Here is a 57,671-nt window from a genome sequence, read left to right on the forward strand (position 1 = left end):
GTCAGATTGGTTTTCTAGAAATGCGGTCGTGCCATCGTCGCTGCCGTTATCAACGATCAGGAAATGGCGCACACCCAGCTTGCGATGATGATCCAGAAAAAACGGAAGCCGCAAAAGCTCATTCCGCAAAGTCACAAAACATAAAATATCGGACGGCCGTATGTCGCCCGTCCGATCTATCGTTGATTTGAGTTGTGACCGCTTGCGCCAAGCGCGCAACAAAAACCGTTTGCGCCTAATCCGCAGCCGATAAGTGTGCCAAGCGGAAGACGCGGTCACAAGTTACTCAGCGGCGATCTGCGGTGCAACGATGTCGCGCAAGTAGGCGGAAAGATCATCGCGCAGTTCAGGCCGGGACAACGCGAAGGCGACAGTCGCCTGCAAGAAACCTGCTTTCGATCCGCAATCGTAACGCTGCCCTTCGAAACGGTAACCAAAGATGTCGCGTCCTTCTTCAAGCTCCATCGCGATCGCGTCGGTCAGTTGCAGCTCACCGCCCGCACCTGCAGAAATCTTGCTGAGGTTGTTCATTACTTTCGGCGTCAGGATGTACCGTCCGATGACAGCCAAATTCGATGGCGCAGTACCAGCCGCTGGCTTTTCGACCATGCCTTTGGCTTTCACCAGATTGTTGCCATCGTTTACCGCGTCCAAAATCCCGTAGGATGATGTCGCCTCTGGGGCCACTTCCATTGTTGCGACCATTGCGCCGCCGGTTTCTTCGTAAGCGTCGACCATCTGCTTCAAACAGCCGGTTTCGCCTGCGATCACATCGTCAGGCAGCATAACTGCAAATGGTTCATTCCCGATCAAACGACGGGCACACCACACGGCGTGACCAAGGCCCAGCGCCTTATGCTGGCGAATGTAGGCAATCGCACCGCTGTCCATGTTTGTGGACTTCAGCGTGTCGAGCAGTTCGGTTTTACCGGACTTACGCAGCGATTGTTCCAGCTGAGGCGAGTGATCAAAATAGTCTTCCAACGCACCTTTGCCACGCGACGTGACAAAGATGAATTCCTTGATGCCAGCTTCACGAGCCTCATCAATCGCGTACTGAACTAGCGGTTTGTCCACCAGCGTCATGATCTCTTTGGGAACAGACTTCGTAGCAGGCAAGAACCGTGTGCCCATACCAGCAACAGGGAAGATCGCCTTGGTAACTTTCTTCTTCATAAGTCTACTCCATACATTAGTAATTCAAAATTTTTGATACAATTGATGCTAACTTTATCCAATCCCTATCAATTTTGAGAGGGGAAAAAGGATACTTTGCCGCCAATAAGTATCGAATTGCATCATATGGATAGCCAATGCGGCAAATTAGGGCTGCTTTAGGTCGACGCCCGGCGCGTAAGCGATGAAGAACGGGTTCGCAAAAATCTCTTTCCCGTAGCGCAATGGCGTGTGGTCATCAAAACGCACAACGTTACCACCGGCACCCGTAAGAACAGCATGACCCGCCGCTGTGTCCCATTCCATCGTCCGGCCAACGCGCGGATAAATATCAGCTTCACCCGTCGCGACGAGACAGAATTTCAGAGAAGATCCTGCGCTTTTCATGTCTTTGACGTTGTATTTATTGATGTAATCATCCGTCGCCTGATCGCGGTGGGATTTAGATGCGACGACCATCAGCGCATCGTTATCTGGATTTGTCACCTTGATCGGCTTAACGGCACCAACGGTATCCTTTGCAAAATCACCACTTTCCTCGACCGAAACACCATCCGCATCGGTAAAGAACATACGACCCTTCGCAGGCGCATAAACAACGCCGCGCACAGGTACGCCATCAACGACATACGCGATATTCACTGTGAAATCGCCGCGGCGGTTGATAAATTCCTTCGTGCCATCCAGCGGGTCAACAATGAGGAACGTGTTAGCCGTGACCGAATGGGACGCCGCCTGCTCTTCTGTTACAAGGGCGACGTCAGGAAACGCGGCACGCAATCCATCGCTGATAATCGCATCAGCGGCCTCATCAGCAATCGTCACAGGACTGTCGTCACTTTTCGACTTCACTTCAAAATCTGGACCGTTGTAAATTTCCATAATTTTGTCGCCCGCCTCTAGGGAAAGACGGCGCATTACTGTGGTGAGAAGATCATAGTCCATCATACTACCTGCCATTTCGGCCCAGCTATTGCTGGAAATATTGAAAATTAAAGTTCTTCGCCTTATGCTTCACAGGTAATAAGACTTCAAGAATTACGTGCTATATCGCTATATCAGCGACCATTCACGCGGCACATTAGGCAGGATCGCAAGGTATGTTCCATGTAGAGACCCGACAAACGCGGTCACGCACGATTTTCGGCATGCTAGAACTGATCTATCATGCCACCGTCCGTGAGGTCCGCAAGGATCACCGCAATGCTTTCATGGGCTTGATCATGAACATGCTGCAAACGGTCATCTTTGTGATGACGTTTTTCCTGCTGTTCATGTTCCTCGGGATGCGCGGCAGCGCCATTCGGGGTGATTTCCTGCTGTATATTATGTCGGGCATTTTCCTGTTCCTGACCCATACCAAAGCAATGGGGGCCGTTGTCGGTTCAGAAGGCCCCGCATCGCCGATGATGCAACATGCACCGATGAATACGGCCATCAGCATTACAGCAGCGGCCCTGTCATCGCTATATCTGCAAACGCTGTCCTTGGTCACAGTCCTTTTCATCTACCATGTCGCCGTAACCCCCGTCGTCATCGACAATATGATCGGCGCCTACGGAATGGTGCTTGTGGCTTGGATTTCCGGCGTCGGTGTCGGGATGATGTTTCTGGCAATCAAACCTTGGCTGCCCGGCTTCGCAACGATTGGGTCCAGCGTTTATTCCCGCGCCAATATGATCGCGTCGGGCAAGATGTTTGTGGCCAATTCCTTGCCGTCGTCCATGCTGGTCCTCTTTGATTGGAACCCACTTTTCCACGCGATTGATCAGGCACGCGGTTTTATCTTCCTGCATTACAATCCGCATTTCAGTTCTTGGACTTATCCGCTGTATGTCAGCGCCGGCCTTGTGATGATCGGGCTCATGGCAGAATTCTACACACGTAAGAACGCATCACTCAGCTGGAACGCCGGACGATGATCAAGCAGATCGCGTTTGCCATTATTTTATGTGCCAGCCCCGCCATCGCGCAGGACTTTCCGGCACATTTTGTAACCGATGGGGTCGCGACTGATGATACGCTGAATATACGCGCGATGCCTGACGCCACGTCGGATATTATCGGGGAATACGGCCCTTACACCCTGAACATCGAAGTGATCCGCACCTCAGGCGACGGCAAATGGGGCTTTGTTGGGCTAGGCGAACAGAACGGCTGGGTCGCGATGCGATTCCTCACACGGTCGGATCATCAACAACCTTACGAATTTCCACGTCCTATGTCGTGCTTTGGGACTGAACCGTTCTGGTCGCTGAATGTGACAGTGCGCGGCGACGAATATCACGCGATGGGCGAAAACCGGCGCGACCTCAATATGATCCGCGAAAACGCGGGGCCAAACGGCGCAATTGCAGTTTTTGAAGAAGGACCGACCTTAAACCGGACTCTCATCGTCCAAAAAGGATATTGCAGCGACGGCATGTCTGACCGCGAATTCGGGTGGAAAGCAACGCTATTTAACGAAGCGCCAGACGGCAATGGGGCGCAATCAGGCTGCTGCACCTTGGACGCGCACCGTTAATCGTTATCGAATATCCCACGATTGACGGGTGTCTTCCTGCCAGCCTGTTTCGTGCAGCAAAGGCGTATTTGAATCAGATGCCGTGTGCCCTAGACACAGATATCCCGTAAATGACCAATCCTTCGGCACATCCAAGGTCGCCGATACTGCAACCGGATCGAGGATCGACACCCAACCAAGCCCGATATTATGTGCGCGCGCCGTCAGCCACAGCGTATAGATCGCCATGACCGTGGAGTACGACAACGTCTCTGGCATCGATTGACGGCCAAGCCCGCGGCCTTCCTGAACAGACATGTCTGTGAAAACGGCTAGGTGAACGGGCGCTTCACGCAGGCCCGCCAATTTCAACGCAAAGTAATCCGCCTGTTCGTCCGGCGTATAATCCATGGCAGCCGCAGTGTTGCTCGCTTCAAAGTTCGCGATAATTTCTGCCCGCAGGTCAGGGCTTTCCACCTGTATCACCCGCCATGGCCGCGCGTTCCCGACAGACGGGGCGTGGGCCATACTGTCCTGCAAAACCGCGAGCAAATCTGGATCAATTGGATCACGCCGAAAATGGCGGACATCGCGTCGCCATTTTAGAATGTCATCCAACATCGCCACATGGCTTTTGGTCAGTTTCACATCGGCCCCCTCGGTCACACGCACCCTGAATACAATTACATGCGCCGCGACAACAGCCCAGCCAGCCTCAACCATTCGATTACAATTTCGACTAAACCGCCACATCACCCGTAAAACTTGCAAATTGGTACGTTTTATCCCCCTTCCACTGCTTGCAGCCCCCAAAACGCGTCCCTATATACCGTTCGATCACAGAGCAGGGCATGTCCTTGAACTGAATCAGTTTTAATCAGGCGCGGGTGCCGTAAGCGGGTTCGCGCTGCTCAAACCGCCTAAACGTAAGGGATTTGATAAAATGGCCAAAGTCATCGGAATTGACCTCGGAACCACCAACTCTTGTATTGCGATCATGGACGGGTCAAAGCCCCGCGTGATCGAAAACGCAGAAGGCGCGCGTACAACGCCGTCTATCGTTGCGTTCACAGACGACGAGCGCCTTGTAGGCCAGCCGGCAAAACGCCAGGCCGTCACAAACCCAGAAAACACGATCTTCGCGGTAAAGCGTCTGATCGGCCGCAACATCGACGATAAGGTGCTGCAAAAAGACAAAAAGAACATGCCGTTCGCTGTTGTTGACGGTGGGAACGGTGCTGCTTGGGTCGAATCCAAGGGCGAGAAATACTCTCCTTCTCAAATCTCTGCCTTCATTCTTGGCAAGATGAAAGAAACAGCTGAATCATACCTTGGCGAAGATGTGACACAGGCGGTTATCACCGTTCCTGCGTACTTCAACGATGCTCAGCGTCAGGCGACGAAAGACGCCGGTAAGATTGCTGGCCTCGAAGTGCTGCGCATCATCAACGAGCCGACAGCGGCTGCGTTGGCTTACGGCCTCGACAAAGAAAACACGCAGACAATCGCGGTCTATGACCTTGGCGGTGGTACATTCGATGTGACCATCCTTGAGATCGACGACGGCTTGTTCGAAGTGAAATCCACCAACGGTGACACGTTCCTCGGCGGTGAAGACTTTGACATGCGCATCGTTGATTACCTCGCCGGTGAGTTCAAGAAAGAGCACTCTGTCGACCTGACCCAAGACAAGATGGCGCTGCAGCGTCTGAAAGAAGCTGCTGAAAAAGCGAAGATCGAACTGTCATCTTCCAGCCAGACAGAAATCAACCAGCCGTTTATTTCTATGGGGTCAAACGGTCAGCCGTTGCACATGGTGATGAAACTGACACGTGCGAAACTGGAAAGCCTTGTTGCTGACCTGATCAAAGCGTCCATCAAACCATGTCAGGCTGCGTTGAAAGACGCCGGTCTGTCCACTTCTGACATCGACGAAGTCGTGTTGGTTGGTGGTATGACACGGATGCCACGCGTCAAAGAAGAAGTGACAAAGTTCTTCGGCAAAGAACCACACCAGGGCGTGAACCCTGATGAGGTTGTTGCGATGGGTGCGGCCATTCAGGCTGGTGTTCTGCAAGGTGACGTGAAGGACGTTGTTCTTCTCGACGTGACACCGCTGTCCTTGGGTATCGAAACCCTTGGTGGTGTGTTCACACGCTTGATCGACCGGAACACAACGATCCCGACGAAGAAATCTCAGGTTTTCTCGACTGCTGAAGACAACCAGAACGCTGTGACATTGCGTGTGTTCCAAGGTGAACGCGAAATGGCTGCGGACAACAAAATCCTCGGTCAGTTCAACCTCGAAGACATCCCGCCAGCACCACGCGGCATGCCACAGATCGAAGTGACGTTCGACATCGACGCCAACGGCATCGTGTCTGTCGGGGCCAAAGACAAAGGCACCGGCAAAGAACAAAACATCACGATCCAAGCGTCCGGTGGTCTGTCTGACGACGATATCGAACAAATGGTACGCGATGCCGAAGAGAACGCAGATGCCGATAAAGCACGCCGCGAACTCGTCGACGCCAAGAACCAAGCGGAAAGCCTGATCCATTCGACTGAAAAGTCCATGGAAGAGCACAAAGAGAAAGTCGATCCGACAACGATCGAAGCCATCGATCTGGCGATTGCTGCGCTGAAAGACGATCTCGAAGGCGACAACGCCGACAAGATCAAGTCTGGCATCCAGAACGTTACAGAATCTGCGATGAAACTGGGTGAAGCGATCTACAAAGCGTCACAAGACGAAGAAAACGGCGAAGATGAAGTCAAAGGCGCAGACGAAGGCGGCGATGACGACATTCTTGACGCAGACTTCGAAGATCTGGACGGCGACAAGCGTGACTAAGCCCACGGGCTAAACGATTGGGCCGGTCCGTTTGCTAAGCGGGCCGGTCTTTTCCGTTCCCAAGGGGGATTATGACTATGGCAAAACGTGATTATTACGAGACGCTCGGCGTGTCCAAAGGCGCGTCTGAAGCTGAGATCAAAAAAGCCTATCGCACCAAGGCGAAGGAACTGCATCCCGACCGCAATTCCGACAATCCAAACGCCGAGGCGCAGTTCAAAGAAGCGAACGAAGCCTACGACGTTCTGAAAAACGCCGAGAAAAAAGCAGCGTACGACCGTTATGGTCATGCAGCTTTCGAAGGCGGCATGGGCGGCGGCGGCGGTGGTCCACGCGGTGGCGGTCAAGGTGATTTTGCGTCGGCCTTCTCTGACGTGTTCGACGACCTGTTCGGTGACATGATGGGCGGTCGCGGTGGCGGCGGCGGACGGGCACGCGCCCAACGCGGCAACGACCTGCGGTACAACCTGCGCATCAACCTCGAAGATGCGTTCAAAGGCATGCAGAAAACCGTGAACGTTCCGACAGCTGTTGGCTGTGATGAATGTAACGGCACCGGTGCCGAAGGCGGGTCCGAACCTGTCATATGCCCAACCTGTTCAGGCATGGGTAAAGTCCGTGCGCAGCAGGGTTTCTTTACCGTTGAACGCACCTGCCCGACATGTTCCGGCATGGGCCAAACGATCAAGAACCCGTGCAACAAATGTCACGGTCAGGGCCGCGTCGAGAAAGAGAAATCTTTGTCGGTGAACATCCCTGCTGGCGTTGAAACCGGCACCCGTATCCGGCTCGCTGGCGAAGGCGAAGCAGGTATGCGCGGCGGTCCAACTGGCGATCTGTATATCTTCATCGAAGTGAACGACCACGAATTGTTCGAACGCGAGAACACCAACCTGTTCTGCCGCGTCCCTGTTTCGATCACTAACGCCGCTTTGGGTGGCGAGATCGAAGTACCAACAATCGACGGTGGCCGGTCACGCGTGAAGATCCCAGCCGGTTCACAATCTGGTCGCCAGATGCGTCTGCGCGGCAAAGGTATGCCTGCCCTACGTGGCGGCGGCCAAGGCGACATGTTCATCGAACTGGCGGTCGAAACACCCGTGAACCTGACAACCCGTCAGAAAGAAATCCTGCGGGAATTCGACGAAATCGCAGCAGAGAACAACCCCGAAGGGTCTTCGTTCTTTAAATCTGTGAAATCGTTCTGGGATGGCATGAAGGGCTAAGGCGCGTAGCCTTAACCGTTAACTTCGCCTTCACCAGAATCATTACAAGCTTCGGCAATGTCACACTTTGCCGAAGCCCGTACCCTTTTTGATGATGACGTTCAGGCCGTCCTGCCTGCATCTGAACGTGTCTCACCTTACATTGGCGATCACCGCAAACACCTACGCGACCGTTTCGCCGTGGGTGGTGCGTCAGCGATGCTGGATTTCGAAATGCTCGAACTGATCCTGTACCGTGCCATCCCGCGTCGGGATGTACGCCCCATTTGTTTTGAACTCCTCGACACCTTCGGCGACTTTAACAGGGTGGTTTCAGCGCCCATTCATCGGTTGTTGAAGGTACATGATGTGACCCGCAAGGCCGCGTTAGAGATCAAAATGATCGAAGCTGCCGCACACCGCTTATCTCGGGCAAAGATCATGCAGCGGCCCGTCCTGTCGCATTGGGACGCCCTGATTGATTACTGCCATACCGTGATGGCACATCGTGATACGGAACAGTTTCGGGTACTTTATCTGGATACACAAAACACTGTCATCGCGGATGAAGCACAGGCGCAGGGCACGATTGATCATGTCCCGGTTTACCCCCGCGAGGTCGTCAAACGTGCACTTGATCTTAATGCAGCTGCCCTGATCCTTGTGCACAATCACCCGTCCGGTGATCCAACGCCCAGCCAAGCGGATATCGACATGACCCAACAGGTTGTGAACGCAGCAGAGGTGCTTGGCATCACCCTACACGATCACGTCATTATTGGCCGATCACGCGAGGTGTCGTTCAGGGTTCAGGGATTGCTTTGATCCACCCATAATTCGACACGGCGGTTCATCTGTCGTCCCCACTCTGTGTCGTCGCAACCCATGGGCAAGGCTTCACCAAAAGCTTCGGTTTCCAACGTAACGGCCTCTGGCCAGGTCCCCAACGCGGCAACCAAAGCACGCTTCACAGCCTCGGCACGCGCGCTCGATAATTCCCTGTTTGGGGCCGGTGCACCGCGTCCATCACTGAACCCCACCAACATCAAGCTTTGCCCGTCAAAGCGACCGTCGCGGATCGCCTGTCCTAGCGCCATCATATTGGATCGCGATTGCGCGTCTAACCGCGTTGATCCCACCTCAAACCGGAAACTCGTCGACAACCGCGTGCGCGGCATCAGCACGCGGACCATACGTTGCAGTTCACCCAATGGGATGTCGGTGCCTGCCTTTAAGATCGCGTTCGCAAAACGTTGTCCTTGGGCATCAAGCGGAATGGGCACTGCGCCCTGATCCACAAAACCCGCACGGCGCACAACCAACTGCGCCTCAGGCCCGCGCAACCACGCCAGAAAATCACGAACAATCTGCGGCTGTCGTCGATCGGGTAAATACAAGAACAACGGTTCGGTCAGTGGGTAATCTTCGGTCTTAAGCGTCGTGGACACGGGGTTTGCAGTAAAATCACAGGCATCGCGCAGCGCCAATGGCTGCGTGTTACCCGTCTGGCCAAACGGCAACATCGCAATGCTTCCGGGGACATCTGCAACAGCATCCCGCACTGCTGCAAGATCAGCGTGCCGCGTAATGTCTTTCGCAACAGTTCCGCCATCGGGCCTAACGATCCGGTCAACGAAGAACTGCATCTGCCCGTTTTCAACAGGCCCAAGGTGGCGTTGCACAGGCAAATCCGGCCCGCCAATGTCCGCCCAATTATCGACAAGGCCACGGAACACTTGCGACACATCTTTTAATGCGATCGCATCAAGTCCCAACGCAGGATGCACGACTGGCACAAGCGCATCCAAACCGATAATGCGACTTTGTCGCGGTGATGTCAGATCACCCAAACCAGCGTCCAACGCCAGTTCCGCCTCTTCGGGCCGTATTTCGCGGACCGCCAACGCCATGTCCGCCTCGAACGCAATCAAATCGGCGAAACCTTCGTCGGTATTCGTCACACGGAACGCAAAATTTGCCTGCACGCCATCCGTCGCGTCCACCAAATCGACCGTGAAATGAGACGCATCAATTTCGGTCAGTACAGATTGCCAACCGCGGGATCGTCCAAATGCCTCGACCAAGGCAGGCACAGCGACCTCAGACATCCGTGCGGACCCCGAAATGCGCACAAGCGGCACATAAGCATCGGGATCAGGACAGGCGGCGCCATCACAGGTGACCGACGCATAGCGCAGCGTCAAAGGGCCGTATTCTGTTCGCAGCTGCAGGAATTCACCGTCATAGCCGATGACATCACCCGTCAGAACCAGACCACCACCGTCAGATGTTACCGTGACAGGTTCTGCCAAAGCAGATGTCGCACAAAGAAAAACTGCGGCAAAACATGCCGCAGATTTCAACTTGTCTGTAAATTGGTTCAAACAGCGTCGCATCATCTTAGCGCGAGTGTCTGTTCCCCCAGTACCTTTTTCAACTCAAGAGTTGCACCAATCTCTTCACAGCTTGGAAGTGTGATACGGATGTCCTTAAAAGCCAGATCAACGATGCCCGGGAAGACTGAAAAGCTTTCAGCGATCAGGTCTTGGCCGCAGTTCTTGTCTGTCACATGCGCCACGATGTTAATGTCGCGCATTCCGGCCGCGATATCTGTGTCCGCAGGAAAGGAATACACTTCGGCAAACCGCGGGATTTCTCCGATGTCGTCCCCAAAATGGTCCAGCATTACCTGGGTCCCTTCAGGGCCGTTTGATTTCAAATAACCGCCGTCATGACCTTCCCACTGAAACACGACGCGATTGTATTGCTGAGCTTGCGGCGCATAGGTCGACGCGGCAAGGCTTTTGCCATCTTCGAACGTGATAAAGAAAGTCGCGTCTTCGGACAAAGCCGGAACCGTCATTATCGCCGTACCGGCTGCATCTGCTTGGGCCGAAAAGGACAAACCACTGTGGTTCACCGTAAACGGCATGTCTGATCGACATTCTGACACAACAGTGACGATTACAGACCCTGTCGCATTCGGTGCTGTCACAGCAAGAATTTCACAATCTTTTGAAACGCTTGCACTGATTTGTGTTTGCGCAAATAGGCTTTGACCATCAACGTCATCAACATCTTCGACCAAAGCAATCAGTTTAACGCTATCCGGATCAATCGGCAGGTTCGCCGTCGTTGCAAGGCGCTGAGCGGCTGGTGCTTCAGGCTTCAACGTAAAGCTATCAGCTGTCGCCAATGGCGAATAATCGACGAGCAAGACGGGGTCGCGAATTTCGACGGGCAGATTGGCGTTGTAGCGCGCGGCATCTGCATCGCCGTATTGCATGATAAAGCCGATGCCCAACGCAATCGCAAAAGTCGATGCGATGGTCGTTGCCTTTTTAACTCTCGTTAGACGCGACATGAGGTTGCTCCCGATTCCCACTTGGAAACAATAAGCACCTTAGTCGTGGCCCCAGCGCGACTGCGCGGGGGTTTTATCGTGACGGGATTATGGCTGAATTTAGCCTAATTTTCCGTGACAATGTTTAAATTTGTCACCAGAGCCACACGGGCAAGCGTCATTACGGCTTGGGTTGCCCCACGTATTTGGGTCATCTTCTACAAATCCGGGACGCGCGGCGTCTGGGTTTGTTGCAGCGCCCGCAACAGTCGCTCCCCCTGCAGTTGCGCCACCTGCGGCAGCAGCCGCTGCTGCGGCCTGTTGTTCGCGCATTTGGGCAACCATACGTTCCTGTTCTTCGGCGGTCATAGGTCGAATCGCACCCAGTTTTTGGGTCACATCGGTCCGCAAACCATCCAAGAGACGTTCAAACAGCTGGAAACCTTCTGTTTTGTATTCGTTCAACGGATCACGCTGGGCATACCCACGGAAACCAACAACGGATCGCAGGTGTTCCAATGTCAGCAGATGTTCACGCCATTTCGCATCAATCGTCTGCAACAACAGCTGCTTTTCGATGTTGCGCAACGTTTCCGGACCAAAGGCTTCTTCCTTCTCGGTCATGTGCTTGTCGCTCTCGGCTTCAAGCCGCTCGCGCATGACTTCGTCGTCGACGCCTTCTTCCGCTGCCCATTTCATCACAGGCACATCCATGCCCAGATCACGGATGACAGCGGCGTACAGGCCTTCGGTGTCCCACTGATCCGCGTAAGATTTCGCCGGCATAAAGTCGTCGACCAGATCTTCGATGACCTGGTAACGCATATCGCGCACGACTTCGGACAGATCGCTGTCTTCCATGATTTCGCGGCGCTGACCAAAGATCACCTTACGCTGCTCGTTCATCACGTCATCGTACTTGAGCAACTGCTTACGCATGTCAAAGTTACGACCTTCGACTTTCGCCTGTGCACGTTCCAGCGACTTGTTCACCCATGGGTGCTCAATCGCTTCGCCTTCTTTCATGCCAAGCGTCGACAAAACCTTGTCCAAGCGTTCAGATCCGAAAATCCGCATCAGATCGTCTTCAAGCGACAGCAGGAATAATGACCGGCCCGGGTCACCCTGACGACCGGAGCGGCCGCGCAGCTGGTTATCAATCCGGCGGCTTTCGTGACGTTCTGTTGCCAGAACAAACAGACCACCGGCGGCTTTCACCTTTTCCTCGGCGTCTTTATGTTCCGCTTCAATCCGCGCGCGCACCTCATCAGGGTTTGCTTCAGGATCTTCAGCAAGCGCCTGAACGACCTGCATCTCGACGTTACCGCCCAATTTAATATCGGTCCCGCGACCCGCCATGTTTGTGGCGATAGTCACAGCACCCAGTTTACCAGCGTCACCGATGATCTGCGCTTCTTGCTCATGCAGACGGGCGTTCAACACGTTGTGTGCGATGCCTTCCGCAGTCAGCATCTGGCTAATCAATTCGGATTTCTCGATCGACGTGGTCCCGACCAGAACAGGCTGCCCTTTGGCATTCGCTTCTTTGGTCAGATCAATCACGCCCTGATATTTCTCGCGGGCGGTCCGGTACACTTGGTCGTTTTCGTCCAAGCGGGCGATCGGACGGTTCGTTGGAACCTCGACCACGCCAAGACCGTAAATCTCTTTGAATTCGTCCGCTTCGGTCAGCGCCGTACCAGTCATACCAGCCAGCTTGTCGTACAGACGGAAATAGTTCTGGAATGTCACAGAGGCCAGCGTCACGTTTTCCGGCTTCGGGTTCACGCCTTCTTTGGCTTCAATCGCTTGGTGCAGACCATTGGACAGACGACGACCGTCCATCATCCGACCTGTGAATTCGTCGATCAGAACAACTTCGTCACCACGGACGATGTAGTCTTTGTCGCGCTGGAACATCTTGTGGGCTAGCAGACCTTGGCTGACATGGTGCACCAACGTGGCGCTTTCCGGATCATACAGCGTCTGACCTTCAGGCAATTGACCCATCTCAGACAGGCGCTTTTCGATAAAGTCGTTACCTTCATCGTTGAACGTTGCCTGACGGGTCTTTTCATCCAGCGTATAGTGATCGTCCTGCACTTCAGGGATCAGCTTGTTGATGTCGATATACATCTGGCTACGGTCCTGCGCGGGACCAGAGATAATCAGCGGCGTCCGTGCTTCATCGATCAAGATCGAATCGACCTCATCCACAATTGCAAAGTTGTGGGCGCGTTGCGACATCTGGGACAATTCAGACTTCATGTTGTCGCGCAGGTAGTCAAAGCCAAGCTCGTTGTTCGTCGCAAACGTGATGTCAGCGGCGTAGGCTTCGATCTTTTCGGCTTCTGGCTGCTGCGGGTAAATCACGCCAACAGTCAGACCAAGGAAATTATAAACGTTCGCCATCCATTCAGCGTCACGCTTGGCAAGGTAATCGTTCACGGTGACGATATGCACACCTTTGCCAGTCAACGCATTCAGGTAGGCCGCAAAGGTCGCGGTCAGGGTTTTACCTTCACCGGTCTTCTGTTCGGAAATGTTGCCCTGATGCAGGAAAATCCCACCCATCAACTGTGTGTCAAACGCACGCAGACCAAGCGCACGACGCGCGCCTTCACGACAGTTGGCAAACGCTTCCGGCAGCAGATCATCCAGACTTTCGCCGCCCATGGCACGTTGCGCCAGGCTTTCTGTCTTTTCCTTGATCTGCTCGTCAGTCAGTTTTTCGAACTCAGGCTCAAGCGCATTGATCTTCGCGACCAGCGGGCGAACCGATTTCACTTTACGATCATTGGCGGTGCCAAAGACTTTTTTGGCGACGGTTCCTAAACCAAGCATGTATTCTCCGGTGGCGCAGTGACGCCGTCTAACATCGAATTGAGAGGAGGTCGCTTGTAGCCCCTGAACAGGCCACCTACAAAGGGCCAAGACCAGCCCCCTCAGGGTCTTTCATTGATCTAAGGTCGGGGTTGAACAGTGTCAACGTCGCGCACCCGCGCGGCGCATCAAGGGATCGTTTTAGAATGAAACATGTAACATTTTTGGGGTCTGCGGCGCTGATCGCGGCATTGGCAGCACCGGTTGCAGCACAAGAAACCACTGCGGATACCGTTATTGCCACCGTTGGCGAGACAGAGATCACATTGGGCGAGATGATTATCGCACGCGCACAGCTGCCTCAGCAGTACCAATCCTTGCCAGCTGACGTGCTGTTCGAAGGTGTTCTGGAACAACTGATCCAACAACAGCTTTTGGCAGATGCCGTCGAAACGCCCCCTGCCCGCGTTGATTACGCATTGCGCAACGAACGCCGTTCCCTGCTGGCTGGCGAAGAAATCGACGCGCTGTCTGTGGCATCCATGACGGATGAAGCTGTCCAAGCCGCCTACGACGCGAAATACGAAAACGCGGAATCCGAAACAGAATTCAACGCTGCCCACCTGCTTGTTGAGACGCTGGAAGAAGCCGAAGCCGCCAAAGCCCGCATTGATGCAGGCGAAGAATTTGGCGAAGTCGCGAAAGAAGTCTCAACAGGCCCAAGTGGTCCGAACGGCGGCAACCTTGGTTGGTTCGGTGCAGGCCAAATGGTCACCCCGTTTGAAGATGCGGTCATGGCGATGGAAGTCGGCGGCGTGTCCGATCCAGTTGAAACACAATTCGGATTCCACGTGATCAACCTGATCGAAAAGCGCGTCAAAGAAGCACCTGAATTGGACGCTGTCCGGTCCGAACTGATGGCAGAAGTCCAAGAGGCCGCAATTCAAGCACGGCTCGCTGCGTTGACGGAAGCCGCAGACATCGTGACGCCGGAAGAAGGCACAATCGATCCTGAACTGCTGGGTGACCTGTCCCTGCTGGAGCCAAAATAAATGCCATTGTCCCCGCTGGCCCCCGCGGCCTTTCCTGACCTGCCCGTCATCGACGGCGTCACATTCGCAACTGCGGAAGCGGGGGTGAAATACAAAAACAGGGCCGACGTGATGTTGGCCCTGCTGACCCCCGGCAGTACCATCGCCGGGGTATTTACACGGTCAGCCACGCGATCTGCGAATGTGCTGGACTGCCAAGAAAAACTGGGCGGTGACCAAACGGGGCCTGCCGCGATCTTCGTGAACTCCGGCAATTCCAACGCATTCACGGGCAAGGCTGGCACGGGGTCGGTGAACGCCATCTCTGACGCGATCCAGAGCGCCACAGGTGTGGCGTCGAACCGCGTCTTCACGTCCTCTACTGGCGTGATCGGCGAACCGCTGCCGCACGACAAGATCATCGCGAAGATCGACGAACTGCACACAGCGCAACACGCATCCGGCCTGCACGACGCGGCCCGTGCAATCATGACGACCGATACCTTCGCCAAAGGATCGACGCGTCAGATCACTATCGACGGCAAAACCGTAAATATCGCGGGCATCGCCAAGGGATCCGGCATGATCGCGCCTGATATGGCAACGATGCTGGTCTACATCTTCACCGATGCAGCGATTGGGTTCGAGGCGCTGCAATGGCTGCTGACCGAACAAACCAACAAGACCTTCAACAACATCACCGTTGATAGCGACACTTCGACCTCTGACACGCTTCTGGTCGGCGCAACGGGCGCGTCCGGCGTGGATGTTACGGGCAACGACGATTTCGCCGAAGCATTACACGCGGTTATGCTGGACCTGTCGCACCAAGTGGTGCGCGACGGCGAAGGCGCGACAAAGTTCATCACCATCAACGTCACTGGCGCTGACAACGACGCCGACGCGCGCAAGGTGGCGATGGCGACAGCGAACTCCCCACTCGTCAAAACCGCGATTGCTGGCGAAGACCCCAACTGGGGCCGCGTTGTAATGGCAGTAGGCAAATCTGGTGCAAAGGCGGATCGCGACCTACTGGCGATCAGTTTCGGTGATATCAAAGTGGCGGAAAACGGGTGGGTGTCCCCGACCTATTCGGAAGACGCAGGTGCCGCGTACATGAAAGGCGAAGACATCACGATCAACGTCGATCTTGGCATTGGGTCCGGTACCAGCACCGCGTGGACATGCGATCTGACCCACGAATACATCCGGATCAACGCGGATTATCGGTCATGAAAACAGTCCTCGTTTCCGCAGTCGCGCTCATCGACGTCGACGGGCGTATCCTTTTGGCGCAACGTCCCGAAGGCAAATCCATGGCGGGCCTATGGGAATTTCCGGGTGGCAAAGTCGAACAAGGCGAAACACCAGAAGTCGCCCTGATCCGCGAACTGCAAGAAGAGTTGGGCATCGACACATGGGAAAGCTGCCTCGCGCCGTTGACCTTTGCATCGCATACCTACGTTGACTTCCATCTGCTGATGCCCCTGTTCGCTTGCCGCAAATGGAACGGCACACCGCAGGGCCGCGAAGGACAAACGTTGAAATGGGTCTCAGCGAAAGACCTGCGCGACTACCCAATGCCGCCTGCAGATGTTCCGCTGATCCCAATTTTGCGCGACTGGCTCTAACGAACATGACACCTTACGGGCGCCGTGGCATCGCGGCCTGCAGGTCATCCAATGAAACGCCCAATGTCGTCGCGACCTGTGAAAGGTCCGCATCACGCCCACCGGCTGATTCCATCGCGGCAAAGAATGCTTCGCTCGTGACGCCAAGTTGCGCGGCGGCATCTTCAAACCCCGGTGGCATCCCACCGTTGTCACCAGGACGCGGCGGTTCACCCCGTCCACCGTCACCTGCGTTCTGGGCGCCAACGCCCGCCTCGGCGGTGGTGGTAAAGTTTCCTTCGGCTTGCACACCGATCAGACAGGGCGGCAAATTCGGGAATTCTGTGCCAGCGTGGTAGTGATAGACACCATCGGGATATTCCTCTGTCACCCCGACATGGCCCTGACATTCATCTAGATCAGTCGGCACTTCACCACCCGCATCTTGGCTGCCGTAAAGCGGGAAACCGTCGAAAGCGTAACCAAACATCGCGGCGCTGTCCTGCTCAAGATAGCAAGACGCTGCAACATCGACGGCATCATAAACAGCGTTCAAATCTGTTGATGTGGCGTGCCAGTGATACCAACCTCCCGGATCAACATGACCGCCGCACGTATCCAGCGCGGGCATATGCCCCGTCTGTTGAATACTAGGTGCATCTGAAAAGATCGGCACGCCGTTCAGCGCCAAACCGATCTTGGACACTGTGCCAAGCGCAGTGCTTTTATCCGCAACAACAGGGCTGGTCGGGATCAGCATCGTCATCGTGACCGATGCGTCTTCAGATACATTAATGCAGGCATGGTCGTCTTCGGGTTGGGCCGTCGCGATGTCCGCGATATGCACCGTGCCGTCTTCGTCATAAAACGTGTAGCCAAGGTTGCTTAGAAATTCGAAGTACGCGCGATCAATGCGGTACAATCCTGCCTCGTCACCCGTCCAATCCCAAATACCGCCTTCATCGTCCAGTGTTGCAGGGCAAAACGGGCCAATATCCAGATCATCCGGTAGGTATTTGACGGTGAACTGCGCGCATTCGGACTGCGTTCCGTCTTCTAGTGTACACGCGACGATGTCTGGCTCTTGCACCAAGGCTTGATCGCTAATGCTGTCGGTATCGACGTGGGCCATTGCGATCACTGGCAGACAGGTCAGCGCTGCGATCAGCGAAATATACGAGATATGGGAATAACGGATCATTGGGACACCTTTTGGTCAATCATACGTATTGAACGTAGCGCCAATGAATTTCCGCCGCCTCAAAATGCAAAAAGGCGACCCAAAGGGCCGCCTTTTCGAATGAATTCGGTCACCTGATTAGAGGTTCCGTTCGACCTCTTCACGCTCAAAGATCTCGATGACATCGTTCGCACGGATGTCTTCGTAGTTCTCGAACGCCATGCCGCATTCTTGACCAGACTGCACTTCGGCAACTTCGTCCTTGAAGCGTTTCAGGGTCTTCAGCGTACCTTCGTGGATCACGACGTTATCACGCAGCAGACGCACACCGGCAGACCGACGCGCCACACCTTCAGTGACCAAACAACCAGCAACCTTACCAACGTTAGACACCTTAAAGACGTCCTTGATGGTGGCATACCCGATGAAGTTCTCGCGGATTTCCGCAGACAACAGACCGGACGCAGCCGCTTTCACATCGTCAACAAGGTCATAGATGACCGAGTAGTACCGAATTTCCACGCCTTTTTGGTTGGCTGTGTTCCGCGCCGTCGCATTGGCACGCACGTTAAAGCCAAACACAGGGGCGCCGGATGCTTCGGCGAGACCGATGTCTGTTTCCGTGATCGCACCAACACCGGAATGCAGGACACGAACGCGGACTTCATCGTTACCGATTTTTTCCATCGCCTGAACGATCGCTTCGGCAGAACCCTGCACGTCAGCTTTCACCAAGATTGGCAGCTCGCTGATATCTTCGTTCGCTTTCGCGTTCGCCATCAACTGCTCAAGCGTCGTCGCCGCACCAGCAGCTGCACGTTTATCTTTCGCAGCTTTCTCGCGATATTCAGCGATTTCACGCGCTTGGGCTTCGGTTTCTGTCACGTTCAGAACGTCACCAGCTTCTGGTGTACCGTTCAGGCCCAGAACCTCTACAGGAACAGATGGACCTGCTTCTTCAACGCGTTTGCCTTGGTCGTTGATCAGCGCGCGGACTTTACCCCACTGTTCACCCACAACAAAGATATCACCGCGTTTCAGCGTACCGGACTGAACCAGAACCGTGGCGACAGGACCGCGACCCACGTCAAGCTGGGCTTCAATCACCGCACCAGTCGCTGCGCGATCAGGGTTAGCTGTCAGTTCAAGAATTTCCGCCTGCAGGCCAATCGCCTCAAGCAGCTTATCAAGACCTTGGCCCGTAATCGCAGACACTTCGACGTCCTGCACATCACCGGACATTTTCTCGACGATCACTTCGTGCTGCAACAGATCGGTCCGCACTTTGTCAGGGTTGGCACCCTCGCGGTCGATTTTGTTGATCGCAACGATCATCGGCACTTTGGCCGCTTTCGCGTGTGCAATCGCTTCGATTGTCTGCGGCATCACAGCATCGTCTGCCGCAACAACCAGAACAACAATGTCAGTCACTTGTGCACCACGTGACCGCATCGACGTAAACGCCGCGTGGCCCGGTGTATCAAGGAATGAAAGCAGCTGACCACTTTCGGTAGTTACCTGATACGCACCGATGTGCTGCGTGATGCCGCCAGCTTCGCCAGCCACAACACGTGTCTTACGGATCGCATCCAGAAGGGATGTCTTACCGTGGTCAACGTGGCCCATGATCGTGATGATCGGCGCACGTGGTTTCAGATCTTCTGCTTTATCTTCTTCAGCCGTGATCACCTGTTCAACGTCAGCGTCAGAAACGCGGACAACGGTGTGGCCAAATTCTTCGATGATCAATTCGGCAGTATCCGCATCAATCGTCTGTGTTTGCGTGGCCATGATGCCGTTTGTCATCAACGCCTTCACAACGTCAGCAACACGTTCGGTCATACGGGCAGCCAATTCGGAAACGGTAATCGCTTCCGGCAGGGACACTTCGCGGTAAACCTTTTCACGCTCGGCAGACACACCCATCGCCTTGGCACGGGCGCGGTCTTGTTTCCGCTTCATCGCAGCCATGGACCGTTGACGACCGCCTTCACCACCGCGCATCGCGGCGTTGACTGTCAGCTTGCCAGAACGACGTCCGTCATTCGCGCCACCACGACCAGGCTTGCCGCCTTTATTGTCACGGTTGTCGCGCTCGGGCGCTTTGTTGCGCGGGCCAGCGTTACGGGCCGCACCAGATGGCGCATCATCCGCAGGTGTTGCAGCCGCAGCAGGTGCCGCTGCCGCACGACGTGCATCAGCTTCGGCTTTTGCCTTTTTGGCAGCCTCTTCTTCGGCTTTTTGCTTGGCGCGCTCTTCGCGTTCGCGGTCTTCAGCCTCTTTGGCTTCTTGTTCCGCACGGCGGGCTGCGCGTTCAGCAGCACGTTCTTTTTCTTCAGCTTCGCGCTTGGCTTGCTCTTCGGCTTCGCGGGCTTTCGCCATCGCGAGCGCCTTCATCCGGCGTTCGAGTTCGACATCGGAAATGCCTGCAGGACGTTTCGATGGGTCACCACCGATGGGCCGGCCGGTTGGACCAGACGGCACAGGTTTACCCGCGCCAGGCTTGGGAACCACAACGCGCTTACGCTTTGTTTCCACCACGACGTTCTTCGTACGCCCGTGGCTAAAGCTTTGTTTCACGTTGCTTGGACGAGAACCGCCAAGACCAAGTGTCTTTTTGCCGTCGTTATCGCTCATTTAAATTCGTATCCTTCCCAAGGGCCGCTTTGCCCTTGCCAGTCTTTTGACCATCAATCCCGCGTAAGCCCGAAAGCTTTGTTGCATCCTCTACAACACGATTGCTGAGTCCACCAGTAGAGACCGCGCAATGTATTGCAGTTCCTCTACCAAAGGCCAAACCCAGCTCTTGCGCGGTCAAGCATCCAAAGTAGCGAGCCCCCTCAGGGGTCCATAGTTTCGTTTTGCCCCGTTCGGAGCCATCAGAGGCCTGCATCAGAACGCGCACGTTCTCGGATCCAGCAAGCCAGCCTTTAACTTTTTCAAACCCACACACAGCACGACCGGCCTTACGTGCAAGGCCCAGCAGTTCAACAACACGTTGGGCAAGCAACCGTTCAACATCGTCGATCAACGTATCTGATACAGTCACGGCTTGCTTTGCACTGCGGGCGAAATGACCCTTCCGCGCGTCTTCAAGAACCGCGCGATCCGCGGTGACATACATACCACGACCGGGCAGTTTACCCAAGATGTCAGGATAAACCGCATTGTCGGGGCCAACCACAAACCGGATCAATCCGGCCTTTGGTTGCACCTCTCCCGTGACGATGCACTTACGTTCCGCATCGTCGTCAGGGTTCTTATGTTGGCCACCACGCGCCATATTCAAGGTCAGAAGCCCAAATTAGGCTTCTGATTCCTCCTCGGCAGGTTCGTCTTCGTCAGCAGTCAGTTCGTCAGGGTCAACCCAACCCAGCATCACGCGGGCTGTCATGACCATGTTCTGCGCTTCCTCAAGCGACACATCGAATGGTTCCAGTACACCGTCATCTTTGGTGCGTTCGCCTTTAGTGATGGTCCAGCCACCAGCCAATTCCCAGTCCGCACAAGTCGCGAAGTCTTCAAGCGTTTTCACGCCATCCGCGCCAAGGGCTTCCAACATCTGTGGTGTCAGACCTTCAAAGTCGATCAGGGACTGCTCAACGCCAGCGGCGATTGCAGCATCCATGGCCTTCTTGTTCTGGGCTTCCAGATATTCACGGGCACGGGTCTGCAGTTCACCAGCAGTGCCTTCGTCAACACCTTCGATGACCAGCAGTTCTTCAACTTCAACGTATGCAACTTCTTCAAGGTTCGTGAACCCTTCGGAAACCAACAACTGTGCAAAGAATTCGTCGAGGTCCAGTGTATCCATGAACAGTTTCGTACGCAGTTCGAATTCTGCCTGACGACGCTTGGATTCTTCTTCCTCAGTCATGATGTCGATATCAAGACCAGTCAGTTGGGACGCCAGACGTACGTTTTGGCCGCGACGGCCAATCGCAAGCGACAGCTGCTCATCAGGAACAACAACTTCGATTTTGCCAGCTTCTTCATCCAGAACAACCTTGGACACCTCAGCAGGCTGCAACGCGTTCACGAGGAACGTCGGCATATCTTCATTCCAAGGAATGATGTCGATCTTTTCGCCCTGCAGTTCGTTCACAACGGCCTGAACACGTGAACCACGCATACCAACACAGGCACCAACCGGATCAATCGACCCGTCGTGTGAAATCACAGCGATCTTCGCGCGTGAACCTGGATCACGTGCAACGGCCTTAATGTCGATCACGCCTTCATAAATCTCAGGAACTTCCATCTTGAACAGCTCGGCCATGAATTCTGGCGCTGTACGGGACAGGAAGATCTGCGGGCCGCGCTGTTCGCGACGCACTTCTTTGATGAAGCAACGGATGCGTTCGTTCGGGCGATACGCTTCACGACCGATCTTTTCGTTGCGGCGCAGGATGGCTTCGCCAGACCCCACATCGATGATGACGTTGCCGTATTCTTCACGCTTAACAAGCGCGTTGATGATTGTGCCGGCTTTGTCTTTGAATTCTTCGTACTGCTTGTCACGCTCAGCTTCGCGGACTTTCTGAAGGATCACCTGCTTGGCAGACTGGGCAGCAATACGACCCAACTCAACCGGCGGAACCTCTTCAGAGAACACATCACCGATTTCAGGGTTGTCCATGTATTCACGGGCCTGTGCCACAGTGAATTCAGCTTGATAATTCTCAAGCTCTTCCTCTTCAACAACCGTGCGAACGCGGGTGAACGTGGCTTTACCTGTGCGACGGTCGATAGACACGCGAATGTCCATTTCAGCGCCGTAGCGGGATTTCGCAGCACGCGCGAGGGATTCTTCCATCGCTTCGATCACCAACACAGGGTCGATGTTCTTTTCGCGGGCTACGGCCTCTGCGGTTTGCAGCAGCTCAAGCTGGTTGGCTGAGGTAATCGCCATTAGTTACTCTCCTTGTTCGCGCTGTTCTTTGAACTCGGGCGCTTTTTGGATTTGCCCGCCTTAGAGGGGGCAGCGTTTTCGTCACTGTCGATGATCGTTTCAATCTCATCGAACTGGGATTCATCAATCTGGCCCGCATCCTTGCGGCCCTTCAAAACATCGCGGATCAGCTCGTCGGTCAAAACCAGCTTGGCATCAGACAGCCATGCGAATTTCAGACCAATTGTGCCTTCCTCAATCGTGATCAGAACTTCGTCGTCCTGCACACCAGCCAATTCGCCCTTAAAACGGCGGCGACCATCGATCAGCTCATCCGTTTCAATCTTGGCCTCAAAGCCCTGCCATTGGTCGAAATCCTTGAGACGGGTCAAAGGACGGTCGATACCCGGGCTGGACACCTCGAGGTTATAAACCTCAACGATCGGGTCTTCGACATCGAGCGTTGCCGAGATCGCTGTGGACACCTGTCCACATTCATCAACTTCGATCTGGCCATCAGGGCGCTGGACCATAATCTGAAGAATCGTCTCTTTGCCGGACATCAATCGCACGCGCACAACTTCGAATCCCATGTCTTCAACGACAGGGGTGATGATGTCTGCGATGCGACGGTCAATCGCGGCTTTTGCAATCAAATCATTCATTTAGCTTCGCCATTCTATCAGGCACAAAAAAACGGGCGCGCGGCCCGTATCAGATTTCCGGTTGGGTCGGGGGTGGAAGCCGACGCCGCTGTTGTCAATGCACATAGACCTATTGGCCTTCAACTGCAAGGGGGCGCAGATCGCCCAAGTCATACTTGGGCAATCAATCAGTTCAACAAAGACCAAGACAGATGGACTAAAGCCCCAACATGGCGTGCAATTCGCGCATCGCCATGTCCGACAAACCACGGCCATCGCACAAATTTAGCAATGCGGCCTGCGTCACGCTTTGGGCTTCCTCTGCGCGCTGCTGGAACCAGTTGTAGGTATTTGCAGCTTCAGCGACCGCAAAGTGATGTCGGTCAGACGCGGCGCCAGCGGTTTCGTGCGCCTTCGCGACCAGCAGAAGACTTCGGTAATCCGCATATGCTTCGTTCTGGGCTGCGACTGCACTTTCCAAAGCAAGACGCGCTTGCTGATAGGCATACAATTTACCTTCGAGACTGCCGACAGGCGCTGACGACAAAATTGCGTCACTTGTTTGCACCATTTCAATCCCGACAAGCGTTTCCGCTAGATAGCCGCGACTCGACGTTGCATCGACAGTGCTGTCTGCGATGGCTGTAGAAGGAGAGGCTAATAGAAGTAACGCAGCAATTCCAAAAGCTTGGCAGGCAACAATGCTGGCCTTAAAATGACCAGAACCGGTTAACATTTTCATACAATACACATCCAATACTTATCCCAACGGGTAGGTTTTGGCAGACCGGTTTGGCGAAAGTATGGCGCAAAGTTAACCTTAACGTCGCATTGCGCGATCAAATGGCTTCGCTGCAATTGCGCGCGGCAGGCTTGTACTGCAAAATAGAACGCCCCACCGTTTCCGGCAGGGCGTTCTTTATTCAATCAAGTTGGCTGGCTTACGCCACAGACCAACGCTCTGCCATGCGAGCGTTATCCATCTGCCACAGGTTACCCACTGTGTCAGGTGAAGAGATCCGGTTGTTCACGGCCTGCACGTAGTTGGCAAACATTGGAACCAGAACACCACCATCGTCACGCAGAATTTCCTGCATTTCATGGTACTGGCTGCGACGTGTGTCAGCATCCAGCTCTGCGCGGGCTGCCAAAAGCAGCTCTTGGAAGCGTGGGCTGTCTTCAGCGCCCCACTGGCTATCGTTCCAAGGCACACCAGCTTCATAAGCAGTCGAGAACATCCAGTCTTCAGTCGCACGACCGGACCAGTAAACAGCTGCAAAGTTCTTCTTCAGCCATACGTTGGACCAGTAACCGTCTGATGGTTCTTGAACCACATTCAGGTTGATGCCTGCAGAGGAAGCGGATGATTGATACAGCTGAGCCGCATCAACAGCACCTTCAAAGGCAGCGCTAGAAGCCGAGATATCAACGACCAAGCTGTCGAGACCAGCTTCTTTCAGGTAGAATGCTGCCTTGTCCGGATCGTACTCAAGCTGATCCATTTCAGAGTGGTAGTACTGGTTAGCAGGACCGATTGGCGTGTCGTTACCAACAGCACCGTGACCCAGCAGGATCTTGTCGACCATTTCCTGACGGTTGATACCGTACTTCAGGGCACGACGAACGTTGACGTCGTTAAACGGCGCGTTGTCTGTCAGCATTGCGAATGTGTAGTGCTGGTTGCCCGTCACTTCTTGAATGCGCAACTGAGGGTTCGCTTTCAACAAACCTTCGGTTTTAAAGTCGATGCGGTTGATCGTATCAACCTGACCCGTCATCAGCGCGTTCATACGTGCAGTGTTGTCGTTGATTGCAATGAATTCAACTTCATCAAAGTAGCCGACTTCGTCGCCTTTGTAGTGATCTGGAACGCGCTTACCAACGAAACGCACACCTGGATCAAACGCAACAACGCTGTAAAGGCCCGTACCGATACCGTTCTGGATCGCTTCTTCGATCATGCCGGCTGGGTACATGCAGATGTGATAATCTGACATCAGATATGGGAAGTCAGCGTTGCCAGAGGCAAGCGTGAATTCGATCTGCAGGTCAGAGTTTTTCTTCATCTCGGTGATCGCTTCAACAATCGGCTTCGCCGCTGATTTTGAATCTTCACCAATGTGCATCTGCAGGGATTCGATCACATCGTCAGCGCCGAACGCTTTACCGTTGTGGAACGTCACGCCAGACCGCAGGTTGAATGTCCAGGTTTTCGCATCTGCTGATGCTTCCCAGCTTTCAGCCAATTCGCCAACAAGCGAACCGTCTGCTGCAACTTCTGTCAGACAGTCAAAAACTGTACCGTGTGCGGCTGCGATCATGAAGATGTCAGAATGGGTACGCGCGTCCCAGCTATCGGATGTGTTCGCGCCACCAAGACCAGCAGTCAGTTTGCCACCCTTTGTTTGCGCACGAAGCGGCATACCCGTCAGGCCCAGAACACCAGCGGCTGCGCCAGTCTTCAACAGACTACGTCTGCTAATTCCATGTAACATTGTATTTCTCCCTAGTTTGTTGTCAGGCGTTTACCGCCCTATTTTGTCGTCCGTATGAAACGGATGAATGCTTTACATATTATCTATAGCTGCATCGCCAATGTTATCCACACCGCGCTCTGCAAGCAAATTGGTCAGCCAATCGGGGTCCATTTCGGGCACCGACGACAACAGCAAATCCGTGTACGGATGATGCGGCGGTTTAAACATGTCCCGCTTGGGGCCTTGTTCGACGACACGGCCTTCTTTCATCACCACAACTTCGTCCGCAATGGCACGAACGGTCGCAAGGTCATGGGTAATGAACATATAAGAAAGCGACAGGTCGTCCTGCAAACGCGCCAAAAGGCGCAGGATTCCTTCAGCAACAAGCTGATCAAGCGCGGACGTGACTTCGTCACAAATGATGAACTTCGGTTCAGCGGCAAGCGCACGGGCGATCCCGATCCGCTGCTTTTGACCACCTGACAATTCAGACGGCAGGCGGTTGTAGTATTCATCCGCAGGCAGTTCGATCTGATCCATCAGACCATCAACACGCTTGCGCAGATCACGACCCGACAGCCCAGTGTAGAACTGCACAGGACGGGCGATGATATTGCCGACGCTGACACGCGGGTTCAACGCGGTATCGGCCATCTGATAAATCATCTGTACCTGACGCAACTGGTCTTTCGTGCGTTGCTTATAATTGGCTGGCATCACTTCACCGCCAAAGCGGATCTCACCAGCGCTTGGTGGCAGCAAACCAGTAATACAACGGGCCGTCGTCGATTTACCGGAGCCGGATTCGCCAACAACAGCCACTGTACGACCTTCGTGCATGTCAAAGCTGACATCATGCAGAACAGGGATTTTCCCGTAAGCGGCGTCAACACTCTTGACCGACACCACAGGAACAGCACCTGCAACAACAGGCGCTTTCAGCGGACGTTCAAAACTACGCACAGCCCAAAGCGATTTTGTATAATCCTGCGTCGGCGTAGCCAGCATCGTGCGGGTATCGGCGGTTTCCACCTCGTCACCCTTCAGCAGCACCTTAATCTGGTCGGCCATTTGGGCCACAACAGCCAGATCATGCGTGATGTAGATCGCAGCGGTGTTGAATTCCTCAACAATCTCGCGGATCGCAGCCAACACTTCGATCTGCGTCGTCACATCCAAAGCAGTCGTCGGTTCGTCAAAGATGATCAGGTCAGGACGACAAGCCATTGCCATCGCGGTCATCGCACGCTGCAACTGACCACCAGACACCTGATGCGGATACCGGAACCCGATTTCATTCGGATTGGGCAGACGCAGCTTGCGATACAGCTCCATCCCGTCCGCTTCGGATTCAGCTTTGCCCATCACACCATGCTGGGTCGGGGCCTCAACATGCTGTTCAAGAATTTTGTGAGCAGGGTTAAAGCTCGCAGCGGCAGACTGCGCAACATAAGCAATGCGTTTGCCTAGCAAAGACCGTTTCGTCGCGGCAGAGGCGCTGAAAAGATCAATGCCATCAAATTCGACGGTGCCTTTCGACACACGCACGCCATCGCGACAAAACCCCATCGCTGCCAAACCAAGCGTCGATTTCCCGGCGCCGGATTCACCGATCAGCCCCAAAACTTCACCCTTCTTCAGGTCAAGATCGACACCGTTGATAATCGGGTTCCACGTCTCGTCACTGCGGCCCTCAAGCCAGAGATTGCGGATTTTGACCAGTTGATCGCTCATTCCTTCAACCCCGACGTTTTATGTAGCATCCAGTCGACGACAAAGTTCACTGCAACAGTCAGCAAGGCAATCGCACCCGCAGCCAACAACGGTGTTACCGATGCCTGTGGCGCGAATTGCGCGTAGTTGATGAAACCGGCAAGGTCGCGCACCATCGTGCCCCAGTCAGCCAAAGGCGGCTGTATACCCACACCCAAGAACGACAGCGCAGCGATCGTCAGGAACACAAAGCAGAAGCGCAGACCAAATTCGGCCAGCAAAGGTGCAGTCGCATTTGGCAGGATTTCCTTGAACACGAGGTATCCCATGCCTTCACCGCGCAGTTTCGCAGCCTCGATATAATCCATCACAACAATGTTCTGACCAACGGCACGGGCCAGACGGAACACGCGCGTACTGTCGATCACTGCAATAATCAGGACCATAAATATCGTCAGCGGAATACCCAGCTGCGACGACCAAACGCTCGCGATTGTCATCAACAAGAGCGCAAAGATCAACGACGGGATCGCCATCAACACATCCACCATCCGCGATAGCAACTGGTCCAACCAACCACCCAGAACGGCGGCCAGAAAACCAAAGGTCCCACCAAGCATGAAGGCCAGCACTGTGGTGATAAACGCGATCCCAACGGTGTTCTGTGCGCCGTAAATCAGGCGGCTAAGAATGTCGCGACCGATCTGATCTGTACCCAACGGATACGCAGGATCACCGCCCAGCGCAGGATCACCGCCAGCCACCACGTTTGCAGCAGCACCTTGGATGATCTCGTCTTGGCCGTAAGGGGCGATTGCACCCGCGAACACCGCAACAACGACGTAAATGATGATGATCAGCACGCCAAAGGCAGCAGTCAGCGGCATAGACCGGAACATCTTTTTCGACCATGCGGTGCCAACATACTGGCCCAGTTGCTTGAACAGCCAAGCCGCAATGGCAAAAATGACAAACCCTTCAATCGCCGCCTTTAAAAAGAAGAACTTGTTCGCGATTAACGGATCGTCGGACCGTGCTTGCATGTAAGCCCAAGCAAGCCACGCCAACAACGCAGCACCCAAGACATAACCAAAGGACACGCCGTAAGACATGTCGCGGAATTTCGGGGCGTTGTTCGTCGCCTTTTGACCCACAAACCGCATCACCCATGCAAGGCCCGCGATCACAACAAGTGCAATAAGAAGATTGATCATTTCGGATGCCTCAGACGCGGATTGCTCAGGATCGACATGATGTCCGCCGTGAGGTTCAACAGGATGTAAGCCGCTGCAAAGATGAGGCAGCAGGCTTGGACGACCGGAATGTCGCGGATTTTCACACTATCCACAAACAGCTGGCCGATACCCGGATACACAAACACCACCTCAACCACGACCACGCCAGTGATCAGGTAAGCAAGGTTCAATGCGATCACGTTGATGATCGGGGCCAATGCATTCGGCAGCGCGTGTTTCACGATGACGCGCATCGGCGACATACCCTTCAGCCGGGCCATTTCGATATACGGCGATGCGAGCAAGTTGATAATCGACGCGCGTGTCATCCGCATCATATGCGCGGTCACGACCAATGTAAGCGTCAGGGCAGGCAGCATTGTCTTTTCCAGACGTTCGCCAAACGGCATGCCGTCGTAAATGTTGGACAGCGATGGCAGCAGCGGGTTGATCACGGCAAGCACGAGGATCAGCACATAGGCCATGAAGAACTCTGGCGACGAAATCGAACTCAACGTTGCGATATTCGCGGCGCGGTCAAAGATTGTGTTGCGATACAACGCGGCCAGAATGCCGAGCGTCACAGCAATCGGCACAGCGATCATTGCAGTCACACCAGCAAGGAACAATGTGTTGCTCAACCGTGGCAGGATTTGATCCAGCACGGTCACGTTATTCACGCCGCCCAAGTTTGACGTAAAGTTCAACTGCGCGAAACTGGTACCAAGATCACCGGTCAACATCCCGCCAAGCCAGCCAAAATAGCGCGTGATCAACGGCTGATCCAACCCAAGGTCTTTGCGGATTTGATTGACGGATTCTTCTGTAGCCCCTTGACCCAAGATCAGCTGTGCAAAATCACCCGGAAGCAAGTTCACGGCAACAAAGATCACAATCGAAACAATGAGAAGCGTGAGAACGCCTAGTGCAAGGCGTTGAAGTATAATGGTTAGGACGTTGCCCAAAATTCTAAGTTCCCCTGAGGATGCTTACAAGTTAACGGCACAGACGCGGCTGTAAACCCTCGAGATTCAGAAAGTCTGGTTCAGAAATTCAGAAAGTCGCGCTTGTCCGCGAACATATCCATCGTGTGCACAAGTTCTCGACTGATGCCCGGTTCGGACAATGCATGCCCCGCTTTTCCGATCATGACCAAACGCCCCTTTGGCCATTTACTGGCCAGCGTGTGGGCAGAAACCGGCGGACAGATCATGTCAAAACGCCCCTGCACAATCACGCCAGGGATATCTGCAATCTTGTCCATATTGTTCAAGATTTGTTGGTCCTCGTTTAGAAATCCAGCGTTGGCAAAATAGTGGTTTTCAAGCCGTGCAAAGGCGCGGGCGTAATCAGACGGGCTTTCGCCAGTTGAACCGTTCGATTCAATCGACGCCAATGCGTTTTCCCAACCCGCCCACGCGCGCGCATACCGCGATTCCATCGGCAAATCGCCCGAGAAAAGGCGCCGGTGATACGCCGCAATAAAATCATCGTGTTCGTCTTCTGGGATCAAATCAGTGAACTTTGCCCAAAGATCAGGCCAGAACCGACCAGCCCCACCGCCATAGAACCAGTCCAGCTCGGGTTGGGTCATCAAGAAGACGCCGCGCAACACTAGCGCGGCCGTGCTTTCGGGATGTGTTTGTCCGTAGATCAGCGACAGCGTTGCACCCCAACTGCCGCCAAACACGATCCACCGATCAATATTCAACGCTTCGCGGATCATCTCGATATCCGCCACCAGATGCCATGTTGTGTTGTTAATAGCGCTCGCATGGGGCCGCGACCGACCACAGCCACGTTGATCAAACAATACAATCCGATAAACGCTTGGGTCAAAATAGCGACGCATCGCAGGGCTACAGCCACCACCGGGCCCGCCATGCAGGACAACAACAGGAATCCCATTCGGATTGCCGCATTGTTCCACATAGATGGAATGCCCGTCGCCCGTATCCAGCATTTGCTGATTAAACGGGTCCATCGGGGGATACAGATGTGCGCCTGTGCGCTTTTGACCTACGACCTTGTCCATAAACGACCTATATAGCGTGTTGAGACGGGAAACCATCACCCGAAGACAGGAATTGGACCACGATATGACCGATGCAGCAACCAACACCGTAGACCCCGCCGAGATCGCCAAATTCGAAGCCATGGCCGCTGAATGGTGGGATTTGGAAGGCAAGTTCAAGCCGCTGCATATGCTGAACCCCTGTCGGTTGGATTACATCACCAGCCAAATCGCGGCAGAGTTCGGGCGGGACCTGAACGGACCAGCTCCATTCGACGGGCTGCGTATCTTGGACATCGGTTGCGGCGGCGGGTTGCTTTGCGAACCGATGGCGCGGCTTGGGGCGACAATTGTTGGCGTTGACGCAGCAGCGGGCAACATTCCCGTGGCTGAAATCCACGCGCAGCAATCGGGTCTAACCATTGATTACCGTCACAATACAGCGGAAGCGATGGCAGCAGACGGCGAACAGTTCGACGTTGTTTTAAACATGGAAGTTGTGGAACACGTGGCTGACCCGCTCGGGTTCCTGACGGCGTGTCGGCAACTGTTGAAACCCGGCGGGCTGCACATCTGTTCGACCATCAATCGCAATCCAAAAAGCTTCATGATGGCCATTGTCGGCGCAGAACACGTGATGCGCTGGCTGCCAAAAGGCACGCATGAATTCAGCAAATTCATCACGCCAAACGAATTGTTTGACCTGCTGCGCAACGCAGGCATGGACCCTGTGGACCGCAAGGGATTCCAGTTCAATCCGATCATGTGGAACTGGCGGATTTCTGATCGCGATCTTTCGGTGAACTACGTCACCGCAGCGATCAAACCTGCATAAAACAAGGGCGGACCAATCGGCCCGCCCCATTACTCGTTACTGTTAAAATCGATTTACTTCAGCAGGGCCAAAAGCTGCTCTGCGGCTGCTTCTGATGATGCAGGGTTCTGGCCTGTCACCAGTTTACCGTCAGTGATCGCAAAAGACGCCCAATCGTCGGACTTCTCGTACTGTCCGCCGTTCGCTTTCAGCATGTCTTCAACCAAGAACGGCACAACATTTGTCAGCTGAACCGCATCTTCTTCGGTGTTGGTGAAACCCGTGACGCGCTTGCCGTTCACCAGTGGTTTACCGTCGGCACCCTTGGTGTGCTTGAACACTGCAGGAGCGTGACAAACAGCACCAACCGGACGGTCGCTTGCCGCGAAAGTCTCGATCAGACGAATGCTGTCTGCGTCTTCAGCCAGATCCCACAATGGGCCGTGACCACCTGGGTAGAAAATCGCATCGAAACCAGCGTCTTGCACGTCAGCCAAAACAGCTGTGTCTGCCAGATCAGCCTGCGCATCTTTGTCGTCTTTGAAACGACGTGTTGCGTCTGTCTGGGAATCTTCGCTGTCACTGCTTGGGTCGATCGGTGGCTGACCACCTTTCGGGGAAGCAAGCACGACTTCTGCGCCCGCATCTTTCAACGCGTAATAAGGCGCTGCAAATTCTTCCAGCCAAAAGCCGGTTTTCTTGCCTGTGTCACCAAGCTGATCGTGCGACGTCAAAACCATCAAAATCTTCATAAGATCGGTCCTTTCCAATTCTTGAACTCGGGGATGTAACTCGGCGCACGGCAAAGGGTTCCCCTCACCTTGCGTCAGCATCAAGTTGGCGTGATCGACTTGAATTTACAGGTGGTCAGGCGTCAGCCAACCGCTGTCGCATTTCGCGCAAAACCGGCAGCGTACTGCGCACGCGCATCGGACCGATATCCTTGACGATTTGGGCAATCAGCGGGGAAATCGCGTGAATTGCGGCGTCACGTGCGGACATGCCCGCTGGCGAAATGGCAACCATCTTGCGCCGCGCATCATCCCAATCGGGCCGGATATGAACCCATCCGTTCCATTCTAGCTTACCTAACGTGTTGGTCATCGCACCACGCGTCAGATGAAACGTACGCGCCAATTCACCGGGGGACCGTTCCACACCGCTATGGGCAAGATGATTGAGCACTGAAAAATGGGACAGCTCCATCCCCTTCGGCAACACCTTCGCGACACTGGCACGCGCCAACTGATCCACCGCCAAAATCTCGCTGAATAACGTCGCAGCAAGATTATCGGAGTCGTCAATCATCAGGGACCTGTAAAATCTCGATCATGGGTGAGCGCGGGAATGCGTTTGCGCGCATGTGACACTTCCGCAGGGTCAATATCAACCATTACAATCGTCGCATCCGTACCGCCGTCGGCCAAAACGTCACCCCACGGACTGATCACCATCGAATGCCCATACGTCGTGCGCGGACGCTTGGCATCGGGGGCAAACGTGCCCGTTTGGGCGGCGGCAAGGACATAACACCCTGTTTCTATGGCTCTTGCGCGCAATAATGTTTCCCAGTGGGCAGCGCCCGTCACCGGTGAAAAAGCAGCAGGAACCAGTAGAATATCGGCACCAGCCTGCGCCAATCTGCGATAGAGATAGGCAAAACGAATATCGTAACAAATCGACATGCCAACCGTGCCAAATGGCGTTTCTACCAAAGTTGCGTGATCTCCGGGACGATATCCTTTCGATTCGCGATAGGTCTCTTTCTCGGACACCGTCACGTCGAACATGTGGATTTTGTCATAGCGCCCGACGATATCGCCCTGCGGGTTGATCATGAACGACCGATTGGTAAAACGCCCGTCCGGATCACCTGTTTTCAGGGCCAGTGACCCGATCGAAATCCAAACGCCCAGCGCCTTGGCGTCAGCGCACAACGCGGCAAGCGTAATGTCGTCACCCTCCAACGACAAAGCCGCGGCCTGTGCGGCGCGGCTTGATGTCAGGCAATTCGTGACTTCAGGTGTCAGGACAAATCCGGCCCCTTGCAGGACAGCATCGCGCACCATAACGCGCACCATCGCAAGGTTCTGGACCGGATCAGGTCCTGACGTGATCTGAAGTAAAGCTACTTTCATGCAGCCAAAAGCGGGTCCAGCTTGCCACGCGCATTCAACGCGTTCAGGTCATCAAAGCCACCGATGTGTTTTCCATCGATGAAGATTTGCGGAACCGTTGATCCCCCATTTGCACGCTTGATCATTTCAGGGCGCTTGTTGGGTTGGGCGAGGATGTTGACTGTGCTGTAGCTGACTTTTTTATTGTCGAGCAAGCGAGCAGCCGCATGGCAATACGGGCAACCGGGTTTGATATACATTTCAATGTTAGCCATCGGGCAATCCTTTCAGTGCGGGTCAGCGCCTATCTAGGTATCCTTCACCACACGCGCCAGAGTAACAATAGACACGTTTGCGGCACCAGCCTCCCGCGCAGCCTCTGTTGCTGCAGCTAATGTCGCGCCGGATGTCATCACATCATCAACGATCAAAACCGACTTGCCGGCCAGCAAAAGACCCCGTTTCGGATGGGCAACAATATTACCAGTCACAGCAGCAAAGCGGGCCGTGCGCCCAACGCCATCCAACGGTTTAGTCACTTTCGTCCGCGTCAACGCATCCACAATTACGGGTCGTCCCAGATGACGCCCAAGGTCCACGGCCAAAGCTGCGGCTTGATTGTACCGCCGTTTGATCAAACGCGACCAATGCAACGGCACCGGCACAATCACCGTATCTTCGCGCAGGATCGGCTGCACACGCGCAGCCATCCATCCGGCAGCAGGCCACGTCAGATCTAACCGGTCGCCATGCTTCAAACCCAAAACCAACCGTCTGCCAATCCCGCGATATTCCAGCGCGGCACGACCGCGTTCCCACGGGCGAGCGATTGTCATGCAATCATCGCATTGAATGCGATCTCCGTGATCTTCACCCAATTGCGGCGCCCCGCAGGTGTCGCACACCAACCCGCTGATAAATCCGGTTTGCGCCCAACATGGGCCGCACAAACCATGTTCGGCTTCGGTTGCGGTTTCACACGCGACACATTGCGGCGGACAAATTGATCGAACGACACTTTGCATTAAGGCTTGCACGCTCTAAATCCCCCGTATGGATACGCCACCGAATATCACCGACCGCACCGCCCTGACCCGTCACCGTGACAGGGCTTTGCCCGACGCGCTCTTCTTGCACGACGTCGTCGCCGACGAATTTCAGGAAAGACTGATCGAGGTTAACAGAACGTTTACAAAGGTCGCGATTGTGACCGGCTTTCCCGAATTCTGGGCGGCAAAGTATCCGGACGCCACAATTGTGGGCGATGACGACACCCTCGCGCTCGAAGTCGAAACCTACGATCTGGTCCTGCATACGCTCGCGCTGCACTGGGCAAACGATCCTGTAGGGCAGCTAGTGCAATGTCGGCGGGCACTGAAACCGGACGGGTTGTTCCTTGCGGCCAGCTTTGGCGGGCAAACACTGAACGAATTGCGGACATCGTTAGCCGAAGCGGAAATCGCCGTCACGGGCGGGTTGTCCCCGCGCATCGCGCCCATGGGCGAAATTCGTGACCTTGGTGGTTTGCTGCAACGGGCAGGTTTCGCATTGCCAGTGGCAGACGGCACGCCCCTGCAGGTCAGCTACGCCAACGCGTTTCACCTGATGCACGACTTGCGCAAGATGGGTGAAAACAACGCACTGTCCGACCGGATCAAAACCTTCACCCCCCGCAACATGCTGACCGAGGCCGCGACGATCTACGCCGACAACTTCCGCGCAGAAGACGGCAAGCGAGTCACAGCCACCTTCGAGATCATCACGCTGACAGGATGGGCACCAGCAGAAAGCCAACCGCAACCCTTGCGACCGGGTAGCGCCAAGACACGACTGGCCGATGCGCTTGGCACCGATGAAACACCACTAAAATAAGTCCAATCGACGCGCCTGCGCGTATTCCATTTCATAAACCACCAAATCGCGATAATGACGGGCCATGACCATGTTTGATGCACAAGAAACCTCATCTGAACGCCCTGCCGTTTGTCCTGTTCACGCACAGCCTGACCACCCGAAGGTGAAACCGGCACGTGTTGGCGTGCTTGTGGCCAACCTCGGCACACCAGACGACACCGGCTATTGGTCAATGCGCCGCTATCTGAACGAATTCCTGTCCGACAAACGCGTCGTCGATATCTCGAACTGGATTTGGCAACCGCTCTTGCAGCTAGTCATCCTGACCAAACGGCCTTTTTCGTCAGGCGCGGCCTACAAATCCATCTGGAACGAAGAAGATAACGAAAGCCCGCTTCTGACCATCACCAAAAAGCAGACCGCAGCGATCCGTGCCAAAATGGTCGCTGAATACGGTGACGACGTGCGCGTGGATTTCTGCATGCGCTACGGCAACCCGTCCACCAAATCCAAAGTGCAGGAAATGGTCGATGCAGGCTGCACCAAAATCCTGTTTTTCCCGCTGTACCCGCACTACGCAGGGGCCACATCAGCAACCGCAAACGACCAGTTTTTCCGCGCCCTGATCGCGCAAAAACAACAACCCATCGCGCGGATCGTTGAACCGTATTTCGAAGACACGGCCTACATCGATGCGCTCGCCAAATCTATCGAAGCCGCCTACGCAAAGGCGGACAAAAAGCCGGAAGTGCTCGTGTGTTCCTATCACGGCATGCCGATCCGCTATCTGATGGAAGGCGACCGGTATCATTGCGAATGCCAGAAAACGACGCGCCTGCTGAAAGAACGGCTCGGATGGGCAGACACCGAAATCCGCACGACGTTCCAATCGGTCTTTGGCCGCGAAGAATGGCTGAAACCCTACACCGTCGAAGAAGTGGCGCGTATGGCATCTGAAGAGGGCATCAAGAACATCGCGATCTGCGCGCCTGCATTCTCTGCCGATTGCATCGAAACGTTGGAAGAAATCAACGAAGAGATCAAAGAAAGCTTCGAAGAAGCAGGCGGCGAACACTTCACCTATATCCCATGCCTCAACGATGATCCGGCGCATATCAATGCACTATCAGGGATCATCAATAGGAACTTACGCGGCTGGCTACGGTAGGCATTCGGCGAATCCAGCGCATCATTCAAACATGATACTATCTTTAGAATATTCCCCGTATCTTTAGGGTATTGTCGGTAGAAAAGTCGCATTCCGGACAGAATCGGACGGTAGCTCCATTGGAATAAATTTCTTTCCCGATGGAGGAGCCCAATGAAAACTCGAATCTTAACGCTATGCCTTGCTTTGCTCGCTGGATGTTCCGGCAGCTGGGAAACAGACTATGGCACAGGTATCGAAAACACCGTTTCACAAAAATGGCGCGTACGTGAAGTTAACGTCGCGATACCAGACGACCTGACGACGACCGAAACGAATTCTTACGCACCAAACGCTGACGTTGTTTGGCACGAAGATCCAGTCGGCGATCGTAGAATGCAAGTCGCGGAAATCTTAACCGACGGCGTCCGTCGTGGTGCACGCCCGTTGCGTGGGTCCAAACCTGTGAACCTGGATGTGATGTTGTATGAATTTCATGCACTGACACCGCTCGCGCGGGCAAAAGCACCATCCGCGGTGCATAACATCGCCTTCAGCATTCAAGTGGTCGATGCGCGCACAGGCGAACCATTGACAGAACCTGAATTCATTCGTGCAGACTTGGAAGCGCACGTCGGCGAAGCCGCATTCGAAGCATTCCAGCAAGGCGAAACACAAAAGGTCCGCATCACGCGCCACCTGCAACAAGTCACAGCAAGCTGGCTGGGTATAGGCCCGGACGTGCGACGGTCATTCTCGTCCGCTGGGCGCTAAACAGCGCAGTTGATCGCAACGATACGAAAAGACGCAAAACGGCAGGAGGTTTCAAACCCCCTGCCGTTTTTCATTTTAGATAACGACAAGACTGCCGTCGGCGACCATATCATCTTCAAGCGTCGCGGTGTGCAACACGTTATCCAAATTGATCGTGATGGATGCAGTACCAGCACCAGCGCCATCTTCATCAACAGTCAAAGTCGTGCCAGTACCAGCGCCATCAGCGTCGGCAGTGACCCACTCCGTGATGTCATCACCGTCATCGTAACCGATCAACAGGTTCGACACGTCCAAAGCGTCAATACCGCGTTCAAAATCAGTGATCGTATCAGCCCCCGCATCAGCGTGACCATAAACCACAAGGTTCTCACCAGCACCCAACGTGATCAAATCATCGCCGGTACCACCAAAGATCACGTCATCGCCATCACCACCGGTGATCGTGTCGTTACCACCAAGCCCGTGATACGTCTCACCCCCAGCGACAAGAACCTTCGTGTCAGCGCCGGAAGTGCCAGAAATCGCAGATAGGTCGACACCATCAACAATCCAACCGTGCGCTTCTTCTAAATGCTGAATCGCAGTCGCGTCAGTCGCAGATGCAGCGACAGTTAGCTCCACACCCGAATTCAAATCAGTTTCACCAGCAGCCGCATCAATCGTGGCCCACCCATTCAACGTCGCATCCATGTTTTCAGACGACATCCCTGTCGCGTCCTCGAACATTCGCCACATACTGTTACGATCCCCCTCAGTGATACTTGAGACGTTCCAATCACCAATATCTTGATCAAATGTGCTGCTTCGTCTAAACATCGACCCCATATTCGTAACACTGGATGTATCCCAACCGCTGATGTCCTGATTGAAAGCAACAGCGCGACTGAACATGGAACGCATACTTTTAACGCTCGATGTATCCCAACCTCCGATGTCCTGGTCGAACATTTCAGTGTCGCTAAACATGGTTGTCATGTCAGTCACGCTTGAGGTGTCCCACCTACCGATGTCCTGATTGAAAATCTTAGCTCCTTCAAACATATCGTTCATGTCCGTAACACTCGATGTGTCCCAGTCACCGATATCTTGATCGAATTCCTCTGCACTATTGAACATCTCATACATAGATTCGACATTTGAGGTGTCCCAACCACCTATGTCCTGATTAAATACCGTGGCGTCAGCAAACATGTAAGACATCGATTCGACATTCGACGTATCCCAAGAACCAATATCTTGATCGAATACATACGCGTTAAGAAACGTCCCATCCATTACAGTGACACTTGACGTATCCCAACCACCTATGTCCTGATTGAAAGAGTTCGCATTGAAAAATGCACCATCCATGTTTACCAGATTGGACGTGTCCCAGTCCGTTATATCTGCATCCAAAACATAGGGATAGCTTGTCTCATAAAACGGATAAATAAGACTAGTTTCGTTTGCTCCAGCCGTATTCAGCACACCGGAAGGTGAGGTCACAGAATACGCCGCAATATCAACCGCGACGTTCGAATGCCCGACGGCTAGATCAGGAACCACTTCTGCGGTCCAAGTTGTGCCACTACCCGTCAAGCTGCCTGCAACAAGTGTGCCGTTAGCAACGATAATATCACTTTCAGTGAAGTTAGAACTATCGACCGCTTGGCTGAACTCAAACGTAATCGTATTTGTCCCAGCCTCAAAATTTCCCCAGTTGACATTTTCAGGGATCGCCGTCGCTTCCCCTGACCCCGTAATCGTGACCTCATTCATCGGCCTGACCGTGATGTCGACCTTGTCGCTGGTGTTACCGGCTTCGTCTGTCGAAAACACAGAAATCGTCGACCCGACTGTAAAGTCGCCTTCGATCGTCCAGTTTCCATCAGCGTCGGCGACAGTTTCAAGATCCGGCACGCCGTCTCCATCGACATCGATCACAACAGTGGCACCTGCACCTGCGGTACCCAAAACCGCTTTGTCACCGTCGGCGACGACAACGGGTGCCGCTGGCGCAGTTGTATCCACAACCACGTCTAACGTCGCATCTGCTTGGTCGCTCTCGTTGCCAGCAGCGTCGGTTAGTGTCACCGAAAGGGTCTGTTCGCCTTCCACCAGCGGGGCATCGGGCGTCAATGTGCCGTCGGCTGCCGAATACGTCGCTGCGGTTTCAACACCGTTGACGTAAAGCTTCGGTGTGTCCGCCAGATTGGCACCGATATTCAACGCGGGGCGCGTATCGTCGGTTGTGACAGCCGTGCTCGTCGTGCTGGTGATCGACCCAACATCGTCGCGGTAACTCGTGAATGTTGGCGCATCCGGTGCCGTTGTATCGACGATCGTACCACCGCCATCACCGTCGGTTCCGCCACCGCTTGTGTCATCGGAACCACCGCCGCCACCGCCTGCAACCGCAGCCAGAACGCCAGCACCAGCCGCCGCGCCAAGCAATGCGGTGCTGTCCAGTGCCACAGCAGCGCCACCCAGCGCCAGTCCGGCACCCGCTTCGAACACCTCGAAGTAATCTACAAGCCGGATCACTTCGCCGTTGGCGAGCGTCAGGATCAGATCATCACCTACCTGTTGCGTCGATGCGATGTCCGATGCGGCAAAGCCTAGCTGGACCTGTCCGGTCCCTGCAGCGATACGAAATGTCCCCGTAACGGGTTCTGCGATTGTGACGGTCGGGCCTGCGGATGCGTTAGACGCACCTGTGCCGTCAATGAGCAATTCACTCAAATTCATTATGTAACTCCAAGATCTGCCTCACAGGCCTATCCGAACGCTGCCGTTCTTTACTCTTTAAGAACAATAACTTCGGTAACCTGCATTTATTTTTATGAGGCCAGTATCCGTGGAAATCCGTCCGTTTCAAAATGAAACTTGTGCAACCACTGGGTTTCGGTTGTGAATGTGGCTCAAATGCACGGAGAAGTTGGGTCATCCAGTTCGCCCAATAAAAAAGCCCCGCCAATCATGACGGGGCTTCAGAAAATTACGGTTAGGTGATCCTAGATCAACATCACTTGGGCGCCATTGCCGACCAAGCCATACAATTCCGCGATGTGTTCGTTGTACAAACCGATGCAGCCATTTGACGACCGACGACCGATCTTGCGCGTGTCGTGGGTGCCGTGGATTCGGTAATACTGCCAACTTAGGTACAACGCGTGTGTGCCAAGCGGATTGTCCGGACCCGGTCCAATACGTTCAGGCCATTCAGGGTTGCGTTCACGCATCGCAGGTGTCGGGGCCCATGACGGACCTTCGACCTTGCGAATAACCTCTGTGCGGCCGCGACGCGTCAGATCCTCTGACAGCGGAACTGACGTCGGATACAGTTTATAAATGCTTTGATCCTCGGACCAGAAATGCAACGCACGGCTTTCCAGATCGCACAGGATCGCACCGCCAGCCAACGTTTGGAAATAGGGACGCCAATCAAGCGACCGGAACGATGCCGTGTTACGTGTCACACCACCACCAATCACGCCTTCAATCTCAGTCGAATTGTTCGTCTGCCCGATTGCGGCTGTGCCAACGGTGGCTGCAGTTGCCGCAAGAAACCCGCGGCGGGAAAGGGACTTGAAGTCGGACGTCATGGTCTCGCGCTCCGTGAAATACAAAATAATGTGATGTAGACTTAGGTATTCTACCCCGTTCGCGCAAATCAAACATGTGTCATAATGGCAAACTGTTGCTGAACGGTGTTTGCGGTGTTGTGCGAATGCCGCTAAGACAAGGCATTCTTAACGCGAGTATCCCCATGTTTCGACGCGAATTGATTTTAGGACTGACAGCTTTTGGTTTGGCCGCTTGTTCTGGTGGTACACCAGTCGCAAGAATCGGCCCGGATGGCTTGCCACTACCGACGGTTTACCAAATCGGGGCAAACGACGTCGATGCCATTCAATTCCGTATGGAAGACAGCATCAACGCGCTGCGCCAAGCAGCGGGTGTGACGCCTGTCACTCTTGATCCGAACCTGATCGCATCTGCCGCAACCCATTCGCGGGACATGTCCGTGCAGAACCGGCCATGGCTGTTCGGGTCTGACGGATCATCACCACTTGATCGGGCACGTCGAGCTGGGTTCTCTGGACGTCTTGTTGGCGAAGTCATTTCGGAATCCTACGAAACCGAACTAGAAACGCTTGCCGCATGGACCCAAGACCAAGACAGCCGTGCTGTGATCCTAGACCCAACAGCCCAGCGCATCGGTTTTGCATGGTATCAAGAACCCGCCGGCAAAATTTGGTGGACGCTCAGCGTCGGCACGGCACCAGGTGCGTTCCAAGCGCCAGCAGCCGTCGACATTCGTCCGCTTGGCGCACCCGTCGCAGGCAGTACTTTTCAGGGATAAATGTAGATCGGGGTCCCATCGCGGACCATCGCGTAGATTTCTTCGATCTCGTCGTTCGTCACGGCGATACAGCCCCATGTCCAATCATCTTCGTTCGACAATGGATTGGGCGTGCCGTGAATAAAGATATCACCACCCGGGCTTAATCCATGCGCCCGCGCATAGGCGATGTCGTTACGGTTCGGGTAAGAAATGCCCAAAGACAGATGATAACGGCTATTCGGGTTACGGCGATTGATCAGGTATGCGCCTTCGGGCGTCCGACCGTCGCCTTCAAACGATTTGTGACCAGCAGGTGCGAAACCGAGCTCGAAATCATATTCTTTCAGCAGACGTTCGCCATTGAGCAACTGCAAACGACGCTGCCCTTTGAATACCTGAATGCGGGTCACGGGTGGCCCGCTGTACGTCCGGAATTTAGTTGTAGAACAGCCGGTCAGCGCCGCGGCGCCCAGAGCTACTACCATTGTTCGCCTAGAAATTGTCATCTGCCCACCGTCGGTCTGCTGCCGTTTTGCCGGATATTATGCACTATATTTGCGCCACCATAGCGCCTTCGTCAAACTGATCTTCACTTCCTCGTGAAGCTTGCCACAACCTCAACATGTGGCGACCAGCGGAATTGATCAACAACCTGCACCCAATTAAGCGTAAAGCCATGTGCAACAAGCATTTTTGCGTCGCGGGCAAAGGTGACAGGGTTACACGACACCATCGCGATCACCTTGACGTCGCTTGCCGCAAGCGTCGCAATTTGTGCATCAGCACCGGCACGCGGGGGATCAATGACAGCCGCGTCGAATTTCCGCAGCTCATCAGGTTCCAGCGGACGGCGGAAAAGATCGCGCGTCTCAGACGTCACGCGCTTCAGGTTCTTGCCTTCGCGCCACCCCCGATCAAGGGCAGCGATCATATCCGCTTCGCCTTCGACAGCGTGGATTTCAGCCATTTTAGACAACGGCAGCGCAAAGGTGCCGGACCCAGCGAACAGGTCAACGATGCTTTTCGCGCCTTGGGTAATCTCAATCACCGCATCACGCAGAACCGCTTCGCCATGTTTTGTCGCCTGCAGAAACGCGCCAGCAGGCGGTACAGCGGACACACCACCAAAGTCCTGCGCAGGCGGGTTCATCGTCACGATCACTTCGTCTTGCCAGACAAGCCGCGACACGCCGTGCTTTTGCGCGAACACCGCAAGATCCATCCGCAATTGCGACGTTAACTCTTTTTCCGTCTCAACGCTGATATCAGGGCCAACTGACGTCTCGGTCACGGTGAACGACACATGCGACTTACGTGATGCCGCGAACATGATCAGCGCCTCAAGCGCCGCACGCGCGTCGTGCAAACCTGGTGTGATCAACTGGCAATCCGGCACCGCGATAATCGTATCCGTTCCCTTCGCGTAGAACCCCAGCATCACGCCCTTTTTCGTGCGCTGACCCGCAAACTTTGCACGCCGTCGCGACTGGGCAGGCGACGTCGCAATATCGCGAAACACCGTGTTTAGACCCTGCGCAGCGATGGCTTTGCGCACAATTTCCTGCTTCCAATCGGCGACAAAATCGTCAGAGGCATGTTGCATCGCACACCCACCACAGGTCTTGAAATGGCGGCACGGCGGCGACACGCGATCGACAGATGGCGTAACAATCCGGACTGTGCCGTCTTGATCAACATTGACCTCTTCACCCGGCAAAACGCGCGGCAACAATGTGCGCCCGTCGTCCAATTTACCCATGCCAAGGTGGGTTAACCCTTCGATCATTGCCATGAATTATTCCGCCGCATCTTTCACATTAATAAAGCCGCCTGATTGCCGGTTCCAATACCGCGCATACAGACCGTCTTGCGCAAGCAAGTCGTCGTGGTTTCCTTGTTCAACGATGCGCCCCGCGTCAAGCACGATGATGCGATCCATGCGGGCCAAGGTGGACAAACGGTGCGCAATCGCGATCACGGTCTTACCTTCCATCACCGTTTCCAGCGCGGACTGAATCGACGCCTCGACCTCTGAATCAAGCGCAGACGTCGCCTCATCCAATACCAAGATCGGTGCATCTTTCAAAATCGCACGGGCAATCGCGATCCGTTGCCGTTGACCACCCGATAGCTTCACCCCGCGTTCGCCGAGATGGGCGTCATAGCCGGTCCGATCCATGAAATCCTTCAGATCGATCAGAAAGTCATGCGCTTCTGCCTGCTGTGCTGCCGCGATAATCTGATCCTCGGTTGCATCAGGTGAACCGTACCCGATGTTGTCACGCGCCGAACGATTAAACATCGCCGTTTCTTGCGTCACCATCGCAATTTGGCGGCGCAGGCTTTCCTGTGTCACCTGCGAAATGTCCTGACCATCAATCAGGACACGACCCTTTTCGGTGTCATACAGCCGCAAAAGCAACGCGACCAAGGTCGACTTCCCAGCGCCAGATGCACCAACAATGCCCAACCGTTCGCCGCTCGCGATGTTCAGATCAACAGCGTTCAAGCCACCCGGACCACCGCCATAGGAAAATGTCACATCGTCCAATGTGATCGTTCCCTTTGGCACATCCAAAACACCAGCATTCGGCGCATCGCCCAGCGTATGTTCCGGCGTCAGGGTCTGCACAGCGTCTTCCAAAACGCCAACATTCCCGTACATGCCCATCAGCGTGAAACTGACCCAACCGGTCATCTGCGCCAGCCGCAGTCCAATCGTACCCGCAACCGCGATGTCACCTGTCGATGCGCCGCCACGGCTCCAGACCAGCAGAGTCACGCCAACCAAAATCAAAGGCAATACGCCCGAAAGCACCATCAACGATCCGCGGAACGATGCCGACACCCAGCCCCAAGCGATCCCTTTTTGGCGAAACGCTTTCATAGCATTGATTGCAGCTTTGTCTTCGTGATCGTCGTGGGCAAACAATTTGACCGTTTTGATATTCCCGATCGTATCAACAATCTGCCCCGACACGGTCGCGTTCGCCGCCGCCCGCGCGCGGGATGCTTTACGGATACGCGGCATAAAGAAGCGCAGGAAGAAGACGTAAGCGACAAACCAAAGCGCAAGCGCCAGACCCGCCCGCCAGTCCAGCGTCATGACCAAAATCAACGATCCAACCACGGACGCAAAGGCAAAGACAACCGTGTGCACGAATTCCACGACAATATCGGTCAACGCCCGCGACGCCTGCATCTGTTTTTGTGAAATCCGACCGGCAAAGTCGTTGTCAAAGAACGACACCGCCTGCCCCAACGTATAGCGATGCAATCGCGATAGGATCAGCGCAGAAATCGACGGCCCCAAAACCACCGACTGCATCACGCCAGACAGCGCAAGCCATGCAGGGCGGAACAGCAAGAAAAAGACGGAAACCCCTAGTATTAGACCCGTATTTTCGGCGAAAAAGCCTTCAGCGCTTCCCGCCAAAGCCGCATCGATCACCATGCCCAGCATCAACGCTGACGCGACCTCGATCAGGCCCGACACCACCGAAACCGCTGATCCGGCTGTAATCGGCAGGAAGCTACCCTTCAACGCCCAGCGCGCAAAGGCGACCAGCGTCTTTGGCGGCGGCCCATCCGCCGCTTGAAACGGGGCGATCCAGTTCGCGATGCTCATGCTTTTGATCCTGCTGTGTCCTGCCCTAAAAACCCGCCCGATTGGCGTGCCCAGAACCGCGCGTATTGACCGTTCGCTGCCAGCAAACTGTCATGCGTCCCGTCTTCAATAATGCGACCTTGGTCCATCACGATGATCCGATCCATCTGGGCAATCGTCGACAAACGGTGCGCAATCGCGATCACTGTTTTGCCCTGCATCATGCCATAAAGCGTTTCTAGAATGGCGGCTTCGACCTCTGAATCCAGTGCCGACGTCGCCTCGTCTAACAACAAGATAGGCGCGTCTTTCAAAATGACACGGGCCAACGCGATCCTTTGTCGCTGTCCACCCGACAATTTCACACCACGTTCACCAACGCGCGCGTCATATCCGGCGTTCCCTTCGTTATCTTCCAGCGTCAGGATGAAATCATGCGCCTCGGCTTTTTTCGCGGCGGCGATCATTTCGGCCTCGGTGGCACTTGGGCAGCCATACAGAATGTTCTCGCGGACCGACCGATGCAGCAATGCGCTATCCTGCTGGACCATGCCAATCGCCGCCCGCAGACTGTCCTGGGTCACGGTGTTAATCGGCTGTCCATCAATCACGATCTGCCCACTTTCGGCGTCATAGAACCGCAACAACAGCTTCACGAGCGTCGATTTCCCGGCACCCGACTGGCCAACGAGCCCCACCTTTTCACCAGGTGCAATCGTCAGGTTAATCTGGTCGAGTCCGCCTGTCTGCTTCCCATAATGATGCGACAGGTCCTGCATCTCGACACCACCTTGCGACACCTGCAAAGGCACCGCATTCGGATCGTCGAGCAGCGTAATTGGCTGCGCAATCGTCTGCATCCCTTCTTTCACAACACCCAAATCACGAAAGAAACTGGACGCGGCGAACATGATCCACCCCGACATGGAATTTAGTCGCAGCGCCAGCGCGGTCGCCGCCGCGACAACACCCACAGACGCCGTGCCTTGCATCCACAAATAAACGGCCCAGCCAACAACACCGACGACCAAGAACCCGTTAATCAGGGTCAATCCGCCATCCATGATCGTGAACAGCCGCATTTCGGTCTGGAACGTGCGGCGCGCCTCTTCGATGCTTTCCTTCGCATAGTCAATTTCGCGATCATGATGCGCGAACATCTTCACGGAATGGATATTTGTATAACTATCAACGACACGCCCAGTCACAGCGGATCGCGCGTTCGAAGATGCCTCTGACGCGGGACCAATCTTGGCCATGACCCAGCGCATAAGCCACAAATAAGACCCTAACCAAAGCAAAAGCGGGACCATCAACCGTGGATCAGCGCCGGACAACAGCACAGCGGCCCCGACGACATAAGCCACAGCAAAGGTCAGCGCGTCGAAAATTTCGAACACAACTTCGCCAGCCGCTGGCGGCGTCTGCATGATCCGGTTCGCGATCCGACCAGCAAAATCGTCCTCGAACCAGCCAACCGACTGACGCATGACATGCCGATGCGCACGCCACCGAACCAGCGTGCCGACATTGGGCAGGATTGTCTGGTTCAACAGCAGCACTTGACCCATGTAGACGACAGGCCGCACCGTCAAAATCGCAATGGCAACGACGATCAGCTCGACCCCGTAGGTCGTCCAGACCTGATCCGGCGTGCCGCTACCTAACAAATTCACAAGCCGGCCCATGTAGGAAATCAGCATGATCTCGACAATCGCGATCACGATTGAAACGACACCCGTAAAAACGAAAACCCCGCGAAAAGGCCTGAAATAGTCCCACAAAAACGCACGCAACGTCTGCGGCGGCGTGTTGTTTTCGGGATAGGCGACATAGGGGTCGACCAGCTTTTCAAAGAAGCGGAACATGACAATAGCCTTTGGGGTTATCCCCTAGACATAGTCGTGCACGCCCTAGATGAAAACCAGCACCGAAAAACAAACCAAAGCGGCGGCCATGATACGCAAAAACACGCGCCATGCCGTCGCATTCGTCAGTAGATATGACAGCAACGTTCCGGCGTAAGTCCAGAACAGGCACACACATAGGTTAATCCCCGAAAACGTAGCGCCGAGCGTCAACGCCTGCTCTGTCGGTGATCCCATTGGCACGTAGACCATCGCGGACAATGCGACCGCCCAGACCTTTGGGTTCACCCACTGGAACAGCACCGCTTCGATAAAGGTGAACGGACGGTCGGCGGCGTCATTCTTTTGCACCGGATTGGCAAGCCACAGCTTGTACGCCATCCACAAAATCCAAAGGCTCGCGCAGATTTGCAGGATTAGCCGCAGGGATGGATAGCTTTGCAAAAGCGCGCCAAGACCAAATCCCGTAATCGCTGACGTGATCCCGACGCCAAACGCCACACCAAGGATATGAGGCACTGTCGGGCGAAACCCGAACCGAGCACCCGATGCCGTCAGCAAAATCACGTTCGGACCGGGTGAAAACAGCCCAGCAAAGACGAACCCGAAAAGCGACAATAATTCAGTCAATCAGGTCATCCTTGGTCAACGTGAAACCGGACGCGATCCACCGTTTCTCTGCTGCCTTCAACGCCTCGCCCAGCGCCGCACCTTGCAACGCAGGCATCAGGTCCTGGGCGGTAATCGGGAATGTCTGACTGGCCGCGAAATTCACCGATTTCGTCTGATTAGTGTCTATATCTTGACCCATAGACGCGCATTCAATCGCCAGCTTGTCCATGCCCGTTTGCCTATCATAGCGATACGCAATTTCGGTCGGGGACATATCGCTGCGCAACACATCCAGCCGCCGCGCATCTGCCTTTGACAGCCGCAAATTTTCAGCCACGTCCATCCCGCCTAGAACCGCCAAACGACGGATCGGATCGGGCGTCATTTCCGCATTCTGTTCAATATGAACCAACACCGCCAACGCGCCATGATCTGCACCGGGCAGCACCTGCATCAGGCCACCGCAGGACGCAAAAGACGCAACAGCGGGGGCCGGATCAGGGGCGGCGAGCAGCTTGGTCATCTCCTGACCGATGCGTTCTTTTGACAGGCTCTGGATGCCCTCAACATTCTCGGCGCACGCCGCCAAACCATCCGCATCAATGCCGTCATCGACATTGCCGTACCACGCGTGAAACCGGAAAAACCGCAAGATACGCAGATAATCTTCACGAATGCGGCGATCCGGATCTTCGATGAAACGGACATGCCGCGCCTTCAAATCCGGCAATCCATCCAAAGGGTCAGCGACCACACCGTCACGATCTGCATAAAGCGCGTTCATCGTGAAATCGCGGCGGCGGGCGTCGTCCAACATCGTGTCGGCAAACGCAACGACAGCACGCCTGCCATCGGTGGCAACATCTTTGCGGAACGTCGTGACCTCAATCGGTTCCTTATCCACGATAATTGTCACGGTGCCGTGGTCGATCCCCGTCGGAACAACATTCAATTCAGCGGCTTGCGCCAGCTTCATCACGACGTCAGGGTGTGCGTTCGTAGACAGGTCCAGATCGGCAACAGGCGCATCCAGCAATGTATTACGGACACAACCGCCAACGAACCACGCCTCGAACCCGGCATCTGCTAACAACGCACAAACGGTTTGCGCAGGTGTCGCAGAAAGCCAGTCCGCCGTGATTTTCATGATGCGATCCGATCCGCCAAGCCGCGTAGAATACGGGCAGTCGCACCCCAGATGTAATATGCGCCGAACGGGGCCACGTAATATTCGCGCCGCCTGCCCTGCCAGCGGCGACCTTCGATGCGGTAATTTGCGGGGTCGGTGAAATGGGTAAACGGTACCTCGAACACTTCAGCGACCTCGCCAGCTTCAGGGATCACCGCGTATTCACCGCGAATCAAGGCCACGATTGGGGTGACTTGGTAGGACGTCACAGTTTCATGGCACGGCAACGCGCCAAGAACGTCAACTTGGCCCGATGGCAATCCGATCTCTTCGCGTGCTTCACGCAAAGCAGCGGCCGCAAGGTCCGCGTCGGTGTCATCCATCTTGCCACCCGGAAAGGCGATCTGCCCCGGATGGTGCTTCAACTTCGCAGAGCGTTTCGTAAGGATCAGGTTCCCGTTTTCGCGCACGCCGACCAACACAGCAGCTGGTTTCAAAACGCGACCCTCGGGCGTGACAATGTCAGGGTTCAGATCAAAATCAGATGACGCGCCGCCCGATCTGGACAGCGCGTCGCGTAAGATTTGGCCGTAATCAGGCGTCATCGCCTGCGGCCTTTTCCGCTTCAAACCCCAGTGTCAAAGGATCGAACACATAATGGGCCCCACAGAACTGACAGTCTGCCGTCACTGTGTTTTCCTCGGTCGTCATCGTCTTGATGTCTTTCGCGGAATAGATCGACAACGACTGACGCACTTTGTCTTCGGAACAGGTGCAGCCGAATTTGATCTGGTTCGCGTCAAACACACGCGGTTCTTCTTCGTGGAACAAACGGACCAACAATTCGGTTGGCGTCACGGTCGGACCGATCAGTTCCATATCGTCCACGGTGCTCAGCAATGCTGTCGCGCGGTTCCAGTTTTCACCTTCATCCTCGTTCAGGAAATCCATCGGATCAGTCAGACCATCTTCACGCAATGCTTCGTCACCTGCAGGGGCGTCGCGGATCGCGGATTTTGGCATGTGCTGCAACATGATCCCACCGGCCCGCCATTTTGGACCTTCGCCTGGCATCTGGTTTTGACCGTAAGACAGCGAAAACTGTGTCGGCAACTGTTCAGACTGCGCAAAATACGTTTCGGCGCAAGCGGACAGCGACCCACCGGCAAGCGGCGTCACACCTTGATAAGGCGCCATGTCTTCGCCCTGATGGATCATGATTGCAAAGTAACCTTTGCCGATCTGTTCAAACCCATCGCCATTCTCGTCCAGCGTATCTTTGTTGTAGCTGGCATAGGCACGGATGCGGGCAGGCTGACCATCGTCAGTCGGCGCATAATAATCTGTCGCCAGAATACGTGCAGCACCTTCGCCGCGCACCTGCAACGACAGTTTCCAGCGCAGTTTCATCGACTGGCCGATCATCGCGGTCAGCAAAGCCATTTCAGCCACCAGACCTTCGATCACGGCAGGGTAGTCGTGCTGTTTCAGAACTTCTTCCAACACGCCATCCAAACGGGCCACCCGGCCACGGATGTCGGAACGATCGAGTTGAAACGGCAGGACTGTATCGTCCCAGGCAATTGAACCTATGGTCATCGGCTTTCCTATCTTGTCAGGAATTGGCATATCGCGGCTATATAGGGGCGGCAAGTGTAGCGTCCAAGGGGGTAAGGTATGATCAGAAGGTATGGCAGCACGCCGATTGCGGGACACAAGTACGTTCAACGGCCCGGTGCCTATGCGATTTTACCACGCGGCGGGAAGGTTTTGGTCACCTACCAAGGCGCGCCGCACGATGAATTCCAACTGCCCGGTGGCGGTATTGATGCGGGCGAAGGACCGATCGAGGCATTACACCGCGAAGTGTTGGAAGAAACCGGATACCGGATCGCAGCCCCGCGCAAGATCGGCGTGTTCCGCAGGTTTACCTACATGCCGGAATACGGGATCAACGCTGAGAAAGTTTGCCACATCTATCTGGCACGCCCCATTCTGCCGCTTGGCCCACCATCAGAACCGGGACATCTGGCGGTCTGGCTTGATCCGGTTGTGGCGCTGGCTGAGCTGGCAAACGACGGAGACGCCGACTTCCTCGCCGGCGTCTTTTGATAGTTTCGCAACGAAACTCTGTTTAGTAACAATGCGTTAAGAAACGAGAGGGCGGTCTTCGATCACGTGACCGTAGATCGTTGTCAGGATTGAGATGCCGAACATCATGGTGATCCAGTTGAGCGCGATGTTGAAGACAAACGCGATAATCGGGGCGCTGATTGAAAGCCACGTAATGATCAGGCTAGGGATGACATTGATCAAAACCAACTGAACTGTCAGCCAAAAGATGACCCAACCAATTTTGCCTGTTGCTTGGAACGCTTCTCCAAACTTCATTGGCTTGCCCAGCGCCGTGCCGACAAGTGCGACCCCCATCCGGATTGAAATCATAGAAATCAAGACAGTCGCCACCACAAAAACGAGACCCGCGCCGATTGGAAAACCGGATGGGATCGCACCTTGTGATCCGGAAATTGCCGCGACACCCACGCTTGCCGCGATTGCGAAAACTGGGAGCGAAATAAGACCAATCAGCAGGCCCAGTAAAATCGCCTTACCTGCGTAAGGCCAGATCGGCCGATCTTTCACCGCAGGCAGTAGCCCTGCGTATTCTTCCAACAGAATAAACCGGTGCCACGATACCGCGACCCATGAAGTGATGAATATGATGAGCGGAAACAAGAAAAGCGGTAGCAAGTAAACGACTGGGCTAATTTCGGGGATACCGTTTTCATCAATCACGGTTTGGCCCGTCATGAGACCAAAGGAATCTGTCAGGCCAAGAAAAACTACCGCAAACAGAAAGGCGATCAGATACGGCCCAACCGACACTCGCAACGCCTGTCCGAAGTTGCCAAAAATCATGCGGAATGTGTGAAGTAGAATCTTGAACGCCATGGAAAAATACTCGTCTGGTTGAATTGTGCGCCTAGGTTGCACGCGGGTGGACCCCCGTCAACGCCGCTATCCTTGCCCTGCCCGCTCAAACGCAGTATCGCCGTTTCCAACAAATATCCGCATCAAAGGCTTGATCTTATGTCCGCTCCTAAAAAAGTTGTCCTTGCTTATTCTGGTGGCCTCGACACCTCTATCATCCTGAAGTGGCTCCAGACCGAATATAACTGCGAAGTTGTCACGTTCACCGCCGATCTGGGTCAAGGTGAAGAACTGGAACCAGCCCGCGCCAAGGCTGAAATGATGGGTGCATCCGCGATCCATATCGAAGACGTCCGCGAAGAATTTGTCCGCGATTTCGTCTTCCCGATGTTCCGCGCGAATGCCGTTTACGAAGGTATCTACCTGCTTGGCACGTCTATCGCCCGTCCGCTGATTTCCAAGCGTTTGGTTGAGATTGCCGAAGCTGAAGGCGCTGACGCGATTGCCCACGGTGCGACTGGTAAAGGCAACGATCAGGTACGGTTTGAACTGGCCGCTTATGCGTTGAACCCAGACATCAAAGTCATCGCACCTTGGCGGGAATGGGATCTGACATCCCGTACGCGTTTGATTGAATTTGCAGAGCAGCACCAAATTCCTGTCGCCAAAGACAAACGTGGCGAAGCGCCGTTTTCTGTTGATGCGAACCTGCTGCACACATCTTCCGAAGGCAAAGTGCTGGAAGATCCAGCGATTGAAGCGCCGGAATATGTGTACCAGCGGACGGTTGCGCCGGAAGATGCGCCGAACGAGCCGGAATTCATCGAAATCGGGTTCGAACGCGGCGATGCTGTGTCCATCAATGGCGAAGCGATGTCGCCTGCTACTATCCTGACCAAGCTGAACGAATACGGCGGTAAGCACGGCATTGGCCGTTTGGACCTTGTTGAGAACCGTTTCGTCGGCATGAAGTCACGCGGTATCTACGAAACGCCGGGTGGCACTGTTCTGCTGGAAGCGCACCGTGGCATTGAACAAATCACGCTCGATTCCGGTGCTGGTCACCTGAAAGACAGCCTGATGCCACGCTACGCTGAACTGATCTACAATGGTTTCTGGTTCTCGCCTGAACGTGAAATGCTGCAAGCCGCGATTGATAAATCGCAGCAGCACGTCAGCGGCACCGTGAAGGTGAAGTTGTACAAAGGGTCTGCGACAACTGTTGCACGTTGGTCCGAGAATTCCCTGTATTCAGAGGCACATGTGACCTTTGAAGAAGATGCAGGCGCGTACGATCAAACAGATGCACAGGGCTTTATCCAGTTGAACGCGTTGCGTTTGAAATTGCTGGCCGCACGGGATCGTCGCAAGAAATGACCCAAGCCGATATGACCGAATTGTTGCAGCGGGGCGTGAACCACGCGCCGCTGGCAGGATCGTTGAAGTTTGATAGCGGCGATGACGGCGTGATCATTCTGGAAGACCAGACTGTATCGAATGTGGATCGCGACGCCGATTGCACGATCAAGATCACGGCGCCAAATCTGGCGAAACTGATCAAAGGCAAGCTAAACCCGATGACCGGTGTTGTGACTGGTAAGCTGAAGGTGTCTGGCGATGCGCGGATCGCGCTGAAACTGGGCGAATTGCTAAAGTCCTAAAGAAATTGCCCCGCTGGCGCAGGCCAACGGGGCAGTACCACAATACCACTTAAGAACTACCCGCATGATGCGGATCCCTTACCGGTTCATCGTATGTTTGGGGCATTACGATATTCTGAACGCGGCTGGATTTATTCTGTAGTCACGGTATTCAGCTGGGAAAGTTTCACAGGCTTCAGATTTTTTCTTTCGAGAGGCGTTCGAAATACGGCAGCGTTTCTTCCAACAGTTCTGCATCGCGACCAGTCAGTTCTGGCAGCGGCCCTTCCGCGCCTGCGAACCCTGTGGATTTATGAACGGCCCCATACCAATGCTGCGCCCAAATCCCGTCCGCATCACGCGGGCCTGCGTCCCACGCCAACATCGCCGGATCAAAATCCAATCCGATGTAATCGCACAGCAGGTGTAGCATTTCTTCGGGATCTTCACGGATATCGCTGCTGTCAATGACCGCACCGCCGATTTTGTCGAACAGGTCGACCTGCTGTTTGAAACCGAGATCACCCGCTGTGACCTGTTCGCGTTTTGCCGCATAACTCGCGATCACACGCGCCGGATGACGGATCAGATGGACGTTTTCACACTCGGCTGTCCAGTCCATCGGCATGCCGTCAATCATATGATGCGGCATGTGTTTCATGTAAAAATGCGGCTTTTCGTCAGGAATAGAGCCTACACAGCGCGCGGCGACCCTAGCCGGATCATCCTCGTGGGCCGCGATAATTTGATCGGCCATAGGGTGATCAAGACCGGTTTGCTTCAAGTACGCCGCATAAAACGGTTCGTCCCATGCCGCGAAATCGGCGCGGTTGCCGAAGGCGTACATCATGGCTGTCGACAGGTTACGCGGGCCAGACCACATCGCGATCCGCATTAGCTGCACTCCTGCGCGATAAGGTCGGCGTAAAGCTTGCGGATGCGTTTTGTCATTGGGCCAAGTTCACCGTTTCCGATTTGCCGCCCGTCGATTGACCCGACAGGCGTTTGCGCCCCAAAAGTGCCGGTCAAAAACACCTCGTCAGCGCCGTAGGTATCAACGAGCGAATAGTTGCGTTCGAACACAGGAATATCGTTCGCGCGGCACAGGTCGATGACCTTTTGGCGGGTGATCCCATTCATGCAGTAATCACCGGTGGAGGTCCAAACAGCCCCCTTGCGCACAATGAAAAAATTGCAGGCGTTGGTCGTGTTCACGAAGCCATGCACGTCGAGCATCAACGCCTCGTCTGCGCCTGCCTTTTGCGCGGCAATACAGGCAAGGATGCAGTTAAGTTTGGAATGCGAATTCAGTTTCGGGTCCTGCGTCATCGGCAAGCCACGCTGGTGCGGCACGGTTGCAAGGCTGATCGGACGCGGGATTTTCGGTTTCGAATGTTCCACGATAATCACAAATGTCGGTCCTGACTGGGACAGGTTCGGGTGCTGGAACGGACGTACCTTAACGCCGCGCGTGATCATCAGACGCGCATGGGCGTCGGTGGTGATGCCGTTGGATTTTTGCGTCTCTAACAAGGCGTCAAACACGCCTTTTCGGTCCATCCCGATGTCAAGATCAATCGCTTTCGCAGCTTCAAACAAACGGTCGAGATGTTCATCGGCAAAGGCCCAGTGATTGTCGTGCAGACGCAGCCCCTCCCAAATGCCGTCGCCCAACATGAAGCCGCTGTCATAAACGCTGACCATGGCTTGCGATTTGGGCACGATTTTACCGTCAACGTAGATCAGAATGTTGTCGTTGCGCGCGTCTTCTTCGGCTTGGTGGGTGGTCAAGTGATCGTCAGTCATCGTTGGAAAGCCTGTACTTCGGAAAGATCGGGGATCACGTCGGCGGTGCCGTTACGCGTGACCATCAATGCGCCTGCTTTCAGGGCCTGATTGATCGATTGTTCCATCGGCAAACCGCGGTCGAGACCCGCCAACACGTAGCCGGTGAACGTGTCGCCGGCACCAGTCGTGTCGACCGGATCAACCTTAATCGCGTCAAAATGCTGTTTGCCAGCGCGGCTATACCAGTCCGCGCCATCTGCGCCCAATGTGACGATCACGTCAGCCACGCCCAAGTCTTTGGCATCTTGGCCAGTTGCTTCTTTCAGTTGCGCGGCTTCGACTTCGTTCAGGATCAGGAAATCGATGTATTCGAGAACGGCTTTCACACGTTCTGCATCAAAAGGGGCCGCTGCATATCCGACCTTCAGCCCCATCTTTTTGGCAAGCTGTGTTCCAGTGCGTTGAAGGTTGGTTTCGTTCTGCGTGATGAACCAATCGCCTGTTTGGGCTTCGGACAATGCGGTCTGCAAAATCGCCTGCGGGATTTTGGCGTTCGCACCCGGATGCAAGATGATCATGTTTTCTGAATCCGCATCCACCGCGATGATCGCATGGGCGGTTTCAGTGTCTAACGTGGTGATATGGCGTGTATCGACGCCATATTCGAGCAAGCGTTGCTTTGCCCACGCCCCATCATACCCAACAGCACCGATGTGGTTTACTTGTGCCGCTGCCCGCGCCGCAGCAACGGACATATTGGCCCCCTTACCGCCCAGAAAAACCTTCCGGTCGGTTGCTGCCAGTGTTTCGCCACGCGCGGGAATATGCGGCACCGCATAAACGTAATCCGCGTTGATAGAGCCTAGATTCCAGATCGCCATGATTTACCCAATACGACAAGCGGCGATGACCGCCATGTTCAAGATATCGTTCACCGTAGAGGTGGTTGAGCAAAGTTGTACAGGCTTTCCGACGCCAGACAAGATCGGTCCAATCACAGTCGCGCCCGCCATTTCCTGCATCAGCTTCACCGAGATCGAGGCAGAGTGCCGCGCAGGTACGACCAAAACGTTTGCCGGACCTGTCAGACGTTGGAATGGGTACTGCGCCATGACGGCTGGGTTCAGTGCCACGTCGACGTTCATTTCACCTTCGTATTCGAAGTCGACACCGCGTTGATCAAGGATATTCGGGGCAACGTGCATCTTCTCAGCCCGTTCGGACACCGGATAACCAAATGTCGAGAACGACACGAAGGCAACGCGCGGATCAAGACCCAGTTCACGCGCGACCGCCGCACCCCGTTCAGCGATATCCGCCAGATCGTTTTCGTCCGGCCATTCGTGCACCAGCGTATCCGCCATCAGCACAATTTTACCTTTGTTCAGGATCGCGGTGACGCCCACAGCACCATCATGCGGTTCAGCGTCGAACACGCGGTTGATCAGTTCCAGAACATGCGCGGATTTCCGTGTCGCACCTGTAACCATCCCGTCGGCGTGACCATGTGCGACCATCAATGCCGCGAACACGTGGCGATCACGGGCTGCAAGACGGTGGACGTCCTGCATATCCAGACCTTTGCGTTGCAGGCGTTTGTAGAGAAAGTCCTTATAAGTGTCTAAATTGGGCGTATTCGCCGCATTCACGATTGTCAGTTCGTCGATTGCGTCTGCCATGCCTTCTGCTGTCAGCTTTTCTGCAACGTCATCTGCACGACCTACAACCAGCGCCGTCCCGAAACCAGACCGCTGGTACGTGACCGCTGCGCGCAAGACGCGCGGATCGTCGCCTTCTGCGAAAACGACTGTGGATTGATTGGAACGGGCACGCGCATTGAGGTTACGCAGCATGTTCGCGGTCGGATCCAAGCGCGCCTTTAGCGATGCTTCGTACCCTTCCATGTCGACGATGGGCCGACGTGCAACGCCAGTGTCCATGCCTGCCTGCGCCACAGCGGTTGGGATGCGGTAGATCAAGCGCGGATCAAACGGCGTCGGAATGATATAGTCGCGGCCAAAAGACAATTTCTTGCCGTAAGCCATCGCGACCTCGTCTGGCACATCTTCGCGGGCCAGATCAGCGAGCGCCTGGGCGCAGGCGATTTTCATTTCGTCGTTGATTGCGCGTGCATGAATGTCGAGCGCCCCGCGGAACAGGTAGGGGAAACCGAGGACGTTGTTCACTTGGTTCGGATAGTCGGACCGACCTGTGGCCACGATCACGTCATCGCGGACTTCGTGGGCTTCTTCTGGTGTGATTTCCGGATCAGGGTTTGCCATCGCGAAGATCACGGCGTTGGGTGCCATCGACACCACCATGTCCTGCGTCACAGCCCCTTTTGCTGACACGCCAAGG

General features: G+C 54.8%; 54 protein-coding genes (2 of these 54 cut by a window edge). 16 read left to right on the forward strand and 38 right to left on the reverse strand.

The genetic code is table 11. The features are described 5' to 3' along the window. The 3 genes from AC0L7R_RS00210 to cysQ all read right to left on the reverse strand — a co-directional run. Positions 1 to 279, reverse strand: partial view of a glycosyltransferase family 2 protein gene (locus AC0L7R_RS00210; protein ID WP_473658232.1) — the 5' portion only. Its footprint begins 744 nt before the window's first position; the window shows 279 of its 1,023 coding nt (coding positions 1–279); it begins with the start codon at positions 277 to 279; its stop codon lies beyond the left edge, outside the window. 3 nt (positions 280 to 282) lie between these two features. Beyond that, a complete protein-coding gene (galU, locus tag AC0L7R_RS00215; RefSeq protein WP_473658234.1) occupies positions 283 to 1,176 on the reverse strand; it encodes a UTP--glucose-1-phosphate uridylyltransferase GalU in 894 nt (297 codons plus the stop codon). Between the two features lie 147 nt (positions 1,177 to 1,323). Continuing rightward, entirely contained in the window at positions 1,324 to 2,121 is a 798-nt protein-coding gene (gene cysQ, locus AC0L7R_RS00220; RefSeq protein WP_348107496.1) for a 3'(2'),5'-bisphosphate nucleotidase CysQ, read from the reverse strand. Between the two features lie 155 nt (positions 2,122 to 2,276). Here cysQ and AC0L7R_RS00225 point away from each other — a divergent pair, with 155 nt between their 5' ends. Then, positions 2,277 to 3,098: an ABC transporter permease gene (locus tag AC0L7R_RS00225; RefSeq protein ID WP_247129423.1), complete on the forward strand. Its 822-nt coding sequence runs from the start codon at positions 2,277 to 2,279 to the stop codon at positions 3,096 to 3,098. Next, a complete protein-coding gene (locus tag AC0L7R_RS00230) occupies positions 3,095 to 3,700 on the forward strand; it encodes a COG3650 family protein (protein ID WP_473658235.1) in 606 nt (201 codons plus the stop codon). The genes AC0L7R_RS00225 and AC0L7R_RS00230 overlap by 4 nt, the downstream gene beginning before the upstream one ends. 3 nt (positions 3,701 to 3,703) lie before the next feature. On the opposite strand, the gene bluB is transcribed toward AC0L7R_RS00230, so the two are convergent. Then, on the reverse strand, positions 3,704 to 4,327 hold the full coding sequence (gene bluB / locus AC0L7R_RS00235) for a 5,6-dimethylbenzimidazole synthase (RefSeq protein ID WP_473658236.1): 624 nt from the start codon (positions 4,325 to 4,327) through the stop codon (positions 3,704 to 3,706). 295 nt (positions 4,328 to 4,622) lie between these two features. On the opposite strand from bluB, the gene dnaK reads away from it, so the two are divergent. The 3 genes from dnaK to radC all read left to right on the forward strand — a co-directional run bounded on the left by dnaK (position 4,623) and on the right by radC (position 8,563). Further along, complete coding sequence (gene dnaK, locus AC0L7R_RS00240) at positions 4,623 to 6,533, forward strand: molecular chaperone DnaK (protein WP_473658238.1); 1,911 nt, start codon at positions 4,623 to 4,625, stop codon at positions 6,531 to 6,533. Between the two features lie 77 nt (positions 6,534 to 6,610). Continuing rightward, a complete protein-coding gene (gene dnaJ, locus AC0L7R_RS00245; protein ID WP_473658239.1) occupies positions 6,611 to 7,759 on the forward strand; it encodes a molecular chaperone DnaJ in 1,149 nt (382 codons plus the stop codon). A 57-nt stretch (positions 7,760 to 7,816) separates the two neighbouring features. Continuing rightward, complete coding sequence (gene radC / locus AC0L7R_RS00250; protein ID WP_473658241.1) at positions 7,817 to 8,563, forward strand: RadC family protein; 747 nt, start codon at positions 7,817 to 7,819, stop codon at positions 8,561 to 8,563. On the opposite strand, the gene AC0L7R_RS00255 is transcribed toward radC, so the two are convergent. The 3 genes from AC0L7R_RS00255 to secA form a co-directional block, all read right to left on the reverse strand. Then, positions 8,548 to 10,122, reverse strand: a complete 1,575-nt coding sequence (locus AC0L7R_RS00255) for an OmpA family protein (protein ID WP_473658243.1) — start codon at positions 10,120 to 10,122, stop codon at positions 8,548 to 8,550. The two genes, radC and AC0L7R_RS00255, sit on opposite strands and share 16 nt — an antisense overlap. Before the next feature lie 11 nt (positions 10,123 to 10,133). Beyond that, complete coding sequence (locus AC0L7R_RS00260) at positions 10,134 to 11,102, reverse strand: hypothetical protein (protein WP_473658244.1); 969 nt, start codon at positions 11,100 to 11,102, stop codon at positions 10,134 to 10,136. A gap of 99 nt (positions 11,103 to 11,201) precedes the next feature. Further along, positions 11,202 to 13,925 carry a preprotein translocase subunit SecA gene (secA, locus tag AC0L7R_RS00265; protein WP_473658246.1) on the reverse strand — a complete coding sequence of 908 codons (2,724 nt, stop codon included), beginning with the start codon at positions 13,923 to 13,925 and terminating at the stop codon, positions 11,202 to 11,204. A gap of 185 nt (positions 13,926 to 14,110) precedes the next feature. Between secA and AC0L7R_RS00270 the strand changes: the two genes are divergently transcribed. Genes AC0L7R_RS00270 through mutT form a run of 3 tightly spaced genes read left to right on the forward strand, consistent with a single transcriptional unit; the run spans position 14,111 to position 16,566 of the window. After that, positions 14,111 to 14,956, forward strand: coding sequence for a peptidylprolyl isomerase (locus tag AC0L7R_RS00270; protein WP_473658248.1), 846 nt, complete (start codon positions 14,111 to 14,113; stop codon positions 14,954 to 14,956). After that, a complete protein-coding gene (gene argJ, locus AC0L7R_RS00275; protein ID WP_473658250.1) occupies positions 14,957 to 16,171 on the forward strand; it encodes a bifunctional glutamate N-acetyltransferase/amino-acid acetyltransferase ArgJ in 1,215 nt (404 codons plus the stop codon). After that, entirely contained in the window at positions 16,168 to 16,566 is a 399-nt protein-coding gene (gene mutT, locus AC0L7R_RS00280) for an 8-oxo-dGTP diphosphatase MutT (RefSeq protein WP_473658251.1), read from the forward strand. The genes argJ and mutT overlap by 4 nt, the downstream gene beginning before the upstream one ends. Positions 16,567 to 16,579: 13 nt before the next feature. Here the strand turns inward: mutT and AC0L7R_RS00285 are convergent, their stop codons facing one another. The 11 genes from AC0L7R_RS00285 to pip form a co-directional block, all read right to left on the reverse strand. After that, positions 16,580 to 17,746: a YHYH protein gene (locus tag AC0L7R_RS00285; RefSeq protein WP_473658253.1), complete on the reverse strand. Its 1,167-nt coding sequence runs from the start codon at positions 17,744 to 17,746 to the stop codon at positions 16,580 to 16,582. A 117-nt stretch (positions 17,747 to 17,863) separates the two neighbouring features. Then, positions 17,864 to 20,362, reverse strand: a complete 2,499-nt coding sequence (gene infB / locus AC0L7R_RS00290; RefSeq protein WP_247129441.1) for a translation initiation factor IF-2 — start codon at positions 20,360 to 20,362, stop codon at positions 17,864 to 17,866. Then, the gene (locus AC0L7R_RS00295) at positions 20,352 to 21,008 is read right to left on the reverse strand and encodes an RNA-binding protein (protein ID WP_473660456.1); all 657 of its coding nucleotides are present in this window, start codon (positions 21,006 to 21,008) and stop codon (positions 20,352 to 20,354) included. The genes infB and AC0L7R_RS00295 overlap by 11 nt, the downstream gene beginning before the upstream one ends. A gap of 21 nt (positions 21,009 to 21,029) precedes the next feature. Then, positions 21,030 to 22,637, reverse strand: coding sequence for a transcription termination factor NusA (gene nusA / locus AC0L7R_RS00300; protein WP_247129443.1), 1,608 nt, complete (start codon positions 22,635 to 22,637; stop codon positions 21,030 to 21,032). Beyond that, a complete protein-coding gene (gene rimP / locus AC0L7R_RS00305; protein ID WP_247129445.1) occupies positions 22,637 to 23,281 on the reverse strand; it encodes a ribosome maturation factor RimP in 645 nt (214 codons plus the stop codon). The genes nusA and rimP overlap by 1 nt, the downstream gene beginning before the upstream one ends. 196 nt (positions 23,282 to 23,477) lie before the next feature. Further along, positions 23,478 to 24,002, reverse strand: a complete 525-nt coding sequence (locus AC0L7R_RS00310; protein WP_348109021.1) for a hypothetical protein — start codon at positions 24,000 to 24,002, stop codon at positions 23,478 to 23,480. A gap of 199 nt (positions 24,003 to 24,201) precedes the next feature. Continuing rightward, a complete protein-coding gene (locus tag AC0L7R_RS00315; RefSeq protein ID WP_473658254.1) occupies positions 24,202 to 25,755 on the reverse strand; it encodes an ABC transporter substrate-binding protein in 1,554 nt (517 codons plus the stop codon). 72 nt (positions 25,756 to 25,827) lie between these two features. Continuing rightward, positions 25,828 to 27,474, reverse strand: a complete 1,647-nt coding sequence (locus tag AC0L7R_RS00320) for an ATP-binding cassette domain-containing protein (protein ID WP_473658255.1) — start codon at positions 27,472 to 27,474, stop codon at positions 25,828 to 25,830. Then, complete coding sequence (locus tag AC0L7R_RS00325; RefSeq protein ID WP_473658256.1) at positions 27,471 to 28,667, reverse strand: ABC transporter permease subunit; 1,197 nt, start codon at positions 28,665 to 28,667, stop codon at positions 27,471 to 27,473. The genes AC0L7R_RS00320 and AC0L7R_RS00325 overlap by 4 nt, the downstream gene beginning before the upstream one ends. Further along, complete coding sequence (locus AC0L7R_RS00330) at positions 28,664 to 29,653, reverse strand: ABC transporter permease (protein ID WP_247129451.1); 990 nt, start codon at positions 29,651 to 29,653, stop codon at positions 28,664 to 28,666. The genes AC0L7R_RS00325 and AC0L7R_RS00330 overlap by 4 nt, the downstream gene beginning before the upstream one ends. 80 nt (positions 29,654 to 29,733) lie before the next feature. Then, positions 29,734 to 30,723, reverse strand: a complete 990-nt coding sequence (pip, locus tag AC0L7R_RS00335; RefSeq protein ID WP_473658257.1) for a prolyl aminopeptidase — start codon at positions 30,721 to 30,723, stop codon at positions 29,734 to 29,736. A 64-nt stretch (positions 30,724 to 30,787) separates the two neighbouring features. On the opposite strand from pip, the gene ubiG reads away from it, so the two are divergent. Then, positions 30,788 to 31,537, forward strand: coding sequence for a bifunctional 2-polyprenyl-6-hydroxyphenol methylase/3-demethylubiquinol 3-O-methyltransferase UbiG (gene ubiG / locus AC0L7R_RS00340; protein WP_473658259.1), 750 nt, complete (start codon positions 30,788 to 30,790; stop codon positions 31,535 to 31,537). 53 nt (positions 31,538 to 31,590) lie between these two features. Here ubiG and AC0L7R_RS00345 read toward each other — a convergent pair whose 3' ends face one another. The 5 genes from AC0L7R_RS00345 to AC0L7R_RS00365 all read right to left on the reverse strand — a co-directional run bounded on the left by AC0L7R_RS00345 (position 31,591) and on the right by AC0L7R_RS00365 (position 34,658). Beyond that, complete coding sequence (locus AC0L7R_RS00345; RefSeq protein WP_348109015.1) at positions 31,591 to 32,268, reverse strand: type 1 glutamine amidotransferase domain-containing protein; 678 nt, start codon at positions 32,266 to 32,268, stop codon at positions 31,591 to 31,593. A gap of 115 nt (positions 32,269 to 32,383) precedes the next feature. Beyond that, positions 32,384 to 32,824, reverse strand: coding sequence for a MarR family winged helix-turn-helix transcriptional regulator (locus AC0L7R_RS00350; RefSeq protein WP_247129455.1), 441 nt, complete (start codon positions 32,822 to 32,824; stop codon positions 32,384 to 32,386). Next, complete coding sequence (locus tag AC0L7R_RS00355; RefSeq protein ID WP_473658260.1) at positions 32,824 to 33,654, reverse strand: nitrilase-related carbon-nitrogen hydrolase; 831 nt, start codon at positions 33,652 to 33,654, stop codon at positions 32,824 to 32,826. The genes AC0L7R_RS00350 and AC0L7R_RS00355 overlap by 1 nt, the downstream gene beginning before the upstream one ends. Beyond that, positions 33,651 to 33,908, reverse strand: coding sequence for a glutaredoxin 3 (gene grxC, locus AC0L7R_RS00360; RefSeq protein ID WP_348109013.1), 258 nt, complete (start codon positions 33,906 to 33,908; stop codon positions 33,651 to 33,653). Before grxC ends, AC0L7R_RS00355 begins: the two co-directional genes overlap by 4 nt. A gap of 33 nt (positions 33,909 to 33,941) precedes the next feature. Beyond that, positions 33,942 to 34,658 carry a double zinc ribbon domain-containing protein gene (locus AC0L7R_RS00365; protein ID WP_473660458.1) on the reverse strand — a complete coding sequence of 239 codons (717 nt, stop codon included), beginning with the start codon at positions 34,656 to 34,658 and terminating at the stop codon, positions 33,942 to 33,944. 28 nt (positions 34,659 to 34,686) lie between these two features. On the opposite strand from AC0L7R_RS00365, the gene AC0L7R_RS00370 reads away from it, so the two are divergent. The 3 genes from AC0L7R_RS00370 to AC0L7R_RS00380 all read left to right on the forward strand — a co-directional run bounded on the left by AC0L7R_RS00370 (position 34,687) and on the right by AC0L7R_RS00380 (position 37,408). After that, positions 34,687 to 35,505, forward strand: a complete 819-nt coding sequence (locus tag AC0L7R_RS00370; protein ID WP_473658261.1) for a methyltransferase domain-containing protein — start codon at positions 34,687 to 34,689, stop codon at positions 35,503 to 35,505. Between the two features lie 64 nt (positions 35,506 to 35,569). Continuing rightward, positions 35,570 to 36,655: a ferrochelatase gene (hemH, locus tag AC0L7R_RS00375; protein WP_348394222.1), complete on the forward strand. Its 1,086-nt coding sequence runs from the start codon at positions 35,570 to 35,572 to the stop codon at positions 36,653 to 36,655. A 153-nt stretch (positions 36,656 to 36,808) separates the two neighbouring features. Next, complete coding sequence (locus AC0L7R_RS00380; protein WP_348109010.1) at positions 36,809 to 37,408, forward strand: DUF6778 family protein; 600 nt, start codon at positions 36,809 to 36,811, stop codon at positions 37,406 to 37,408. A gap of 75 nt (positions 37,409 to 37,483) precedes the next feature. Here AC0L7R_RS00380 and AC0L7R_RS00385 read toward each other — a convergent pair whose 3' ends face one another. Together AC0L7R_RS00385 and AC0L7R_RS00390 are read right to left on the reverse strand one after the other, a co-directional pair. Further along, complete coding sequence (locus AC0L7R_RS00385) at positions 37,484 to 40,138, reverse strand: BspA family leucine-rich repeat surface protein (RefSeq protein WP_473658262.1); 2,655 nt, start codon at positions 40,136 to 40,138, stop codon at positions 37,484 to 37,486. A 266-nt stretch (positions 40,139 to 40,404) separates the two neighbouring features. Further along, a complete protein-coding gene (locus tag AC0L7R_RS00390; RefSeq protein ID WP_247129466.1) occupies positions 40,405 to 40,995 on the reverse strand; it encodes a L,D-transpeptidase in 591 nt (196 codons plus the stop codon). A gap of 164 nt (positions 40,996 to 41,159) precedes the next feature. Between AC0L7R_RS00390 and dalA the strand changes: the two genes are divergently transcribed. Then, positions 41,160 to 41,756, forward strand: coding sequence for a divisome-associated lipoprotein DalA (dalA, locus tag AC0L7R_RS00395; protein ID WP_348108618.1), 597 nt, complete (start codon positions 41,160 to 41,162; stop codon positions 41,754 to 41,756). Here the strand turns inward: dalA and AC0L7R_RS00400 are convergent. The 8 genes from AC0L7R_RS00400 to hslO all read right to left on the reverse strand — a co-directional run bounded on the left by AC0L7R_RS00400 (position 41,747) and on the right by hslO (position 50,553). Beyond that, positions 41,747 to 42,223, reverse strand: a complete 477-nt coding sequence (locus AC0L7R_RS00400) for a L,D-transpeptidase family protein (RefSeq protein WP_473658263.1) — start codon at positions 42,221 to 42,223, stop codon at positions 41,747 to 41,749. The two genes, dalA and AC0L7R_RS00400, sit on opposite strands and share 10 nt — an antisense overlap. Before the next feature lie 104 nt (positions 42,224 to 42,327). After that, positions 42,328 to 43,530, reverse strand: coding sequence for a class I SAM-dependent RNA methyltransferase (locus AC0L7R_RS00405; protein ID WP_473658264.1), 1,203 nt, complete (start codon positions 43,528 to 43,530; stop codon positions 42,328 to 42,330). A 3-nt stretch (positions 43,531 to 43,533) separates the two neighbouring features. Then, positions 43,534 to 45,366 carry an ATP-binding cassette domain-containing protein gene (locus tag AC0L7R_RS00410; protein WP_473658265.1) on the reverse strand — a complete coding sequence of 611 codons (1,833 nt, stop codon included), beginning with the start codon at positions 45,364 to 45,366 and terminating at the stop codon, positions 43,534 to 43,536. Continuing rightward, a complete protein-coding gene (locus tag AC0L7R_RS00415) occupies positions 45,363 to 47,213 on the reverse strand; it encodes an ABC transporter ATP-binding protein (RefSeq protein WP_247129475.1) in 1,851 nt (616 codons plus the stop codon). The genes AC0L7R_RS00410 and AC0L7R_RS00415 overlap by 4 nt, the downstream gene beginning before the upstream one ends. Before the next feature lie 45 nt (positions 47,214 to 47,258). Then, positions 47,259 to 47,843 (reverse strand): LysE family transporter, encoded by a 585-nt coding sequence (locus AC0L7R_RS00420; protein WP_473658266.1) that lies wholly within the window; start codon positions 47,841 to 47,843, stop codon positions 47,259 to 47,261. Continuing rightward, entirely contained in the window at positions 47,836 to 48,972 is a 1,137-nt protein-coding gene (locus AC0L7R_RS00425; protein WP_473658268.1) for a tRNA nucleotidyltransferase/poly(A) polymerase-related protein, read from the reverse strand. The genes AC0L7R_RS00420 and AC0L7R_RS00425 overlap by 8 nt, the downstream gene beginning before the upstream one ends. Then, positions 48,969 to 49,559 (reverse strand): CoA pyrophosphatase, encoded by a 591-nt coding sequence (locus AC0L7R_RS00430; protein WP_473658269.1) that lies wholly within the window; start codon positions 49,557 to 49,559, stop codon positions 48,969 to 48,971. Before AC0L7R_RS00430 ends, AC0L7R_RS00425 begins: the two co-directional genes overlap by 4 nt. Next, entirely contained in the window at positions 49,549 to 50,553 is a 1,005-nt protein-coding gene (hslO, locus tag AC0L7R_RS00435; RefSeq protein WP_473658270.1) for an Hsp33 family molecular chaperone HslO, read from the reverse strand. Before hslO ends, AC0L7R_RS00430 begins: the two co-directional genes overlap by 11 nt. A 78-nt stretch (positions 50,554 to 50,631) precedes the next feature. On the opposite strand from hslO, the gene AC0L7R_RS00440 reads away from it, so the two are divergent. Next, a complete protein-coding gene (locus AC0L7R_RS00440; protein ID WP_473658271.1) occupies positions 50,632 to 51,066 on the forward strand; it encodes an NUDIX domain-containing protein in 435 nt (144 codons plus the stop codon). Positions 51,067 to 51,102: 36 nt separating this feature from the next. Here the strand turns inward: AC0L7R_RS00440 and AC0L7R_RS00445 are convergent, their stop codons facing one another. Further along, the gene (locus AC0L7R_RS00445; protein ID WP_473658272.1) at positions 51,103 to 51,906 is read right to left on the reverse strand and encodes a hypothetical protein; all 804 of its coding nucleotides are present in this window, start codon (positions 51,904 to 51,906) and stop codon (positions 51,103 to 51,105) included. Between the two features lie 138 nt (positions 51,907 to 52,044). Between AC0L7R_RS00445 and AC0L7R_RS00450 the strand changes: the two genes are divergently transcribed. After that, the gene (locus AC0L7R_RS00450; RefSeq protein ID WP_348109432.1) at positions 52,045 to 53,262 is read left to right on the forward strand and encodes an argininosuccinate synthase; all 1,218 of its coding nucleotides are present in this window, start codon (positions 52,045 to 52,047) and stop codon (positions 53,260 to 53,262) included. Further along, positions 53,259 to 53,546, forward strand: a complete 288-nt coding sequence (locus AC0L7R_RS00455; protein WP_473658273.1) for an SCP2 sterol-binding domain-containing protein — start codon at positions 53,259 to 53,261, stop codon at positions 53,544 to 53,546. The genes AC0L7R_RS00450 and AC0L7R_RS00455 overlap by 4 nt, the downstream gene beginning before the upstream one ends. A 175-nt stretch (positions 53,547 to 53,721) precedes the next feature. Here the strand turns inward: AC0L7R_RS00455 and AC0L7R_RS00460 are convergent, their stop codons facing one another. The 4 genes in view from AC0L7R_RS00460 to AC0L7R_RS00475 are tightly spaced (at most 3 nt apart) and all read right to left on the reverse strand, a layout consistent with a single transcriptional unit that may run on beyond the window. Continuing rightward, positions 53,722 to 54,420: a sulfotransferase-like domain-containing protein gene (locus AC0L7R_RS00460; protein ID WP_473658274.1), complete on the reverse strand. Its 699-nt coding sequence runs from the start codon at positions 54,418 to 54,420 to the stop codon at positions 53,722 to 53,724. Further along, positions 54,420 to 55,331, reverse strand: a complete 912-nt coding sequence (locus tag AC0L7R_RS00465; RefSeq protein WP_473658275.1) for an aminotransferase class IV — start codon at positions 55,329 to 55,331, stop codon at positions 54,420 to 54,422. Before AC0L7R_RS00465 ends, AC0L7R_RS00460 begins: the two co-directional genes overlap by 1 nt. Next, positions 55,328 to 56,194, reverse strand: coding sequence for a PfkB family carbohydrate kinase (locus tag AC0L7R_RS00470; RefSeq protein ID WP_473658276.1), 867 nt, complete (start codon positions 56,192 to 56,194; stop codon positions 55,328 to 55,330). Before AC0L7R_RS00470 ends, AC0L7R_RS00465 begins: the two co-directional genes overlap by 4 nt. 3 nt (positions 56,195 to 56,197) lie before the next feature. Further along, on the reverse strand, positions 56,198 to 57,671 hold the 3' portion of the coding sequence (locus AC0L7R_RS00475) for a phosphate acyltransferase (RefSeq protein ID WP_473658277.1). Its footprint extends 782 nt past the window's final position; the window shows 1,474 of its 2,256 coding nt (coding positions 783–2,256); the start codon falls outside the window, past its right edge — the gene reads right to left on this strand; the stop codon is at positions 56,198 to 56,200.

This window comes from Yoonia sp. D2-7, assembly GCF_055809435.1.

Coding starts and splice junctions, on each gene's coding strand:
- galU (WP_473658234.1), bottom strand. CDS start 1,176: ATGAAGAAGAAAGTTACCAAGGCGATCTTCCCTGTTGCTGGTATGGGC.
- cysQ (WP_348107496.1), bottom strand. CDS start 2,121: ATGGACTATGATCTTCTCACCACAGTAATGCGCCGTCTTTCCCTAGAG.
- AC0L7R_RS00225 (WP_247129423.1), top strand. CDS start 2,277: ATGTTCCATGTAGAGACCCGACAAACGCGGTCACGCACGATTTTCGGC.
- AC0L7R_RS00230 (WP_473658235.1), top strand. CDS start 3,095: ATGATCAAGCAGATCGCGTTTGCCATTATTTTATGTGCCAGCCCCGCC.
- dnaK (WP_473658238.1), top strand. CDS start 4,623: ATGGCCAAAGTCATCGGAATTGACCTCGGAACCACCAACTCTTGTATT.
- dnaJ (WP_473658239.1), top strand. CDS start 6,611: ATGGCAAAACGTGATTATTACGAGACGCTCGGCGTGTCCAAAGGCGCG.
- radC (WP_473658241.1), top strand. CDS start 7,817: ATGTCACACTTTGCCGAAGCCCGTACCCTTTTTGATGATGACGTTCAG.
- AC0L7R_RS00260 (WP_473658244.1), bottom strand. CDS start 11,102: ATGTCGCGTCTAACGAGAGTTAAAAAGGCAACGACCATCGCATCGACT.
- secA (WP_473658246.1), bottom strand. CDS start 13,925: ATGCTTGGTTTAGGAACCGTCGCCAAAAAAGTCTTTGGCACCGCCAAT.
- AC0L7R_RS00270 (WP_473658248.1), top strand. CDS start 14,111: ATGAAACATGTAACATTTTTGGGGTCTGCGGCGCTGATCGCGGCATTG.
- argJ (WP_473658250.1), top strand. CDS start 14,957: ATGCCATTGTCCCCGCTGGCCCCCGCGGCCTTTCCTGACCTGCCCGTC.
- mutT (WP_473658251.1), top strand. CDS start 16,168: ATGAAAACAGTCCTCGTTTCCGCAGTCGCGCTCATCGACGTCGACGGG.
- AC0L7R_RS00285 (WP_473658253.1), bottom strand. CDS start 17,746: ATGATCCGTTATTCCCATATCTCGTATATTTCGCTGATCGCAGCGCTG.
- infB (WP_247129441.1), bottom strand. CDS start 20,362: ATGAGCGATAACGACGGCAAAAAGACACTTGGTCTTGGCGGTTCTCGT.
- AC0L7R_RS00295 (WP_473660456.1), bottom strand. CDS start 21,008: ATGGCGCGTGGTGGCCAACATAAGAACCCTGACGACGATGCGGAACGT.
- nusA (WP_247129443.1), bottom strand. CDS start 22,637: ATGGCGATTACCTCAGCCAACCAGCTTGAGCTGCTGCAAACCGCAGAG.
- rimP (WP_247129445.1), bottom strand. CDS start 23,281: ATGAATGATTTGATTGCAAAAGCCGCGATTGACCGTCGCATCGCAGAC.
- AC0L7R_RS00310 (WP_348109021.1), bottom strand. CDS start 24,002: ATGAAAATGTTAACCGGTTCTGGTCATTTTAAGGCCAGCATTGTTGCC.
- AC0L7R_RS00315 (WP_473658254.1), bottom strand. CDS start 25,755: ATGTTACATGGAATTAGCAGACGTAGTCTGTTGAAGACTGGCGCAGCC.
- AC0L7R_RS00320 (WP_473658255.1), bottom strand. CDS start 27,474: ATGAGCGATCAACTGGTCAAAATCCGCAATCTCTGGCTTGAGGGCCGC.
- AC0L7R_RS00325 (WP_473658256.1), bottom strand. CDS start 28,667: ATGATCAATCTTCTTATTGCACTTGTTGTGATCGCGGGCCTTGCATGG.
- pip (WP_473658257.1), bottom strand. CDS start 30,723: ATGGACAAGGTCGTAGGTCAAAAGCGCACAGGCGCACATCTGTATCCC.
- ubiG (WP_473658259.1), top strand. CDS start 30,788: ATGACCGATGCAGCAACCAACACCGTAGACCCCGCCGAGATCGCCAAA.
- AC0L7R_RS00345 (WP_348109015.1), bottom strand. CDS start 32,268: ATGAAGATTTTGATGGTTTTGACGTCGCACGATCAGCTTGGTGACACA.
- AC0L7R_RS00350 (WP_247129455.1), bottom strand. CDS start 32,824: ATGATTGACGACTCCGATAATCTTGCTGCGACGTTATTCAGCGAGATT.
- AC0L7R_RS00355 (WP_473658260.1), bottom strand. CDS start 33,654: ATGAAAGTAGCTTTACTTCAGATCACGTCAGGACCTGATCCGGTCCAG.
- grxC (WP_348109013.1), bottom strand. CDS start 33,908: ATGGCTAACATTGAAATGTATATCAAACCCGGTTGCCCGTATTGCCAT.
- AC0L7R_RS00365 (WP_473660458.1), bottom strand. CDS start 34,658: ATGCAAAGTGTCGTTCGATCAATTTGTCCGCCGCAATGTGTCGCGTGT.
- AC0L7R_RS00370 (WP_473658261.1), top strand. CDS start 34,687: ATGGATACGCCACCGAATATCACCGACCGCACCGCCCTGACCCGTCAC.
- hemH (WP_348394222.1), top strand. CDS start 35,570: ATGACCATGTTTGATGCACAAGAAACCTCATCTGAACGCCCTGCCGTT.
- AC0L7R_RS00380 (WP_348109010.1), top strand. CDS start 36,809: ATGAAAACTCGAATCTTAACGCTATGCCTTGCTTTGCTCGCTGGATGT.
- AC0L7R_RS00385 (WP_473658262.1), bottom strand. CDS start 40,138: ATGAATTTGAGTGAATTGCTCATTGACGGCACAGGTGCGTCTAACGCA.
- AC0L7R_RS00390 (WP_247129466.1), bottom strand. CDS start 40,995: ATGACGTCCGACTTCAAGTCCCTTTCCCGCCGCGGGTTTCTTGCGGCA.
- dalA (WP_348108618.1), top strand. CDS start 41,160: ATGTTTCGACGCGAATTGATTTTAGGACTGACAGCTTTTGGTTTGGCC.
- AC0L7R_RS00400 (WP_473658263.1), bottom strand. CDS start 42,223: ATGGTAGTAGCTCTGGGCGCCGCGGCGCTGACCGGCTGTTCTACAACT.
- AC0L7R_RS00405 (WP_473658264.1), bottom strand. CDS start 43,530: ATGGCAATGATCGAAGGGTTAACCCACCTTGGCATGGGTAAATTGGAC.
- AC0L7R_RS00410 (WP_473658265.1), bottom strand. CDS start 45,366: ATGAGCATCGCGAACTGGATCGCCCCGTTTCAAGCGGCGGATGGGCCG.
- AC0L7R_RS00415 (WP_247129475.1), bottom strand. CDS start 47,213: ATGTTCCGCTTCTTTGAAAAGCTGGTCGACCCCTATGTCGCCTATCCC.
- AC0L7R_RS00425 (WP_473658268.1), bottom strand. CDS start 48,972: ATGAAAATCACGGCGGACTGGCTTTCTGCGACACCTGCGCAAACCGTT.
- AC0L7R_RS00430 (WP_473658269.1), bottom strand. CDS start 49,559: ATGACGCCTGATTACGGCCAAATCTTACGCGACGCGCTGTCCAGATCG.
- hslO (WP_473658270.1), bottom strand. CDS start 50,553: ATGACCATAGGTTCAATTGCCTGGGACGATACAGTCCTGCCGTTTCAA.
- AC0L7R_RS00440 (WP_473658271.1), top strand. CDS start 50,632: ATGATCAGAAGGTATGGCAGCACGCCGATTGCGGGACACAAGTACGTT.
- AC0L7R_RS00445 (WP_473658272.1), bottom strand. CDS start 51,906: ATGGCGTTCAAGATTCTACTTCACACATTCCGCATGATTTTTGGCAAC.
- AC0L7R_RS00450 (WP_348109432.1), top strand. CDS start 52,045: ATGTCCGCTCCTAAAAAAGTTGTCCTTGCTTATTCTGGTGGCCTCGAC.
- AC0L7R_RS00455 (WP_473658273.1), top strand. CDS start 53,259: ATGACCCAAGCCGATATGACCGAATTGTTGCAGCGGGGCGTGAACCAC.
- AC0L7R_RS00460 (WP_473658274.1), bottom strand. CDS start 54,420: ATGCGGATCGCGATGTGGTCTGGCCCGCGTAACCTGTCGACAGCCATG.
- AC0L7R_RS00465 (WP_473658275.1), bottom strand. CDS start 55,331: ATGACTGACGATCACTTGACCACCCACCAAGCCGAAGAAGACGCGCGC.
- AC0L7R_RS00470 (WP_473658276.1), bottom strand. CDS start 56,194: ATGGCGATCTGGAATCTAGGCTCTATCAACGCGGATTACGTTTATGCG.